We start from the raw sequence: 57,671 nt of genomic DNA, 5'->3' as shown, positions 1-57,671 counted from the left end.
TGACTGGGCAGGTATGATTTTTGCAGAAGACTTGAACCTTAAAGGACTAGCACGAGGCTTTTTAGGTAAGCACTGTTTAGATGCTGGATGGGGTCAATTCTTCCAAATACTAGAGCAGTGTTGTCACAAGCGCGGTGTATTCTTCCTCAAAGTTGATAGCAAAAAGACAAGCCAGATTTGTCCCAACTGTCTGATCGAGACGGGCAAAAAAGACTTGTCTGAACGTATTCACTCATGCGAACATTGCGGCTACACGACCAATAGAGACGTAGCAGCCGCTCAAGTAGTTCTCAATAGAGGGCTTGCAGCCGTGGGGCACACGGTCAAGATGCTTTCTGAGGGTAAAGCGGTTGCGCTCCCCGCGATGAAAGAATCCCTGTCCTTTTAGGGCAGGGAGTGTCAAATTATCCGGTTCTATATCGCAATTATGCCGCATAAATGTATCAGTCATGACGACCAGCTAGAGATGCAACAACCGCAATCAGTTCTGCCGGCTCGATTGGCTTAGCAACGTGCGTTTGATAGCCACACCGCAAAGCACGAATTCGATCCTCAAAACGAGCAAAGGCGGTGACTGCTGCAGCCGGAATATTTCCTCCCATATCCGATGGAAGCCCTCGTAGTGTGCGGATGAAATCATACCCGTCTTTTCCGGGCATACCAATGTCACTGACTACTACATTAGGTTTGTAGCTTTGTACAAGCTCAAGGGCTTCCTCGGCAGATGAAGCGGTCAGGACGTTCGCTCCGCAGTCTTCAAGGACTCTCTTTAGCAACTCTTGAGCATCGACTTCATCATCGACTACAAGAACCTTCGTAGAATTAAGGTTCTTTTGGATACATTGGTTTGTTGTCAGCCTGTGATCATCAAAACTTTGTTCAACTGCTTGCTCATCACTATCGCTTTCTTTTAAAGCAAGCGGAAGCATCACCGTAAACGTGGCTCCTTGTCCCTCTCCAGCGCTTGTTGCTTGTACGCTTCCTCCATGAAGCTCAACGAGTTGCTTGACAATTGAAAGCCCTAACCCTAAACCGCCAAACTTTCGTGTTGTAGAAGAATCTGCTTGCCGAAAACGGTCGAAAACGTATGGCAAAAACTCAGACTTTATGCCCTGACCCGTATCACTTACTGTTAACTCAACATATGAGTTCACCTTCTCGAGCGACACGCGCACTCTTCCACCCTGAGGGGTGAATTTGATGGCATTAGAGAGGAGGTTCCACACGATTTGTTGGAGTCTCCCCGGGTCACCGATTATAGAAGCAGGAAGGACATCAAAAACTGTTTGAAGTCGTATGTCCTTCGCTTGCACAGTGGGAAGGAGAGATTCGATCGCCGCTTCAATCACTGAGCGAAGATTGACATTCTTAACATTAAGTTGAATCTTCCCCGAAATGATTCGGCTCATGTCGAGAAGGTCTTCGATAATCTGTGCTTGCGCTCGAGAGTTTCTCTCAATAGTATCAAGCCCCTTTTTCAATTCCGCAGGACCAATTGTTTTCTTACGCAAAAGCTGAGACCAACCAAGGATTGCGTTCAGTGGTGTCCTCAACTCGTGGGAAACGGTTGCCAAGAATTCATCCTTGAGACGCCCAATTCGCTCTGCTTCTGCACGAGCTGCTCGCTCGCTTTCCAAAAGCGCCTCGCGTCGCTCCTCCAATTCCTTGCGCTCGGTGATATTGCGGAAATTCACCGAAAGCCCGTCAGCAGAGGGGTAAGCATGCACTTCCTGCCATTGATTGGAGAAAGGAGACATGACCTCAAAGTGTACCGCTACCTGATCGCGTACGGCTAGATAATACTGCTCTTCAAACAGCGTGCCAACTACCATAGGGAATACTTCCCACACGACTTTTCCAACCAACTCTTCGCGTGTTTTGCCGAGGTACTCCTCACATCGCCGATTCACATACGTAAATCGCCACTCTCGGTCAAGACCATAAAAAGCGTCGGTGACTCGTTCAAGAATAGCTGCCCGTTCCTGAGCCGCTTCAATCTCCATGCGGGAGCGAGCGGCTTCTTGCCGCAGTCGAGATGTTTCCAATGTTGCTTTAACACGAGCTAAAAGCTCTCGAGCGCTAAACGGCTTCACCAGATAGTCATCCGCTCCTGTCTCAAGTCCTTCGACACGCGATTCTTCACCCGCGCGAGCCGAAACAAGCACGACTGGAACAGAACGTGTACGCTCGTCAGCGCGAAGCTGGGCAACAAGACCGAACCCATCGAGCTTGGGCATCATCACATCGCTCAGCACCAAATCTGGCACCTCGAGGTGTGCTGCTGCTAGGGCTGCTTCGCCGTCTGCCACAGCAACAACTTCATATTCTGTACTCAGAAGCTTTCGCACATATTCACGCATATCTGCGTTGTCGTCTGCCAGAAGTACCCGAGGTCGCGATCCCTGCATTTCATGGAGTTCCGATAGTTCCACGTTGTCCATATCATCAGGTAACCACCGCAGCGCTTCTTCAACAAATGCGTCGGCTCGAATGCTTGTAGGGGTCAGTGTGCTTCCACTTGCTATTCGGTCAGAGGGGAGGTGCTGCTTGCCTCGCTTGATTGAGATAGTAAAAGTACTTCCTTGACCATAAACGCTTTGTAAACGCAAACTACCACCATGGAGTTTGGCGAGTTCTTGCACAAGCGCAAGACCAATCCCAGTGCCTTCATGCGTTCGACCTTGCGTTCCTTCTATGCGATGGAACCGCTTAAACACGTTGCTCAGTTCAGACTCAGGAATACCGGTGCCTGTGTCTTCGACTTGAAGCTCGATGTTCTCCCCAACCACACGTTGGCGAACCGCAATGTAACCTTGTTGCGTGAATTTGAAAGCGTTTGAAAGTAGGTTAAGGACAATTTTTTCCCACATGTCCTGGTCTACATAAACTGGCTCGTTCAAAGGCGGACAATCTACCAGCAATTGTAACCCTGCCTTCTCGATCGCTGACCGAAAGACACTTGCAAGATCTGTCGTGAGCGCCGCCAGATCCGTAGGCTCGTAGAGAGCTTGCATTCGACCAGCTTCGATACGCGAGAAGTCAAGAAGCGTATTGACAAGTTTCAGTAGTCTGAGACTATTGCGGTGAGCAACGGCAATGCGCTCTCGCTGAGGTGATGGTAATTGCGGGTCGTAAAGCGCGTCTTCCAAGGGACCCAGCATCAAGGTGAGCGGAGTGCGGAACTCGTGACTGACGTTGGAGAAGAAGACGGTTTTTGCCCGGTCAATTTCGGCAAGCATTTCAGCCCGCCGCCGTTCTTCCTCGTACGCCTGTGCATTACGCACAGCAATCGATACTTGAGCCGCAAGCAGTTCGTAGAAAGATCTGTAACCTTCGTCGATCGCTCGGTTAGGACTGATTCCAGCAACCAGAACGCCAAGGGTCGCTGTCTGACTTGATGAAGCGATCGGCATCACAAGAGCAGCACGGGTTGCCTCGTTCCAAGGACCGCCTGGTAGTGAAGTATACTGCTCTATGCCGTCAACAAGGACAGTTTCACCTGTCGCTGCTTGTGCCAGCGACCATACATCTGTTCCTGGTGCTGTAATATCGAAAGAAACTGGGCTAAGTATTTCTCCCTCTGGGATCTGTACACAAGAGCGGAGTGTGAGAGTTTTTCCATCTGGCTCACGCAGGTAAATCAGCGCAAACGGCACATCGAGTGGGTGTTCTGCGATCGCTCCTGCTACGTCCTGGCACGTCATCTCGACACTCCGCGTCTCGCCTGCTTTCGAGGCAAGATCCCGAAGCAGTCGTAACCGCCGTTCGCCCAGTACCTGCTGCGTCACTTCACTGCAAACGCCAAACATACCCACAATTTGCCCTGAATCATCCTCAGCAGGGGCGTGAGAGAGACTAAAGTAGGACTCCTCACGGTATCCTGCTCGTTCCAAGACAAGCATCTGTGCTTCAACCCAGTTCGCTTCGCCGGTTGTCATGACCTCGTCTATCATCGGACCAAGCGTATCCCACGCTTCGGCAAGCGTAATTCTAATATCGGTACCGAGAGCAGCAGGATGCTTGTCACCGATCAGCTTAGAATAAGCGTCGTTGTAGAACTGAATAAAATTGGGACCCCAGATCAGGATCATCGGGTACCGTGACGCAAGCAGGGTTTTGACGTTACTTTTCAGGCTTTGCGACCACTCCTCCACAGAACCAACTCTTGTACTTGCCCAGTCGAAAGCACGCATACGTGCCCTCATCTCACCTGGTCCAGGAAAAGGGTTTGATTGATGCTCGTCCTTCATAAGTGCCCTTTCTCCTTCAGATCATTCTTGAGCATTTCGCTTATAGAAGTTCGGCACCGTACCCGCTGATCGAGTAGCCGCAGCCATTCGCGGACGACTTCGCTTGTCAACTTGTACTTGCCTAACCGTACGAGTGAGGCGATAAATTTCTTGAGTTCACGCGTCACCGATACATTGAGTGTAGTGCGTTGGCAAGTCACGTTGCGTTGTTGACCTTAGTATGGCGTATGGCAAAAATAGCCAATAATTTGCAATTACTATTATGGCATGAAAATTTTCTATCATCTAAGCACATTAGAAGCGGTGGAGAATGCGTATTTGCAGCGAATGACGCTACACAGCTTTCCCCTTTGATAAAAGCTTATAAAAACTATTGTCGGCTTTGACCAAATGTTACCTGCTGCTTACTCCTCTCTCAACGTATCCGTTGAGACTTTTCCTTAGGCTACGGTTGAGGACAGAAACTGCTCCTACAGCTCCTAAAAGCAGTAGACTTATTGTTGAACTTGTTTCAGGAATAGCTTGCGCCCTAACCCCATCAATAAGTAGCCCTGAAATAACTGTTCGTTCACCGACATCCACAACCCCAATACCTAAAGTGTATTCTCCATCAGTGGGTAAGGTGTAGGAAAAAGTTTTCAATCCCGTTTCTTCAAAAAAGCTGGTATTGGAACCGCTAGCTAAAAATGGTGTGGTGGTATCAGCTAATCTGAAGAATAAGTTTTGAGAGTTATTACTTAGGGTTGCAAAAGCAAAATCATTAAAATTTGGGTTGGCATTATTGCCTACCGACTCATTTGTGAGGAAGTTCCAAGAAAATGATAGAGTTTGTCCTGCATTTGCTGTGAAGGTTTGCTTGATAGCAGAACCCTCTATTGCTTCTGCTAGAAAATCATCTCCCAAGAATTGCGATACACCCAAAAATCCTTCTAAGGAATTTTCAGTAATGCCAGTGATGTAAGTGGCAGGTGCTGCATTTCCTCCTCTAATTTCTTTGCCATTTCCGTCAACGCCAACAACTTCGTTGAAAGCAGTTGATACAAAAGCTTGAAAGTTTCCTTCTACTGTTGGACTGCCAAAAGCTGACGTTTCGACTCTTGATTCACCTAATATTTGCCAGTTCTCTAACCCATTTTCAAACCCACCATTGATAATTGCAGCTTCAGCGGTAGTAGGTAAGGTAAAACTTACCAACATAGTAACAGCAGTCGAAAAAACTCTCTTCATCGGTAACTCCTTAGTTTTTACTTTAAATTTTTAATGCTGCTGTTTCCAAGAGTATTTATAGCGAAATTTTGTAAAAAATCTCCTTTTCCTTTCTATATATCTTAAGTTGAATAACACAGAGGTTAACAACGTATTAATAAGATTTTAAGGAATAGATAAGAAACAGTAAAACTTAGTAATTAGGACTTTTGAAGTAGTTTATAAATATATCTATTGGATGATGTGTAAGAAAAAGCTATACCGACATATTGAGAAATCAAATTGATATTTTTTAGTACAAAAAGGTGATAAACTATCCTTGACTCGACTAATGAATAGTTGTTTACTAATGCAAATTAATCTGTGAATATTATTTAATGAATTAGCTAATAAGAATCGAAAGATTGCCATGTTTGCTGCTATCCATCTTGAGGAGATGAATAGCAAAAAGGGTTTTTAGTGTCATAGTTCTAGTTATTTGTATTAAGAGGAAATTCAATGTCCAAATTTACACGTAGGCAGCTACTAGCTTTCTTTGGAGCGAGTGCTGGTGCAACGGTGCTAGCTCCTGCTTTCGGGGAAAAGCTTTTTGGGGGCAATAGGGCGATCGCTGCTGATCCGGTTACACCGCTGAAATTTACCCCAGTGCGTTTGCCGCATCCTTTACCAATTTACACGCAGCAAAAAAGCTACTTACCAACAGCAACTGAGCAGGGAAGCATCTTAGAACCTTCTGCTAATGCAAGCTTAAGTAGCTATAACGTGCTTGATGACGTTGTGGTACCACCAGAATATGAACGGTATGTGATTGTACGTTGGGGCGATCGCGTCTTCCCTAACCAAGAAGATTACTTTGGCTACAACAGCGACTACACCAGCTTTATTCCCATCGATGGTAGAAGCCCGAATGACGGCTACCTCTGGAACAATCACGAATACATTTCCTACCCATTTTCTACGACTGTACCTGGTTTCACAACTGATAGTGGTCTAGGAGGATTCCCCACATCCTACCCCCTAGTTATTGGACGAAATTTACCAGAAGACAGAACGAGTATCGAACTCTTGGGTGAATTTATGTACAACATAGGCGGTTCTGTGGTGAGGATTGCCCGCCCAGACCGCAGTGGACGCTTTGCTGTTGTTCGTGACCCCAAGAACCGACGCATCCACGGGCTTTCCGGTTTAGCAATCAACAGCCAACGCACTGATAAATACAAAGATGTCACCTCTTGGGGTTCCAGAAGCTACCAAAAAGGAGACGAAAATTATCTCATTGGCACTGGACCAGCTGCGAGCCAAGTCTTCAATCTCAGTTCTGACGGACTGGGTAACAAAATCATCGGCACTGGATTCAACTGTTCTGGCGGCACAACTCCTTGGGGAACCATCTTGTCTGCTGAGGAGAACTTCCAAGCAAGTACAAGCTCTTTCGTTGGAGTTCAAGAAAATGTAAACCCCAATGGTACCCAGACAAGCTATATCGAAGGCACCACAGGAGCTGCGTTTGGCTTGGTTGGTGAAAAATACGGCTATATGGTGGAACTTGACCCAGCTGATCCTTCTTTCCGCCCTCGCAAACACACTGCTTTGGGTCGCTACCGCCACGAAAATATCGCTGTGCGTGCGGAATCTGGAAGACCATTAGTGGGCTATTTGGGTGATGACCGACGTGGAGGTCATACTTGGAAGTTTGTTAGCTCTGGTACAGTGACTTCTCCCACTGATAAAAACAACAGCCGTTTATTTGAAGACGGCACTTTGTATGTCGCTCGTTACAATGCTGACGGTACGGGTGAGTGGATTCCTCTAAACTTAAATACCCCCACCAATCCGATTCCACCATCAACTCTTGCCTCTGTGGAAGTTGCCGCATTGGGTAGGGCTTCTAATGGTGGTAATACCCGTCTACCAAGACGCAGAGGTATTTTAGGACAAACTTCAGAAGGCGGGTCAATCACTGTCACAATCACGCAGGTGACTAATTCAACAACTGGGGCTGTGACTTCTTACGGTGAGGCTGAAGCTTTGCCTGCTTACCAAGGTAAGAAGCTATCAGATTTCTACACTAGTCAGGGTGCAGTGCTGGTTGATGCTTTTTTAGCTGCCAATCTAGCTGGAGCAACACCGACTGCTCGTCCCGAAGATATTGAAATCAACCCCAGAAATCCCAGAGAAGTCTTTATCGCCTATACAGACGGTGCGGCATCAGGAGATGGATATCCCGATTCTCGAATCTTTGTTGTTTCCAAGTACAGTTCTGCTGTCAACGCTGCACAACCTTCAGGCGAACTTTTTAAGATTATCGAAGATAGCCAAGATAGCACAGGGACAACCTTCCGTTGGGAGCGATTTGCTAAAGGTGGAGAAGCCGGGGCAGAACCTGGAAATGGCTTTGCTAACGTAGATAACTTAGCATTTGATAGCCAGGGTAACATTTGGGGCGTTACTGATATGTCCACTGAAGCTCACAATGGTTTCACCACAGGTGCTAACCCAGAACCATTACGGATAGACCATAGGGTTGTGGGTGCTAACTCGCCCAGCCAAGATGATTCTAATTTCAATGTTGCGACTTCTAGCCTGATTGGAGTTTTTGGCAATAACTGGCTGTTCTTCATTCCTACTAGTGGTCTTGATGCTGGGGAAGTAGTACCCTTTGCTTATGGACCACCGCGTTGCGAGTTAACCGGACCTACTTTCGTTGGGGATACGCTGATTATTTCTGTACAGCACCCTGGTGAAGAGGTTCCATTCACCCCTCAGCAAACCCTGAGCCGAGAGATTGAAATATTGAACTTGGATGGCACTTTGTTTACTCAACAACGCAGTCTACCGCGTGGCAGTAACTGGCCCAGTAATATTGAGGGTAATTCTGAGGGACCACCACGTTCAGCAGTGATTGGGATTCGACGCAAAGAGTCTAGTGGTCGGTTTGTCTGATAATACAGCGCTTTTCATTTAGATAAACTACAAACCACATGGTAGGGGTACAGAGCAATGCTTTGTGCCCCTACACTGCATTGTGTTCTACTTATTAAGTAGTGAACACATAGCGTGTATACTAGCTCTTAAGTAGCTGCGTATTTTAGTACTCGTTTCCATTTCCAACACCATGCAGTCTCTACCAATATTTCTTTACCATTGGTGAATTTGATAAATTCTTTTTGAGTAGAAGGGCAGAATTGCCAGGCTTGTGGTTGCCCTAGGCATACATCAGAGAAGTTCTTTTTCTTCCTCTGTTGAAGATTATTTCCTGTAACATTTCGTAATTACTCCTTTCTTAACTGTCTTAACTGTCTTAACTGTCCCAAGCAATTATTTTCTAATTTTCTTAACTGTCTTAACTGTCTTAACTGTCTCAAGCAATTATTTCCCAATTTTCTTAACTGTCTTATCTGTCCTTGATTTTTCTCCTTAATACGGGTAAATATAGGTATAAGACAGTTGAGTTTGTTGGAGTTGGAAACTAGCGATTGAGGGAGTATTACCATCTGGAGTATTATCACTACGAATTTTGGCAATTATCACTAAAAGTGTTCAATTTAGTTTATTCAATTGCATATTTAGTAATAAAATTACTGAATATTCCTTTAAATAGAGATTGAAGCTGGAATTCAGGTAAATCTACAGTAACAATTAATTATAATTTTAGAAAATACCGACTATGAACTGGTGGAACCCAATAAGCCAACGTTCTATTTCCTACAATTTTTTTACGAAAATCTCTAATCGTGCTGAGGTCGTAATGATTGGTGGTTGGTGTGCTGTACTACTGCAACTATATCATCCTTTGATTGCAGCAGGAATAAGGGATCACAGCCAATTTCAATCTGAGCCATTCAAGCGTGTTTTTCGCACGATGCTATTTCTAGAAATCATCCTTAATGGTTCAAGTCAAGAGAAAGATGAGATAATATCCTGGCTAAAACGAATTCATATCCCAGTAAAAGGCACTTTACAGACTGAAGGAAGCGTAGCAAATCTATCACCGGAAATACCGTATGGTTTTACGGAAGAGTTACAAATTTGGGTCTTAGCAACATTGGTTTTTGCCTTCTTACAATTCCATGAAGTCTTGGGTACAAAATTAAACAAAGATGAAAAGGACTTAATTTGCAACGAGTTTATGATGATTGCTCATCGACTGGGAGTACCACGAGAGCGGTTACCACAAACCTATGCAGAGTATGAGCAATACTTCATTCAAACTATCAACGAACTGAAAGTGTCACCCACCACTATGGCACAGGTGGCTCAGGTATTAGCACTTCCAGGCATGGGGAGCAATAAAGTGTTTCGGTTGATAGTTAATGGAGCTGCATTACTAGGATTTTCATTGCTCCCAGAGCAAATACGTAAGAACTTGAAAATTCAATTCTCTGTTTCACAAAGGCTATTGCAAGTTGTATTTTCCCTTCTCATTCGAGTTTTTTATCGACTGTTCCCAGCAATTACAATTCACCGATTTCTATTATGGCTATGCCAAATTGATCCTTCACTAAATCCATTGCTTAAAGGAACACTAAACCAAATCCAGCAGAAAAATTTGTCATCACAGCAGTCTTTGACATGGTTTAGCGGCAGAAACCAACAACCGCAAATAGTACATCCTGCTAGTCTTGAAAAAGGTATAAAAATTTATGTCAAAGAACGAATCGAAATTGTTTGGCTGACAGCTTTTCAGCCTCTTCAAAAGTGGATTGATGAACGGCGTTGCAAATATTTACGCTACTGGTTGGCAAAACAAGCTGATAATTCTCGACCACAGCACCTGGGGATTATTATGGATGGGAACCGCCGCTTTGCCAAACAGCAGCAATTAGTTTCTTGGCGTGGTCATTACTTTGGTGCAAACAAACTACGTGATGTAGTCATATGGGCATTTACATCTGATGTAAAAGTATTGACTGTCTGGGCATTTTCTAAAGAGAACTTCCGTCGTCAAGATGAGGAGATCAATAACTTATTTCACTTAATGGAACAAGAGTTTCGCGCCCTGAAGTATAGCGCACTTGTGCATACTTGGCGCATAAGAGTACGTGTAATTGGGGAACGAGATTATTTGCCAATATCTCTACAAGAAGTTATTGATAACATCGAGAAAGAAACCGCGCAATATAACCAGTTCTTTTTACAGGTGGCAATGCCTTACGGAGGACGAGCCGAAATTGTATCGGCAGTGCGTACATACTTAAGTAGCATACCCGTTGATGAACTACCTACCCAGATTGCGTCTTTGCAGGAGGAAGCCATATCTCGTCATACTTATTTCGCACAGTTGGGTTTACCACCAATAGATTACATTCTACGTACAAGCAATGAATGGCGAACTAGCGGTTTTATGCTCTGGGATAGTGGATACAGCGAATTGTTTTTTTGTGAAGAACTTTGGCCGGACTTTTCGGAAGTCGCTTTTTTAAAATCACTACAGTCTTTTTACTTACGCCAGAGGCGGTTTGGTGCTTGAATATACTAGATACGATAACCCTAAACATCTTGCCAAGCATGAAAAGAATCTATCACGTAAACAACAAAAGCTAGCACGTAAACAAAAAGGGAGTAATTCAAGATACAAATATAGAAAACTAGTTGCCAAAGTGTACGAACGAATTAGCAACTCGCGGCAAGATTTTCTACACAAACTTAGTTACAAGTTAGTCAGCGATAGCCAAGCTGTTATAGTAGAAAATCTTCATCTTCTAGGCATGGTGAGCGCTTCGCGCACGCTACGCGAACGTAATCACAATCTGGCAAAAGCAATATCTGATTGTGGATGGGGAACATTCACTAACTTTTTAGCCTATAAGCTAGAACGCAAAGGTGCAAAGTTGGTTGAGATTGATAGATGGTTCCCTAGTTCCAAGCTCTGTTCTAATTGTTTCTATCAGATGGGTGAGATGCCGCTACAGGTGAGGGATTGGACTTGTCCTCATTGCCGTACTCATCATGATCGTGATGGCAATGCAGCCATCAATATTAGAACAGAAGGAATCAGATGGCTATTGGGGGAAGGTTCAGCCGTCTGGAGCTGTAGGAGGGGAGATAAGACCAAAGATGGGGCGAAAGTCTCATTTGCGGCACTCGCCTATGAGTACAGAAGCCCACGCTGTAACCGATAGGGTCAGCGTTGGGTAGTTCACCGAATTTCCACAAGCGTTCAATCAAGTTTAAGTTAGGAGAATAAGCAGTCAGATAAAGCAGTTCGATGTTCAACGATTGAGCCAACTCCATCACCACCGCACACTTCTGATACCGAGCATTATCCAACACCAGGGTAATTGGCATACTCAACCCTAAAGCAGCCAGCTCCCAACAGTAGTTCGCAAACACTTTGAGCATTGATGTAGGTTTCATTCGTGACCATAATTAACTCATGCGTTACGGCATTGAGGGCACCCAGGACATTGAAGCGTTGCCGTCCTGAACCAGATTTGATGAACAATCGCTCAAAGCACCACAAAAACCCAAGGTATGCACCCAAGACAAAGTGAGCCGCATCGACAAAGAACAGGGAGGGTTACAGACTAAAAATTAGATTATCCCGGATATAAAACTTGAATCTATCCCACTAATAATATTCTCTGAATCCAGAGATGAACGGTAGCAAGCTCAATGAATGCATCAAAATATACTTTAAAAGCTATCAAAACCGCCTCATCTCAGCAAGATGCTGGCACTCGCGATCGCTTTTCCCAAGGTAAACCTTTGTGGGCTAGAGCATTAGCCCAGTCTAGCCTAGAATTTGGCCCAACACCTCTGCGTATCATTTCTGGCAAAGTCCCGATGGGACTACGAGGAACATTCTATCAAAATGGTGCTGGTCTATTAGAACGGGGTGGTCAACGCTTAAATCATTGGTTTGATGGAGATGGTGGAATTTTAGCGGTTCACTTCACTGATCAAGGAGCAATCGGTCTATATCGTTACGTCAAAACTTCAGCTTTTGAAGCCGAACAAAGGGCTGGCAAGTTTCTTTACCCTGGATTTGGACAAAAGGCGCTGTTAGGTGGGGGAATACTAAGAAAAAATCCAGCCAATACAGCAGTTTTAGCCTTTCAAAATAAGTTACTAGCCCTGTGGGAAATAGGAAGCCCTTACGTGTTAGATCCCGAGACCCTGGAAACTTTAGGGGTTGAGCAGTTCAATAGTTTAACAAAAACAAAGCCATTTTCCCTTGCTTCTTGGCTGAGTTTAAATTTTCAGCCATTCTCTGCCCATCCTAAACAAGATCCAACAACTGGTCAAATCTATAACTTTGGCGTTAGCTATGGTGTTGTGCCCAAAATTAATCTTTATAAGATGAGTTCCAATGGGCACATTCGACGCCAAGCGAAAATTCCTTTGGGGCGATTCTCTATGCTCCATGACTTTTGCTTAGCCGGAAACTATCTAATCTTTTTCGTCCCCCCAATCGAGATTGATATATCAAGAGTGCTGCTAGGGCTAAAAAGTCCTAATGACTCAATCGAGTGGCACCCACACTTGGGTACTGACATTATCATTGTAGATTGTGAAACATTACAAGAAGTTGGTCGTTATCAAACTGAAGCTTGGTATCAATTGCATATCATTAATGGCTATGTAGACAAGGACGGATCGGCAGTCATCGACTTTGTACGCTATCCAGATTTGCAGCCGAATCAGCTGTTCGCACAAGCAATAACAGGTTGTCTTGATACGTCCCTGAATGGCAAGCCTTGGAGGCTACGGCTCAACCCCAAAAATGGCCAAGTGAGTGAGAATATTCAACTGCTGGATCTTGTTTGTGAATTTCCCAAAGTGTCTCCCTTTGAACTAGGCTCCACAACCCGACGAATGTATTTAAATGCCTGCGTTCCTGATAAAGCTAAAATTGGAAACGATATTTTTAACACTATTGTCTGCCTGAATGCAGATACTGGAAAAATCACCTTGGCTCAACCTGGTTCTGGCTGTTATCCAACCGAGCCGATTTATGTACCAGATAGATTTACTGACAATGAAGGCTGGATTCTCAGCGTTGTCTTTGATGGGAATCAAGACAAAAGTACAGTGCACATTTATGATGCTAAACAATTAGAACAAGAGCCAGTGTGCGTACTTGAACTTCCGCATATTGTGCCTTTTGGATTTCATGGGACTTGGCGAACCATCAGTTAAGCGACACCAAATCACAAGCTAATAAAAAAAGCTTGAGATTTAGTAAACAATCATCTTTTTATGAAATTTAATCAGACATTCTGATATGAATATGCAATCTGTAGAAAATGCCTATGAGTGCTGTCGTCAAGTCACAGCGAAACACGCAAAGACTTTTTACTTGGGCACTCTGTTGATGCCACCAGCTAAACGTCGAGCCATTTGGGCTATTTATGCTTGGTGTCGCCGCACTGATGACCTAGTGGATCAGTATCAGGCGAAGCCAACGACTCTAAGTACTTTAGCTGCTTGGGAAGAGGATTTAGAAGCCATTTTTGCAGGTAAACCGAAGGATGAACCAGATTTAGCTTTGGCAGACACTTTGGCACACTTTCCATTAGACATTCAACCGTTTCGAGATATGATTGCAGGGCAGCGAATGGACTTAGAACGCTGCCGCTACGAAAAATTTACCGACTTGCATTTATACTGTTACCGAGTCGCCGGTACAGTTGGGCTGATGTCCATGGCTGTCATGGGGGTGGAAAAAACCGGGGCAGATGTATCCCGAGAAGCAATTGCTTTGGGGATTGCTAATCAATTGACTAATATTCTGCGAGATGTGGGCGAAGATGCTGGCCGTGGTCGGATTTATATTCCCCTTCAAGAGTTAGCCCAGTTTAGTTATACTGAAGCTGATCTGTTGCAGGGAGTCATCGACGAACGGTGGCGGCAATTGATGCAATGGCAAATTCACAGAGCCAAACATTTCTATACCCTAGCTGAACAGGGAATTCCTACCTTGAGTCGGGATGCTCGATTGCCAGTTTTTGCCAGCCTAATGTTATACCGAAGGATATTGGATGTGATTGAGAGCAACGGCTATGATGTTTTCAACCGCAGGGCTTATGTTCCTATGCCCCGGAAGTTGTTGACTTTGCCAATAGCTTGGTGGAAAGTTTTAACAATACAAAAAAGTTCCAACAATTCACAAAGCGTTTTGACAACCAAATCTTGAGTATTTACTAGGTAGCTAATTCCTAGTCAAAAGCCTTCAATTTTAGACAAAGCTAGACACGTTTATCCTCATTTTCTGCAATTAATTGGTTCACATAAGGCTCCCGTATGAAAGTTTAGTCAGAAGCTGTCATCAATTGCCTCCTAGTGTCCAAGCGCTGCTAGGAAACTGGGAAATAATACGAAATTCGATATAGCAAAGTTGAAGCAATGACATCTTGTCGTTTGAACACTGAATTAGGAGATATTTGTTTATGCCTAGATGGACTGCACAGGAAAAAGAAGCGTATAGAACTGAAATATTTCAACGCCTTAACACAATCATGCCCTTGGTAATGTCGCAGTACAGTTCAATTGATTGGGCAGAGGAACTCAAAGGCTACCGTACTGACCACGAATATTACCCTGACTACATCCATGCGCCCATTCATGGGGTTACTGACGCGTACACGAACCCCCAGAACTGTCTTGGCTGGGATTGTGGTATAGATGTAATTTTGCAAAAGAGCCACAATGTTAGTTGCCAACAAATGCGTGAGCGTATGGCTGAACTGATTCCGCTTGATGCTCAAATTAATACTGTACTAGAGCTAGGTGCAGGCACGGCATCAGGAGCGCTAGCTCTGGCACGACGGTTCCCACAGGCGACTTTTAGTATTACTGATATTTCGCCTTATATGCTAGTCATTAGTAAGTATAAGTTTAGCAAAGCTGGGCTTGTCAACCGGGCAAAATTTGAGCAGGTTGACGCTACTGACACTGGCTATCCTGACAACTCTTTTGATCTGGTGACTGCATCACTGTTGTTCCACGAGATGCCGAAAGAGTGGACGCTGAAAACTCTCCAGGAGATGTATCGGATTACCAAGCCTGGTGGTTGGGTTTTATACACAGATACATATCGCGGTGAATATGCTTTGAATGTTTCTTTCCCAGAACCCTGGTTAAGTGACTTTGTCCAATTCAATTTTGAGTATGAGTTTGCTAAAGCAGGCTTTACAGAAATAGATTACATTCGCCACTCAGTTGGGTTATGGTACATCGTAGGTCGTAAGGGTCTTGATGGAATGCCACTAAGTTAAGGCTAAGAAGGTCTTTATAAAAGAAATTTTAAGTAGGGTGGGTGACACCGCTCCAGTAATTTAACGTCAAATCATAGTAATAATGGCGTCACCCACCAATCATCTGTGAGACTATGCTGCAAGGAAATATCGATAATATGAGTTCGTCAACGAGATTAACTAACGAGCAATTGCAGACAGAGGAAGGAATATTCCAATGGACAAAGCAGTGGTATCCTGTAGCTGCGGTAGAATATCTTGATCCTAAACGACCCCACGCCATGCAATTGCTGGGCAAGGATATTGTTTTGTGGCGTGATGGCTGTGGTAAATGGCGTTGCTTTGAAGACTTTTGTCCCCATCGACTAGTCCCGCTTTCTGAAGGTCGAGTTGAATCAGATGGTACACTTTTATGTGCCTACCATGCTTGGCGCTTTGATGCTCAAGGAAACTGTGTTAGTATGCCGCAGTCTAAAGATGAAGAGACTGCGGCTAAGCACTGTGAGAGCCAGAAATCCTGTGCAGTTGTGTATCCTACCCAAGAACGCCAAGGGCTATTATGGGTATGGGCTTCCTCAGGTGAGCAAGCCAAGGTAGAAAGCCAATTGGTGACACCATGCATCGTTCCAGAACTAGAAGATCACTCAGGTAGAGTCGTGAAGTCGTTTTGGAATTTCCGCGATTTGCCCTATGGATGGGAGTACTTTATGGAAAATGTTTCAGATCCTGCCCATGTACCTGTTTCCCATCACGGTATTACAGGCGATCGCTACAAAGATGCCAAGTACTACGACATGATTCCCGTGCGACAGATATCTACCCAAGAAGGGTTCGCCTTTGAAATTCAACCTACACAAGGCAACATAGTAGAGGCAATTCATGACTTTCAACCGCCCTGTTACATGAAAATTGCCTCCACCTCTAAAGATGGTACGCAGTTAATTCTGGCTTTGTATGCTACTCCAACTCGTCCTGGCTGGTGTCGTCATATTGGTTGCCAAGTGTTCGTCAAAAATCAAGAAGGGAAGATGCCCCAAGGTTTCTCCTTCTTTGGGCTACCACTGCCAACTTGGTTAGGTCATGTGTTAGCATCCCTATTCCTACACCAGGATATGGTATTTCTGCATTACCAAGAAAAAATTATTGCCCACAGGAGAAAGGGTAAATGGTTGGATGCTGTATTTACACCAAATCCTCAAGACAAGATGGTAATCACATTTCGTCAGTGGCTAGAGAAGCGCGCTGGCGGTGGTATCCCTTGGGTAGAAGCATATAGTCATGATGTACCTTCAGCAGAAAAAGACAAACAGAAACTCTTTGATGTCTGGACAACTCATACTCAGCACTGTACAGTTTGCCAAAATGCCTTAAAAAACATCAATCGCCTCACTGTGTTGGCTTACGTAGCTGCTGCTGTCTGCTTGTTTGTGGCAGTTATTTTGGATGCCAGAACAGTAGCGGTGCAACTTGCTTCAGGTACATCTATATTCACAGTTCCTCCAACAGGATTTTGGTTAACGCTTGCGGGTGGCATCCTGTTTGCAGTGCTAGGATACCAGCTAAAAAAGTTCAGTCGGCTATTCTATATCTATGAGTTTGAACACGCTCGTAATGAGTAATCGATAAAACGGATTAATCTGTAGCAAGTTGGAGCAATCTGGCTTGCTGATTACACCAGACTCAGCCTAGAACTGTTTATTCTAGGTCGTCCGCTTAAGGGTTATGACTTAATAGAGTTCGCTAGCTCTAAGCGTCGAGGTAGGAACATGGTCGCTTTATCCGATGCAACACCGCGCCTTATCAACAAGCCCTTAAGCATTGTCAAAGCAAACCATACCCCGCTCCGGGAGAGTTAATCAAATGATTACCAACTCAGTATTTGTTATTGACAAAAACGGAATACCGTTAAAACCAACTACGCCGGCACGGGCAAGGTTTCTTCAATCAAAAGAAAAAGCGAAAAAGTTTCGTCTCTATCCTTTCGTAATAATGTTAGATAAGGATGTTGACCATGAAGTAGAAAAATATTTAGAACTACGCATTGATCCAGGTAGCAAAGTTACTGGCTTTTCCTTAGTCGTTAAAGAAACTAACGAAGTTATTTGGGGAATGGAGCTAGAACATCGAGGTGAAGCTATTAAGCAAGATTTGATTAGTCGTGCTGGTTATCGTCGAGGTAGAAGATCGCGAAATTTGCGCTATCGCATGTGTCGATTCAATAGGAAAAAGCCAGCTATGTGGTTAGCACCTAGCTTGCGCCACAGATTGTTAACTGTTGAAACTTGGGTGAAACGACTCATAAAGTATGCGCCTATTGCATCAATTGCTATCGAAGAAGTTAAATTTGATATGCAAAAGATGGAATCACCAGACATTGAAGGTATTCAGTACCAGCAAGGTACTCTGGCAGGTTATACCATACGAGAAGCGTTGTTAGAAAAGTGGGGTAGACAGTGCGCTTACTGCACAGCTAAAGATGTTCCGCTACAAATTGAACATATTCACCCAAAATCTAAAGGAGGATCTGACCGCTTTGCAAATCTCACCTTAGCGTGTGAAAAGTGTAACAAGAAAAAAAGTAATAAATCTGTTGAAGAATTTCTGAAATGTAAGCCGGAAGTGTTGAAAAAGGTTAAAGCAACTCAGAAGAAATCTCTGAGTGATGCGGCGGCTGTTAATTCAACAAGAAAAGCTATTGTTCACATGGCACAGCAGTTTGATTTACCTGTTATTAGCTGTGACGCAGCCTCAACTAAAATGGTGCGAGTAGTAAATAATTTACCCAAGGAACATTGGATTGATGCTGCGTGTGTTAACGCTATCAGTTCAGTAAATCTTAGAGTTTGTCAACCATTGCGAGTAGTGGCTAAAGGTCACGGTTCTAGACAATCAAGACGTGTTAATGCCAGCGGCTTTCCTGTTATTACCAGTATCAAGAAAGACCTTGCTACAGGTAAGAAAATTGTCAAGACCATTGAAGCAAAGAAAGAATACACCCACACAACCGCAGGTGATTTTGTTTGGATCAAGCTAGAAAAAGACCGCAAGCACGTTAAGAAAGGGCGTTACAAGGCTAGAGTCAAAACCCCTACACAGCAAGGTGTAGAAATTGTTATTGATGGTCACCGCATTACGGTTAATCAAAAACACGTCACGTTCATTCATCGCAACGATGGTTATAGTTACGGTTTTGCGGCGATAAATACCGAATTACTCCAATAAAACGTTTTCTAATGATGAGACTAACGCTGTGTATCTGTCGCATTCTTTTTTCAAATTGATATAAGCTCCCATTTCTGCAAGTACCTGCGGGTAATGTCTGCCATTGAGGAGACATACCCAGCCAGAAACTTGCTTATTTTTTTAGCTTGCCATAATGTTCCCAGCTTTACATTTTTGGAACAAAACGCAAAGCAAAAATAAAACTGTAACGAAATTTACAAAATTCCTATCTTTTTTTAGAAAAAAGGCTACGCTAGGCATACACATCTAGTTCGCGAAGATACCGCGAATAGAAAAACTCTATACTTTCATAGTCTCTGCGGCGAGACCGCAAAGAGGAGAAAATCTTATGCTTTCATCGTCTGTTCGATCGCTGGAGGCTCCAACTCCTGCGCATATTTGCCCATATGACCAAGCCTGTAGTTACCTAGAACAAGCGGCAAAAGAATTGAACCTAGACCAAGGTCTTTTGGAGGTTCTCAGCCACCCGCGCAAGGTGGTCACGGTTTCCATCCCTGTAAAGCGGGATGACGGAGAAGTGCAGGTTCTGGCTGGACATCGGGTACAGCACTGCGATATTTTAGGTCCCTACAAAGGTGGTATTCGATACCACCCGGCGGTGACATTGCGCGAAGTCTCAGCCCTAGCAATGCTGATGACCTGGAAATGTGCGCTCTTGGGTATTCCCTACGGAGGTGCTAAGGGAGGTATTGCTTTAGACCCGAGACGCTACAGCGTTGGTGAACTAGAACGCATCACCCGTCGTTACACCAGTGAGTTGATTAAAGATATCGGTCCTTCGATAGATATTCCAGCACCAGATATGGGGACTTCTGCCCGTGAGATGGCTTGGATGATGGACACCTACTCTGTGAATGTCGGTCATGCTGTGCCTGGGGTTGTAACTGGTAAGCCGATTTCTATAGGTGGTTCGCGAGGACGAGAAATGGCAACCGGACGCGGTGCAATGTTGATTGTCCGCGAGGCGCTGGCAGACAAAGGTCAGTCACTGGTGGGAACGAGAGTAGCCATCCAAGGTTTCGGGAATGTCGGAAGTGCAGCGGCTTTGTTGCTACACCAAGCAGGAGCGAAAGTGATAGCTGTCTCTACTGGTTCTGGAGGAGTTTTTTGTGAAGATGGTCTAGATATCCTAGCTTTGAAAGCTTATGCTGCCGAAAACCGCAAGAGTGTTGTTGGTTTCCCGCAAGCAACACCAATTAGCAACGCAGACTTACTGACTTTGCCCTGCGATGTCTTGATTCCGGCAGCTTTGGAGAACCAGATCACTGAAGACAATGCGAATCAAGTCCAAGCAAAAATTATAGCAGAGGCGGCTAATGGTCCAGTTACTCTGTTGGCAAACCAAGCACTAGAGGCAAGGGGTATAACGGTTTTACCAGACATCTTGGCAAATGCTGGTGGTGTCGTTGTGAGTTATTTGGAGTGGGTGCAGGGTATTTCCTACATATTTTGGGATGAGGAGCGCGTTAATAAGGAGTTGGAATACTTAATGGTGCAGGCATATCGGCAAGTTATCCAGCAATCTCAGATACGGCAAATTCCTCTGAGGTTAGCAGCTTACACCCTGGGTGTCGGTCGTGTTGCTCAAGCACTGAGCGATCGCGGTCTTTATCCTTAATATTTTAGTTAGAACCGCAGATGCACGCAGATGATTTATCTGTGTGCATCTGTGTTTATATCAAGTTCGGATAATTAGTTATGATTCCCACGTTAACTGCACCCCACCCCTTTATCCCCTCCCCGCAAGCGGGGAGGGGACGTGAAGCGCAGCTTTACCGGGGTGGGGTTCTTAGGGGAATGATAAGTATTTAACCGGACATGATATTATTTGTCACTGCGTTGAAATGTCAATCAAAACTGATGTCAATATTTGTCTAGGTTTTAAATAGCAGATTGGTGCTGATTCTTTCCAATGATAAAACAGAAGAAACAATCAGGCACTGTGTATCTATGACAACAAACCTTAAACAACAAGCGCTATTACTTCTACGTCAGGCGCTGGATAACCCAACAGCTGATTTTCGCGTTGGACAATGGGAAGCAATTGAAGAGATAATCGAGAGGCGATCGCGTTTACTTGTCGTCCAACGCACTGGTTGGGGCAAAAGTCTAGTTTATTTTTTAGCAACGCGCTTGTTACGAGACGAAGGTGCTGGTTGTACTCTTTTGATTTCACCATTACTTGCTCTGATGCGAAACCAAATTGCAGCGGCACAACGAATTGGTGTACAAGCCGCTACAATTAACTCAAGCAATACAAATGAGTGGGAACTTGTACAAACCCAATTGCTAACAGGAAAAGTAGACATCCTGCTCATTTCTTCAGAAAGATTGGCTAACGACGAATTTCAGAGAAAGATTCTTTTACCGATATCTCAAAGAATAGGTTTGTTTGTTGTTGATGAAGCTCACTGTATATCCGACTGGGGACATGATTTTCGCCCTGATTATCGGCGGATTGTGAGAATTTTACAAGCATTGCCTCAAAACATCCCAGCCCTTGCCACAACCGCTACAGCGAATAATCGAGTGGTTGAAGATATTATGACTCAGTTGGGAGAAACATTGCGTGTGTCAAGAGGTGCTTTAACCAGAAAAAGTTTGCATTTGCAAAATATTTCTATACCGAGTCCAGCAGCAAGAATGGCATGGTTAGCAGAACATCTTCCTAATTTACCAGGAAGTGGTATTATTTACGCATTAACTGTTAGAAATGCTGACCGAGTTGCTGAGTGGTTAACAAGTCAAGGTGTTAATGCTAAAGCTTACCATAGTGAGTTAGACAGTGATGCTCGTGAGGCATTAGAAGACCAACTTCTCAAAAACCAAATCAAAGCATTAGTGGCAACGACAGCTTTAGGAATGGGTTTTGATAAACCAGATTTAGGATTTGTTATTCATTATCAACGCCCTGGTTCTGTTGTACACTATTATCAACAAGTAGGACGAGCAGGTAGAGCCGTAGACCAAGCATACGGGATTCTTCTAAGCGGTGATGAGGACGATGAAATTACCAACTACTTTATCAGGACTGCTTTCCCACCACAAATCCATACACAGCAGCTTTTAAATGTTCTTAATCAAGCAGAAGATGGTCTTTGTGTCCCACAATTGGAACAAAAACTTAATCTTTCTAAAGGGCAAATTGATAAAGTATTGAAACTGTTGTCGTTGGAATCTCCTGCTCCAGTCATTAAGCAAGATTCAAAATGGTATGCTACAGCAGCGAATTATCAACCCGACACAGAAAAGATTGAAAAAATCATACAAATCCGGCGTCAAGAACAAGCTAGAATGTTGGAATATATGCATAGCCAACAATGCTTGATGTCTTTTTTGGCAGCAGAGTTAGATGATCCAAATCCCAATGCTTGTGGCAAATGCGCCGTGTGTTTAGGCAAACCTTTATTACCTGAAACCTGCTCAATACAGCTTGTCAATCAAGCAATTCAGTATTTACGTCGTAGTGATCAAATCATTGAACCACGCAAAAGATGGGCTGCACAAGCGTTGCCAAATTATGGCTTTTCTGGCAACATTCAAAATAATTTAAAAGCAGAGGAGGGAAGAGCATTATCTCTATGGGGTGATGCAGGTTGGGGAGAATTAGTCAAACAGGGAAAATATCAAGATAATCATTTTGATGATGCACTTGTGCAGGGGACTTTTGAAATGATTCAACGTTGGCAACCGCAGCCCTTTCCCTCGTGGGTAACTTGTGTCCCCTCATTGAATCGTCCAGAACTTGTGCCGAATTTTGCTCAACGGCTAGCTGATAAATTAGGCATACCCTTTATGCCAATTGTGCGAAAAATTCGCGCTACTGAGTTACAAAAAAATATGAGCAACAGTTACCAACAAGCTAATAATTTGGATAGTGCCTTTGCGGTTGATTCTTGGAAAGGAATGAACGGTTCTGTTTTCTTAGTTGATGATATCGTTGATTCTCGTTGGACTTTGACTGTAGTTGCGGCACTTTTGCGTCGTGCTGGTTGTGGATTAATTTTCCCTGTGGCATTAGCACTTAATACATTCAGTCAAGGTGATTAGAAAATCATGTTAAATCATGTGCTACCGCCAGATACTCAAGCAATTTTGCTGTTGTGTGCCAGCTTTGGACAAAATCGTCAACTTGAACCTCAACCCCTAACCCTGAGTGAGTATAATTTTTTAGCTGAGTGGTTGCGGGAAAATCAGATGCGCCCAGCAGATTTACTTGAGACTACAGCAAAGCAACAGTTACAAAAAATAACTGATAGTAAAGTGAACCCCAACAGGTTGGTAGCTTTACTAGAACGGGGTGCAATGCTGAGTTTAGCAGTTGAGAAGTGGACAAATCAGGGACTGTGGGTGTTGGGACGAAGTGACACGAACTATCCCAAGCGCCTCAAGCAAAGACTGAGACATTTAGCACCAGCAATTCTCTACGGAGTTGGCAATATCGAACTGATTTCTACAGGAGGATTAGCAATTGTTGGTTCTCGAGATGTCGATGAAGAGGGGCTTGCCTACACTCAAAGAGTGGCGCAAACCTGTGCAGCACAAGAAATACAGGTGGTATCTGGTGGTGCGCGGGGAGTTGATCAAGCAGCAATGCTGGGGGTGTTGGATGCTGGGGGAACAGCTGTTGGTGTGCTGGCGGATAGTTTGAGTAAGGCGGCGGTTAACAGTAAGTATCGTCCCAACATCAGAGAGGGTAAACTTCTGTTGGTTTCGAGTTACGATCCTGATGCAGGTTTCAATACTGGCAATGCAATGGGGCGAAACAAATATATCTATGCTTTTGCTGATTATGCCCTTGTCGTCAGTTCGTCGGTGGGTAAAGGTGGTACTTGGGCGGGTGCTGCGGAAGTTCTCCAAAGGTTTAAGGATATCCCGGTTTTTGTAAGGATGCATCCAAATGTATTGGAAGGTAATCAACAACTATACAACATGGGAGCAAAATCTTTTCCAGTTGAACCTTGGAGTGATTCGTTGAGAAAACTTTTGGCAACAGCTGCATCTTGTGTTGAATCGGTACAGACTGCTGAAATCAAAACGACATCTCAAGAAACTGCAGAGACTCTCACGCATGAACCTTCACAAAGTGAAATCGTAAATTCTCACCCACAAGAAGTTTTATATAATCCTAAAGACATCTATGAAGCTGTTTTACCTTTCATTCTCAATCATTTACAACAGCCAATAGATGCAAAATCTCTTGCCGAATCTTTGAATGTCAGACAATCACAGTTGGAGGATTGGTTAAACAGGGCTGTTGTAGAGGGTAAGGTAAGAAAAACTAACAAGCCAGTTGCTTATGTCGTCAATAATTCAGCCACTCAACTTTCTTTTTTATAAGAACAGCTTGTGATATTGGGAAACGCAATGTTTTTTTCTTACAGCACTTTTCAAGTAAATAAACCACGCTTTAGGGGCACGGCAATGCCGTGCCCCTACGAAAATCTGTGGTTCAATTAACTGAAAATAGCTGTAAGATCAGGAAAAGTCAAAAGTTAAAAGAATTTTTAACTTTTGACTTTCTCTGTGTCCTCTCTCAGTCTTCAAGGCAATTTGTTTACTTAACTTTTTCTTTTGAAAGAGTCAAGCCATTCTTGGACTTGGGTTCTGGCGATATCGCGAGTGCCTAAACCAAAGGACAAGGCAATAGCAACTGCGATCGCCCCGACTAAAAGTCCAAAAGCTAAATTCACAATATCACTGGCAACACCAATTTGTTGCAGTGCCATTGCAGACACAAGCGCAATGATCGCAATCCGGGCTATCTGTCCTAAAATCCGTGCTTGGCGATCGCCTGAACTGGTAATGATGTTAAAGGCAAGATTTGCTAGATACAAACCTATAGCAAAGACTATCAATCCCGACAAAATCCGCCCCAACACTACCACAATGCCACCTACCAGTGCTGTCAGCGCCGGAATATTCAGAATATTCACCGCCGCCAAAGTTGCAAACAGCATAATGCCGACTAAGACAATAATGCCGACAATTTCGGATGGGGTGCGGGTTGTGAGTGAAGGTGCTGTTGATTCTTGTGGAATGACAACTCTTCTAGTAGGTGTTCGCAAACCCAGAGCAGAGAAAATATTGTTAAAGCCTATACTTGTGAGGATATTGGTCACCAGTTCCGCTAGAAATCGCCCAACGAAATAGGCAATAATCAAAATAGCGATCGCTGTAAAGATACCTGGTACTGCATTAAGTATTTGTTGCAGCATCGCGATCGCTGGTAGAGAAATTGCGTCAATTTGCAGCTGATTAAGTGCCGCAATTGCCACAGGAATCAAAATCAAGACATAGACAATTGTGCCAATAATCGTTGATAGGGATTGTGTTCCTGATGTTCCACTTAGTCCAACTTGCCTTCCCAAATTGTCGATTCCTGTTGTCGCCAACAAGTTCGTGACAATCCGACGCACCACGTTAGCTATAAACCAGCCAACTACAGCAATTAATGCCGCACCCAAGATATTGGGCAGAATTGAGATAATCTGTGTGACAAGAGTTTGTACTGGTAGTAATGCCTGGTTTAACCCTAGGCTATCAAGCAACGGAATGAGAAAGACTAAAAAGATAAACCAATACAGAGCATTGCCGATAGTCTCACTTACAGACAACTGATTGAGACTAGGAGTATCGTCTTGTGGTGTATTTAATCGTTCATCTATGCGCAACGCCCGCAGTCCGCGTACTGTTATCAGCCTGACCAAGGTAGCTACTAACCAGGCGATTCCTAGGATAACCACTGCACCCACAAATCTGGGTAAGAAGTCACCAATCTGATTGAGAAAACTGTTAAGCGGCTGAGAAGCTACCCTAAGTTGTAGCGTATCTAAAACGGCAACTATTGTTAAAAGCAGGATGGCCCAAAAGACTAAGGTGGAGATAATTTTCTCCACTTGCGGAACCTGCGTACCACCCGTTATCCCTGAAGCAATGCGGTTGTCTATATTGGTGCGATTGAGGAGGGAGCGCGTGACAGCAGCTGCAACAGCAGCAATCACCCAGCCAATTAATAAAATGAGCGCTGCTCCTAGCAAACGGGGCAGAAACTGAACCACCTGTTGCAGAGTTCCTTGCAGGTAATTGACCGTATCGGGTTGTTCCGATGGCAAGGTTGGTGATTGTGCCAAAAATTGCTGCACCCTCACTGACAAACCAACCTCCATCACCTCGGATATTCCTTGCCAAGTTGTGTTCATGGTTGTTCAGAATAAAAGTTGAGTGTTATCGCAGAAAACACCTTAGATGCTTCTGATGTGGATTACCCTGATAATCCTACATTCCGGTAAGTTTATCAGTATTTTGTCTATAAATTTACCAGTAAATTTATCAAACAAAGATGATATCTAGAGTTTTTTTTATTTTTTTTGTTGTTATTTCTTATGTCGTTTTATAAACAAGAAACTTTAGAATCATAGATAATTCATTATAAAAATTTCAATCCTTAGGTTATTTATCGTATTGTTGAAATCTGCTATATTAAACTCATTTTGCGTTACTCTAGGTGCAGCCATAGCAAGAAAGATGCGCAATGTCTCAAGTTTTTGAACAATCGATTCAAATTAATGCTACAGCCACAGTAGTGGAGCGCTGCATTACCGAACAAGCTCTCATGCATCGCTGGCTGAATCCTGTCTTACGTTGCGAGCCTATAGGTACGTGGAGTACCGATATCGGTAGTAAAAGTCGGTTCGTGATTCAAATACCAGTGATCAAACCTACATTAGATAGCACAGTTGTGAAAAGACAACCGGGTTTAGTTGTGTGGGAGTTTCAGGGTTTTTTTAAAGGGCGCGACACTTGGGAATGTCAACCGATAGACAAAGGAACGCGCCTTGTTAACCGCTTTGAATTCGAGATTCCCAACCCTTTAGTGAGTTGGGGTTTCCAAACGTTTGCCCAAAATTGGACAAAAGAAGATATGCAAGCTCAACTGCAACGCCTTAAGCGTGTTGCAGAGCAAGTACAGCAATTTGGATAGTCGTTATTTACAGCTATTTTCAGGTAAATAGACCACATTTGCCGTAGGGGCACAGCATTGCTGTGCCCTTACAGTGTGGTTCAAATACGTGAAAACTGCTGTAACAACAAAGAACCAGTAATCTACGTCAGAACTCAGAACTCTACCCCCCTATACCCCTACACCCCTACACCCATTCCTGGTGCGGGCTTGTCACCAATCAGAGCTTAAGTGCATTCTGAGTTCTGAGTTCTGGATTCTGTATTCTTCTTCAACTTATCCTCCCCCAAGAGAGTCAGTATCTGCCGAATTGCAGCAGCATCTTCAGCATGGGGAGCTTTTGCCAGATAAGCTTCCAAGTCGTTAGCAGCTTGATCAGATAGACCAAGTTCATAGCACAAAAGACCGCGATCGCGCAATTCTAGTGACGCGCCAGGAAACAGCAGTAAAATCCGTTCAACGGCTGCTAAAGCTTTTTCCAACTCCTGTTGATTCAAGTAAATATATTTCAGATTCGCCAACATCCGTGCCAAAATTTGCCTCTTACTCACTGTTGCTAAAAATTCCGGTTGTAGCTGCACGGGTTGTTGATAAAATTGAGTCAGACGTTCTTGGCAATCTTGGGGAAACATGATCTCGCCGCCATTGAACGTATCAATGAAAATTTCTGTATCCGCAATGTCAGGACGAATTAGAAAATGTCCTGGCATTCCTACCCCTACCATAGGAAAGTCTATTCTTCGGGCAAGCTCCAAGTAAACCAATGCCAAGGTTATAGGAATTCCCAAGCGCCGTTCAATGACATCATTTAAGTAGCTGTTACGCGGATCATAGTAATCTTCCACATTGCCAGCATATCCCAAGTCATCATAGAGATACTGATTGATACTTTGAATAACTCGCAGGGGATACCTCTGGGATGGCAAGCGTTCTTGTAGCTCCAAAGCCATTGTATCAAAGGCATTGAGGTATTCTTCTGGATCGATGTTAGGGTATTCTTCTTGTGCAATATATAAAGCTGCCTTTGCTAAGTCAATACGCTCATCAGGCTGCTGGATTTCTTGGTCAAAATATTGCCGCGCTGACGAGAAGTTCATAAGCAGATGTTGTTGAACACAGGTTTAAGAAAAAGATTGGAGCGGATTATATGCTTTTTTCTACTTCTATCTTAAACTTGGTACTGCAATTCAAAAAATGAAAATTCAACATTCAACTGACGGTTCAGCTAAAATATGGCATCCAAAACAGCTAGGACAGTTTCCAGCAGTAGGTTTTATCTCTGTTTCTCATAATTCCTATACAAATTAAAAGTTTGGCATCTTCTACAAAATCTGCTGAAATGCCCTTGAAAAATTATGAAGAAATTGCTACATCTTGCGAGATGACGTTAAGATACACAGTTTATACCTAAGTCTTTGTAGCGTGTGTTAGCGGGAGAGTACGGCACCATACCAAGATATTGGTGCGCGATTCCTACGGCATAACACAACCGCAATAAGCGCGAGAACTCAACACCGGCGGTTTGTGTTGTTCGCCTAGCGCCTGAGGAGGAGACTCTGTTCGCATCCATTGCATGGCGGAGCACCATAGCCATAGTTCGGTAGGGAGGAAGGAACATCCACACCCGGACACTTGTACACTAGGAAGAGCTATAATAGCTGCCTTCAAAGCATTCGTACCGCAGTAGAATTTCGCGCGAGTTCGTTGGTTAAATACGCAGCCTCGACGTATTTGCCGCGAACATCGCCAAGTCTGGTTACGTTTGGGCTTAGAAATTTACAAAGTCCCATTAAGAAGTTGATCGCGGACATTTGTAAGCATCAACACTTTGTAAGCAAGTGTATAGTTTATCTGCACTACTTTGAACCCACACCTTTTCACTACATATTTACCACTACCCAATTATCCTTAACTATGAATGAAAGAAACACCTTCTTTCCCCACTCCCTGTGTTTCTTCACAGAGCAATAGAAAATCAGACACCGCCTGACGGAACTCATGTTCAAGAACATCGAGAAATGAACCCTTTGATGTTTCTGTAAGCCACGGCTCGAGTACAGTAGAACGGAATACGGTGATAGAAGAGCCTGTTGCTCCAGACACTCCTAGTAGACGCTGCTTATAGTGTTCGATGAAAGCTTCTCCGTAATGAGCCGCGTCAAATTTAGTGGTACTGACGATGAGCTTATAACCGTAAATATCCTCACCTGGGTCAATGCTAAGTTTGTCATAGATAGCCCGATTGAGGCGATTTGCCAGATTTAAATCTGTGTTGAGCGAGCCATCTGGATGTTTGAAATTAAACGCGTAGGTGATGATATTTTGATCTGGACCGATTTCTGAAAGCAGATGTAGGGCTTCTTTGTCCCCCAACAGTTCATCATTACTTGCCTTATCGATTCTGTCCCGAATGAATTGAATTTGTTGCTCTACATCAGAACCGGAAATTTCTGCGGGAAGTCGAGGAACGGGAACAATTGTGAAACGGTCTTCCGGACTCGCCATACACAACAGTCGCGCATAAAGTTTCTTACAATTAAACAAAGCTTTGCCAATGATTCTGCCGTATCCACTCTTTGTGGGGCGAATAACCTTGTGGCTGAGATATACCGAAGCCGCTGCAGCTCCAGGCTTTGACCCCTCTAAGCCATAGATGCCAACCGTGGGTTCTGCTTCGCCGTGGTACATATAGGAGCAGCGAATGTCACCAAATCCCGCATTGCGGAATTGCGGTAGCACAACGCTCCGGCTGGGTATGGAATGTAGCCTGATTTATGAGGGTCTACCGTTATCGAATCAGCATTGCCCAGAACTTGGAACTGCTGAGTGACATACGAACTTAATCCAATCTCAGTAATCAGTTCTTCTTTTGTCTTAATCAGTTGTGGTGTGTTCGTCTCATCTTCGCGAAGAAGGGTGGCGAAATAACCGCCCCAAGCCGCATCAGCATGAACGGTAAATTCTAGTCCTTGGGAGCGCAACTCTTCTCGCAGCTCAAGAATATTCTTCAGGGGGTCAGTTGCACTTTCTTCGGTGCTTCCCATGACAGAAACCACTGTATAAACAGGTCTGCGTTCAGCTAGGCAATCTTGAAGAATCTTTTTGACTTCAGTGAAACTCATCCTGGCATCTTCATCCACAGGAACGTCAATCAGGTTTGACGCTCCAATTCCCAGCAATGCCGCTGTCTTTGGAAATGAGTAGTGTTTCGTTGCTGGTACCAGGAACACAGGTGCAGACTTGATGTCGCTGAGGAAGCGGCGTGAAAAATCCGCCATTCCAAGGTTTTGCAGTGAATATTTAAACAGAACATCTGTTAGGGTTTCACCAGAAATCTGATACTCCCGATACAGACGAGTTGGCAATGCCAAGATATCATCGCCTTTGAGGTTAAGCACTGACCAAGTGTCTAGTTCAATCAGAGGTTTTGACCCGCCAGTGGGTAGAGAAATATTGATATCTTTTGCAGCTTTTAATGACGGTTCATTTTGCAAAGCTGCTTGCAAGGCAAGGGGATAAAATTTCAAGTTTCTTGCTGCCCAAATTGCCTCAATGTTGGCAACAGTTCCACCACAAGTGATGTGTCCCCAAGGACGAATCGTCCCTTTTTTGATTTCTCCTTCATCTGGTAGCGTGTATCCCAGCATTCGGCAAAGGTCCTCTCCTACCAAGATTTCCAAAAGCGTTGTTGTCGTTGACGCTTCAAAAGTCACATTGTTGGGGTTGTACAGCATAGCTGCAAAGTAGCCCAGAAGAGAGGGCATAGTCGTATCCCAAAGCATATGCCCTTGGTAACGCATACTGAACAATGGTGTAGACTTCTTGAGAAATGCTAGCAGTGCACGGTAACTCTCCTTTAGAGTATCAATTGTTTCTAAATAATCCGATTGTCGCTTAATTTGTTCGGTAACATTAATTGGATCGCCAGGATGAAAGTTTCGACGCCAAAATGCGTGGTCACGAATAGCTTCTACAATTAAACTCTCAAACTCATCAGCATTTTCTGCTTTGCTTCCTAAAAACCATGCTTCAAATGATTGAGTTCCCAAACCTTCAAGGTTAGGTACTTCTCCAAATTCAAAGAACCTGTTAATTCCATTATTCTTTTTGCTTAAACCATTATTTTGAGAGTTTGGGTTGCTCATGCTCAGAAAAAATTACTCCTGAATTAATGTCTGCGTTCAGCGTAGAAAAAGTAATTAGGGGGTTGCTTAATATTCTTTTGGTGAGAGAACTCCATCTGCTTTAGTGCAACATAAAACAGATTTCATGTAAATGTTACTATCTTCGTTTGTAGGAATCTGATTAAAACCAAAAAACCAATTAAGTATGCACGATGAACCAGAGGGGTGCGGCGGCTGAAGTTAACACCCGCAAGCTGGAAAGATTGTATTTATCTACTATTGGCTGCTTTGCCAGTGCCAGCAAAATTGGCGGAACCACGTGGATACGGGTGATTTTGTGCTTTTCAATCAAGACTAACTCTACTGCTCGTTGCAATACAAATTCTGTCAACGGCTGGTCAGAAATAGGAGTGTTAGGATATGGACTGCCAAAGATCATAGAATTTCTTTTTTGAGCAAATATTAGAATTTAGTTTGCTTGTTGTTATGGTTGTCATTCTTTAACCTCTCTAAATTACTTGGGAAGCATAACACCACGCTCCCTCGTTTTTAATCTCTCCCATTTTTAATAAGAATGCAAGGACAGTTAAGACAGTTAAGACAGTTAAGATAATTAATAAGCAATATATATATATTAATCATGTCTGTATAAAATATACATATTTTTTTTCCTAGTCTTAAGTTGCTATAGAGTGTCAGTAAAAACAATCGTTCACAAAATTAAACTTCTTACACTAGTTAATTTGATGAAAATGAAACCACAGATGCACAACGGACACTTGCACGTCAGTCGCCTAGGTTGGGCTAACCCTCCCGCATAGCGCTGGCGCGACAACGGGGGAACCGCCGCAAAGCAGTGTCCTCCAGATAGACACAGATAAATAACTAGTTTGCATCTGTGGTTCCTAGAGACCCTATAGCCTTCTTGAAAGAGCGAGAACATGGAGAACACAAACACTGCAACTTCAGAACGCGTCTCGATACTCGACCAAATACCAGTATTAGATTCGCAACAGACCGCTTCTGCACCTTCTAACACTATCCCGGTGACGTTATATATTAATGGTGCAGAACACACTTTGCAGATTGATCCACGCGTCACACTACTTGATGTCCTGCGGGAATACATTGGACTAAGCGGTACGAAAAAGGGCTGTGATCATGGGCAGTGCGGTGCGTGTACTGTACTTGTTGAAGGACACCGTATCAACTCGTGCTTGGCGCTGGCTGTTTCATACGATCGCGAACAAATCACAACAATTGAGGGTTTAGCCGAGGGTGAAGATTTGCACCCAGTCCAAGAGGCATTTCTCCACCACGATGCTTTTCAGTGCGGTTACTGCACACCAGGGCAGATTATGTCTGCTGTGGGACTGCTTTTAGAAGGAAACGCGAAAACTGATGCTGAGATCAAAGAACAAATGAGCGGCAATATTTGCCGATGTGGTGCTTACGCAAATATCCTTGCGGCAGTTCGTGAATGCAATAACAATCAGAACTCGAACGCTTCAGCACCTCAAGCAAAATAACGGAGGCAAAACGGATGAACCCATTTACTTATGTACGCGCCGCTAACTCAGACGAGGCGATCGCAACGCTGAAGCGCGAGCCACAGGCAATGTTGATTGCAGGTGGCACCAATATGCTTGATTTAATGAAAGAAGGTGTGCATACACCAACTCAACTCGTAGATATTCGCAAACTGCCGTCTACGGAAATTGTGACCAAGGACGGTGGTATTCGTATGGGTGCGGCAGCACGTAACAGCGATGTTGCTTACAATTCCTTAGTTCAGGAACGTTATCCTGTGCTGTCAAAAGCCATTCTTGCGGGAGCCAGCGCTCAACTGCGGAATATGGCAACAGTTGGCGGAAACCTCAATTGTATAGAGCAGCCCAACAGGCAATTTCAACCGAAAACGGACGAGTTTTCCTCAAAAACGAGCCATCCCGAGGAGAAACTTACGCAGAGATTCTACAGCGAAATAATTTGCCAGTAGTTGAAGTTGAAGCGATCGCAAACACCGCTGCCTCAGAGTCACAACAAAGCTCAGACAACAAAGTCGTAAGAATCTGCGTTGGTAAAAACGAAAACTCTGACTGGCAGCAGTATGCGTTTCAATCTTTTGGCGCACAGTTTGCTGAGGTGCGTATCCACCCACGTTTAGGTCAAGTCCGTGTCACGCGCTTCGTCAGCGCCATTGATGTTGGACGTATCCTTAACCACAAGACCGCACGTAGTCAAATCCTCGGCGGTATCACCTTTGGGTTAGGCATGGCATTAATGGAAGAGACAGTACTCGACCAGAACAGCGGTCGCTTGGTAGTGCGTAACTTAGCTGATTACCACGTTCCTGTTCACGCAGATATCGGAGACATTGACGTGATATTTATCGATAAACCCGACCCGCACATCAGTAAAATGGGCGTACGCGGTGTTGGCGAAATCGGGATTACTGGCGTTGCTGCAGCAGTTGCCAATGCCATCTATCATGCAACAGGAAAGCGCATCCGCGACCTGCCAATTACTCCTGACAAGCTGCTGTAAGGGGACTAGTAGTCTTTCATAGTTCGTAGTAAGCGCTTTAGCGCTAAAGCGCCTACTACAAACCCCAATTCCTAGTCAATCTCCTAAAAACATGAAAGAATTACAAGATATCGTTACCGACTTCCTTACAATCAAAAGCTGTGGTCAAATTGCAGCTCTTGCCACAGTTGTCAAGGTCAAAGGTTCTACTTACCGACGACCTGGTGCTAGAATGCTCATGTCCCAAGATGGTTGCATGACAGGCTCTATTAGTGGCGGTTGTCTGGAAAGTGACGTTTTTGAACACGCCAAACAAGTCATGGCTTCAGGTGAACCAACCTTAGTGAAATATGATCCAGAAGTTGCAGAGGAAATTATCTGGGCGCTTGGGCTAGGTTGCAATGGCGCAGTTCATGTTCTCATTGAGCCTTTGGATAAACAATTAACATTTATCACCGAGTGTCTTAATAACAGACATTCAGGAGTTTTGGCAACAGTTTTCTGTGTAGAAGGTCAACTTCAGGCAAAGGTGGGAAATCACTTGATGCTTTACCCAGATAAAAATATTACTAATGAAATTGCAGACTCTATTTTGACTCAAGCTGTGATTTCGGATGCTCAACTCGTCTTGCAACACCAAAAGTCTAAAGTTAAGATTTACAATCTACCAGCAGGTCGTGCAGAAGTTTTGATTGAATTCATCCAACCGCCAACACCACTGCTCATTTTTGGGGCAGGTCAAGACGCTATGCCTGTTGTACACTTTGCTAAAGAGCTAGGTTGGCACGTTACTGTCGTAGACCATCGACCTACCTATCTCACCCCAGAAAAATTTCCTTATGCTGATAACTTGATTCTCACGAGTGCAGAAGCTGCTTATAAACGTGTGTTGTTAGAAGATAGCACAGTAGCTATTGTGATGACACACAACTACTTCCATGATCGCGAACTCCTCAAAATGTTGCTGCCATCTGCGGTACGCTACATTGGTGTTCTCGGTCCAAAACGCAGAACCGCAGAATTACTTGAAGATTTGCAGGCGGAGGGAATTGTCTACACTCAAGAACAACTGAGCCGATTATACGCTCCTGTTGGTATTGATATGGGTGCTGATACACCAGTGGAAATTGCGCTTTCCATTGTTGCTGAGATTCAAGCTGTCCTTACCAAACGCGCTGGTGGGTTGTTGAGAGACAGAAAAGCACCGATTCATCATCCTATTGATGAACCAGATGTTCAAGCAATCCAGCCGAGTCAGCAACACATTAGTATATGATAAACCCGCTTCAGGTAGAGAAAACTACCTCACCTATTGCGGCGATCGTTCTGGCAGCTGGCGCATCAACTCGCATGGGTCAGCCTAAACAACTACTACAATTTGAAGGGCATACCTTTCTGCGTCACACTCTAGAGGTTGTCGTCGCCTCAGTTTGTCAGCCAATTGTCGTTGTGCTAGGGGCATATGCGGAAAAAATGCGCCAAGAGGTTAATCAGCTTCCGGTTATGGTGGTAGAAAATCCACAGTGGCACGAGGGGATGGGCGCTTCAATTCAAGTTGGTATGACAGCACTAAACCCTGCTAGTGAAGAAATTGAGGGAGTCGTGCTGACACTTTGCGACCAGCCATTCGTTTCATCTAATGTTATCAATCAACTTGTCGCTGCTTACCATTCTACAGGTCAGGGGATTATTGCTTCTGAATATGCCGGAACATTGGGTGTACCCGCTCTTTTTAGCCGCAAGTTTTTTTCAGACCTGATGAATTTACAACCTACATCAGGAGCAAAACAAGTCATCAAGAAATACTCTCATGAGGTCTTTCCTGTCCCCTTTGCGGCAGGTGCCATTGATATCGATACACCACAGGACTATCAAAACATAGTGGAAGGATGAGAACCCCTGAAGATGTAGTTTGACGCACGGAGGAAAACTACATCTGTGCTTTAAGCCAGGGGATGAAATCCGACCCATAGGGCTTTAGCCCTATGTTTCTTTTTCGACGTACATTCTAATGGCTTCTCGAATCAAGTCGTTAATAGATCTTTCTGTTTGTGTTGATATTTTCTTTAATTGTTCATACTCTTTGTCGGATAGTCTTAGATTGTAACGTTGCATAACCCCATTGACGTGTTAATATGGGATTAGTTTAACACTACAGGATGAAAGACTCCAATAACAAACGTAGGGTTAAGCGCTATGAACCATGACAATTGAAGATATGAGGTTGTGTTGAAAAGTCTTTCAAGAGCCATCAACACGTAAAATCTTCATGGTTGGAAGATCTAAAGTAGCCGCACAGCCTGAAAGGGTCGAGGCGGGTAGGACTGCTTGAACCAGTCAACGTGTTTTATAAAAACATGAGACAATGTTGCGCAGTGAGGCTTTTAGCCCACGTAGCAACAACAGTCTAGAATCCACGTTTTTCAAAGCGTGGAGAGTTCAAGAGAGATTACAAACTCCCAAGGATTGACCTCCCACCGTTGATTATCAGTACAGCAGTTTTCAATTGGTTATGCCAAGTTGCGTTCATATTGATATCGGCAACACACCTGATCCTCAGTAAGCAATACGAGACGCTACGTATTTCCCATAAATCCACGTCGTCAAGAATGCAATAAAATCTCCTAAAAACCGAGCAGTTTTCTGTATTTTTTCTGAGAAAGTAGTTTATACTTGTTAACAGACTACACAAAACTAGGTAAAACACATGGCTGACATTGTTGATACTGCCGTTAATGCTGGTTCTTTCAGTACCCTAGTTGCTGCGGTCAAAGCTGCTGGTCTGGTAGATACTCTTAAAGGCGCTGGTCCATTCACCGTATTTGCACCTACTGATGAAGCTTTTGCTAAGCTCCCAGCAGGTACAGTAGACGCGTTGCTTAAGGACATTCCAAAGCTGAAGAAAATCCTGACGTATCATGTTGTTTCAGGCAAAGTCCTGGCTGCTGACGTGGTTAAGCTGAAGTCAGCTAAAACAGTTGAAGGAACGGAAGTCAAAATTGACGCTTCCAATGGCGTTAAGATCAATGATGCGAAAGTTGCAACACCAGATGTTGCTGCTGATAATGGTGTAATCCACATTATTGATACAGTGTTGATTCCTGCGTAAATAAACAAAGGACAATAGCGAATAGTATTTTTGGGGCAGCAACTACCTATAGTTGCTGCCCCAGATATGTATCTATTTTAGAAAGCACTTTTTATATCATGTCCGGTTGATTAGCTTGCCAAATTAACCAAAGCGTCCCCCGGAACCGGACTACGCGTGAGACTGATTTGCGATAATGCTCAGCAGTAAATACTGATAGTGTGATATTTATCTGACCAGGGTCTATGATCTCTTTCACAGTGCAGATCTGCATTCTGTTGTTGCAATACGCAACGATGCGATCGCCAATCTGGATATCCAACGCTTTAATTTTCAAGGACTACTTTACCTCATTAAGGAATCGGCGAAGCTTGCGCTGCATTCAGCACACTTGCTTATCTACATAAGTCACTAAATAGCTGTTTTTCCTTACTATTATCAGCAGGTTATCCCGCTTTGAATTGCCCTCTACACAACCCAAGGAAAAATATATTGCTAAATTTCACTTACGCAACAATTGCTATCCCTATTTATCATAACATATAAATTAGGCTTGTGATGATATCAAATTTCAAATTCTATTGTCAAGGTATTTTCTACCTAAAATACAGCAATTAGCAACAAGTGTAAGCCTCAAAGCTAGATATAGAGACTGTTTTACTCCTGTAAGCGCAAAGCGCCTCCGCTAGGCGTACAAAGCAGCGGGCAAGAAAGACCATATTCTAACTTCTGACGCCAATATTGCTGCTATATATAGGTGTATCCGGATGAAGTACAGGTTATCTGCGTGCAATGGTTTGTCCATCTGCCGTTCCTTAATTCTTTGATGTATTGCACCCAATTGAAAACCGCTATATAATATTATAATTTCTATTTCGCTAACTACCCTCAAAAAGCAACGAAAAGCCCCCGAATCAGGTCGGGGGCAAAGTCTATAAAAGAGTATTTTGCTCTTTTAGCTTTTGCCTGTCGCATTTCAAAGCTAAAAGAGTTCTATTTATGAAGCTTAGTAGCGGTTACGTCCGCCGCTGTAATTGCCTCGGTTCCCGCCATTAAAGGAACCTTTGTCTTCCCTGGGTCTTGCCTTATTTACTTTCAGGTCACGACCCATCCACTCTGCCCCATCAAGAGCTTCAATGGCTGCTGATTCTTCAGCATCTGTACCCATTTCCACAAAACCAAAGCCGCGTATCCGACCTGTTTCCCGGTCAGTAGGAAGCTGAACTCGCTTTACAGAACCATATTCTGCAAAAATAGCATTCAGATCGTCTTGTGTAACTTCGTAAGAGAGGTTACCTACATAAAGTGACATAAATTGTCTCCAAAATCATAAATGTGTAGAGATTTACGTTTCGGAGACAAGCCTGTCAAGACTAAAAGGAAAAAGCCTGTCAACACTATCACCGAATTCATTCTCATTTGCGATGATAACATACTACCTTGCCAAGACGGCGAGCTTGAAAAACTGTGATAAAAAGTCATATTTGGTAGCTAAGTACAGCATTTCATTAATTCGTAACGTTTTTAAACGCAGAGGGGCGCTCTCGGTAAACGCAAAGGTACACAGAGTCTTCGTTCAAGTTTTCGCTATGAACTTATGAAATCATGTACTAAGTGTTGTAATGCCAAATTTTTTTGGCTGATGCCCAACAGAAATATTTTTCATTGGTCGCACTTTTCTTATAGCTGTCCGTGCAGGAGTTGTGAGATTCTCGAATCGCTCCTGAGCCTTAGACGCAACGGTGAGGTAGCGTTATGCAGTCCTTGTTTCCCGACTCAGGCGATTAAGAATGATTTAGGACTGCTATGGCAATCCTATTATTAAGAGAAAGCTCAGTTTAAACCTTAGCTTTATTCCTCAAGTAGAGGCTACATCTCATTAAAAATGCATATACTGCAATTACCAAGCAATAATGCATTGATAAGCCCCTAGTATGAGATTTAACTAGGAGCTTTTTCTTAAGTTTTTCTTTATCTTAATTAAGGCATATGCCCTAAGTTCAGTAGCTATTCCAGTATTCCTCTAGGTCATTCATAAATAGTTCGGTTGGCAGATTGGATACCAAGAGTTGAATTGTTAACCTGTAAGTATCAAAGAAAAAGATTCATTCAATTTAACAACAATGAACATTCTTGCTTGGGTTGTATTAGGTCTTTTGGCTGGTGCTATTGCTAAAGCTATCTACCCCGGTCATCAAGGCGGTGGAATTTTAGGAACAATCTTGTTAGGAATTATTGGGGCTTTTGTTGGCGGTACTTTGGGCGTCTTCTTTACGACAGGTACCTTGAGCTTGGCGGCTCCTACTCTTAGCATACCCGGTATTGCTGTAGCCGTTATTGGTGCAATTGTTGCTGTTTTCTTGTGGAACCTCTTTACCCGTAGGGGTGCTGTCTGAGAAATGAAATCATAATCAATTTATAATAAGCCTCAGGGAGCTATTTAGTTATTATTTATCCCTGAATTTAACGATAAATATAGCGCTTCCCTGTAGTTAGGGAGGCGCTATTATTTTTGATCATTTTACACAAACTGATTTAGGATTGGTATAGCGGATCTCATATGGTGTTTGTTGAAGATATCGACTTGCAAATCACGCGTAAAGGAATGTTGGATAAACACGCTTGATTATGCTGGGTGGGGTCGCTTCATCAACATTATGATACGCGTATGTTGGAAACGCCAAGTTTACTTCGCCAAAGTTGACCACAAAGGAACAAGCCAAACTTGCCCCAACTGTGGAGCATATACTGAGAAAAAAAATTTGTTGCTATCTTGAAAAGAGCGGCTGAAATGACGCAAACACCTTGATAGTTCTTGTCATCCGGTATTTTCATGACTTTAGTTGTCAGCGATCGCACGAAGTGCCCGCATTCGGGCGATCGCCTCCTCCAGGTACGCTTTGCGCAATCGCCCAAAGAGCAGTCTGTTTGGGTATTGGCATATGCCCAAAGGCGAGCATCTACGCGTGAGAATCGGGACTGGGGAGTGAGGTAAATTGACAGAGTCGCCGAGTTGTTTGATAGAGGCGTACAGACGAGCGAAAATAGAGTATAACCTGCTTACCAATCGATAGCCTCAATCTTAAGGAGAAATTTAAGCGTAATAGAGGGGATCGTTCAGTGCTACTCTTGAAGATGACATGGCGTTCATCTTTATGTCTCTCTTGACCTTATTTGAAATATAGCTTCAATCATTAAGGCTCAGCATGGTCACCACTGCAGAAAAAACAAACGTTGGTTACATTACCCAAGTTATTGGTCCGGTTGTAGATGTGAAATTCCCCAACGGGAAAATGCCGCAAATCTACAACGCTTTGACCATCACAGGCACTAACGAAGCCGGACAACACATCTCAGTTACTACCGAAGTACAGCAGCTGCTAGGTGACAACCAAGTACGAACTGTTGCCATGAGTTCCACTGATGGCTTAGTGCGTGGTCTGGAAGTCGTTGATACTGGCGCTGCCATCAGTGTGCCTGTTGGTAAAGCCACGCTGGGTCGGATTTTCAACGTCCTCGGCGAACCGGTAGACAATAGAGGACCTGTCAATTCAGAAGAAAGATTGCCGATCCACCGCGATCCTCCCAAATTCACAGAGTTGGAAACCAAACCCTCTGTGTTTGAAACCGGGATTAAAGTTGTTGACCTGCTAACTCCCTATCGGCGCGGTGGTAAGATCGGTCTATTTGGCGGTGCTGGCGTAGGCAAAACCGTCATTATGATGGAGTTGATTAACAACATCGCCACACAACATGGTGGAGTGTCAGTGTTCGCTGGAGTGGGTGAACGCACCCGTGAAGGCAATGACCTCTACAACGAAATGATTGAATCTGGGGTGATCAATAAAGACAACCTCAACGAGTCGAAGATTGCCCTAGTCTACGGTCAAATGAACGAACCACCCGGAGCAAGAATGCGGGTTGGTTTGTCGGGATTGACAATAGCAGAGTACTTCCGCGATGTGAACAAGCAGGACGTGCTCCTGTTTGTTGACAACATCTTCCGGTTTGTGCAAGCAGGTTCAGAAGTGTCAGCTCTGTTGGGACGGATGCCTTCTGCGGTAGGATATCAGCCTACATTGGGAACCGACGTAGGTGCATTGCAAGAGCGCATCACCTCCACCAACGAAGGGTCAATTACCTCGATTCAAGCGGTGTACGTACCAGCAGATGACTTGACCGACCCCGCACCCGCTACCACCTTCGCTCACTTGGATGGAACAACGGTGCTGTCTCGCGGTTTGGCAGCTAAGGGAATTTATCCGGCTGTGGATCCCCTCGGTTCGACTTCTACCATGTTGCAACCCAACATTGTTGGCAACGAACACTACAATACTGCTCGTGCTGTACAATCCACTCTCCAGCGGTACAAGGAACTTCAGGACATCATCGCCATTCTCGGTTTGGATGAACTGTCTGAAGAAGACCGTCTGATTGTGGCGCGTGCGCGGAAAGTTGAGCGTTTCCTGTCTCAGCCGTTCTTTGTGGCAGAAGTATTTACTGGTTCTCCTGGTAAGTATGTGAAGCTGGAAGATACTATCAAAGGCTTCCAGAAGATTTTAGCTGGTGAGTTGGATGACCTGCCAGAGCAGGCTTTCTACTTGGTTGGCGATATTAACGAAGCGATCGCCAAAGCCGAAAAACTCAAAGGTTAATCATTAGTCCGAGCGTCCTTAGTCCTTGGTTCTTATGCAAAGGACTAAGGATAGATGACAAATGAGAATTGACAAAGGACAAGTGACAAAGGACAAATGACATTAACTGTTCGTGTAATTTCCCCAGATAAAACAGTGTGGGATGCTGCGGCTGAAGAAGTCGTTTTGCCCAGTACGACTGGTCAGCTTGGTATTCTCAGCGGACACGCGCCACTATTAACTGCGCTAGATACGGGTGTGATGCGAGTCCGTTCTAGTAAAAATCAGGATTGGGTGGCGATCGCTTTGTCAGGTGGCTTCGCTGAAGTCGAACAAGATGAAGTCACAATTCTGGTAAACGGTGCTGAGCGTGGTGACAAAATTAACCTAGAGGAAGCCCGTGCTGCTTATAACGAAGCAGAAACCCGTTTCAATCAGGTAAAACCAGACGACAGACAAGCACAAATTCAAGCAACTCAGGCTTACAAACGCGCTCGCGCCCGTTTTCAAGCTGCTGGCGGTTTGGTCTAAGTTTCAAAGCAAAGACGAGGCAGCTTAAGAGTAGGGTGGGCAATGCTCACCCTATTAATTTAATATAATTAAAAAAAGTATTAAGTTTTATAAACTATTAGGGTAAGTTTAGGAAATGAATCAGAGCCACAAGGAAGTCTTACCTTAGATCATTAGTTGCCCAGAGGGGCACAAAAAATGAAAGGCTTTCAATACTTCCTTGGTGCGCGTAAACATAATAAGATATTTCGTTTGGCAGCATCTGCTGTAGCAACCTTGGCGCTGGCTGGTAGCATTCATTCTGCCAGTGCGACTCCCATAAAAACAACTACTGCACAAGAAATCACCTCCGCATCAACTCAGTTAGCTCAGACAAAACCAACAGTTGCCCAAATCCCAACTAGCACTACTAACAGTCAACTCATACCAATGTCACCCTGGGGAATCATCCCCATTGTTGTTGTCGGCGGTTTAGTGATATTTGTCCCCCTGTTCTTTGGGGGACTCGTGGTGATTGGCGAACGTGAAGTTGGTATTGTCGTCAAAAAATTTGCTATTTCCGGACGCGGACTGCCAGCCGGACGACTGATTGCTCTCAACGGTGAAGCAGGCTTGCAAGCGGATACTCTTGCTCCTGGCTGGCACTGGGGTTATTTGCCTTGGCAGTACTCGGTTCGCAAAGAGCCGGTAGTCGTTGTCCCTCAAGGTGAAATCGCCCTGCTTGTGGCGGCAGATGGCGCATCCAATCCTCCAGAGCGTATTTTAGGTAAAATCGTAGATTGCGACAATTTCCAAGATGCCCGCAAATTCCTTACCCAAGGTGGGGAAAAAGGTCGTCAGATGGGCTTTTTTAACAGCAGGTACGTACCGCATCAACACTGCCCTATTTAAGATCATCATGGCGGGAAATGCTAGCCAGCATGGCATGAATCCCGAATATTTGCGGGTGTACAGCGTTTCTTCTGATAAAGTTGGTATCGTCACGACCCTCGACGGTATGCCAATTCCCGCAGGTGAAATAGCAGGTCCAATAATTAGCGGACACGACAACTTCCAGAATGGGCAGAAATTCATTGATGGGGGTGGGCGACGAGGTTTGCAAGAGCAAATACTGCTTTCTGGTTCTTGGAACCTGAACCCTTGGTTCGTCCACGTTGAACAAGTGCCAATGACGGAAATTCCCATTGGCTATGTGGGTGTGGTGATTTCTTTTGTAGGCAAGGCACACGAAGATGTTAGCGGTGCAGCCTTCACCCACGGTAATTTGGTGAATACTGGACACAAAGGCGTGTGGGTGGAACCACTGTATCCAGGTAAGCACCCGCTCAACACCCGCGTCATGAAGATTGAACTGGTACCGACGACCAACATCGTATTAAACTGGTCAGGTCGCACCGAACGCCACAGTTATGATGTTAAACTAGCTTCCCTAACAGTACGTTCTAGAGACGGGTTTGCCTTTGATTTAGAAGTGGCGCAAATTATTCATGTGGGCGCTTTGGATGCTCCCAAGGTGATTTCGCGTGTGGGTTCGATGCAGAATTTAGTTGATCATGTGTTAGAACCGACCATTGGCAACTATTTCCGCAACTCGGCTCAAGATTATACAGTACTAGACTTCCTCAGCGCCCGAAGCGAGCGGCAAGCTGAGGCTGCTGAGTTTATTAAAACGGCGATACGAGCTTATGACGTGCAAGCGATTGACACCCTCATTGGTGATATTTTGCCGCCTGCGATACTAATGCAGACGCAGACAGACCGGAAAATTGCAGAAGAGCAACGCAAAACGTTTGAAGTTCAACAACTGGCGCAAACGCAACGCCAACAACTTGTTCGGGAGACGGCTTTGGCTGAGATCCAGCAAGAAATGGTGCAGTCAGAGCAAGGTGTGAAAATTGCTGAACTTAAAGCAAAGGCTGACATCCAGCAAGAAACGGTGAAGTCAGAGCAAGGTGTGAAAATTGCCGAACTTAAGGCGAATGCCAAAATTAAAGAAATGACGGGTGAGGCTGAGGCGATCCGCTTAAGAGCGACAGCAGAATCTGAGTCTGTGCGGTTAAGAGCCGGTGGTGAAGCTGAGTCTGTGCGTCTGAAAGGGCTTGCAGAAGCAGAAGCCATCCGCGCCACAGGTAACGCAAAAGCCGAAGCATACGGCGCTGGTGTGGAAGCTTTGGGAGAACATGGTTATACGGCAATGCAGCTGATGCAGATTATTGGCGATCGCCATGTCCGTCTGATTCCAGATGTCTTGGTTGGCGGTAATAATAATGGCAGCACCAACGGCTTGGTAGATGGGCTACTGTCAATGATTTTATGGAATCAAACTGCCAAGCCTGGTGAAACAACAATACCTTTGCAACCAAAACTACAATCACCAATCCCACCATCAAACGGTCATCAGCCTGTAGTTGTTGAATTTCCCTTGGATGGAAACGCCGGTTAGTCGGACTAGTTTCACGCAAAGACGCCCACAGGGCGTCTTTGCTTACGTTCTCACAACTTTATCATCCTGGCTGCGACTATAAATTGACCGCAGTAAGACCTAACCTATAGCGCTTTACAGTATTAATGAATGGTGGTAGCTTCTAGACACTTGGGGGAGATTAATTCAGATACACTGCTCAAGAAAAGAGACTCAACATGGGACCTTTAGATTTTGTGAAGCTACTAGAGAATTCCATCAACGAACCGGGCTTAGGATGGACTCTCTGCTTCATAGGAGAAGATCAATCGAACAAACTTGCAGAACTCACGCAAGAATTAAGAGGAGAATTTTCCACGACAGGCGATGGAAAAGAGATTTTATCTGGTTTTTCCTATTGGGGCATAGGTCCAACGATCGCTTGGGATCATGCTTGTAATGATAGATTCTATCTCGTGATGAAAGAGAGTATAGAGTCCTTTAGATCTCGATGGTATCAAATTCATTCCAATAGTATAAAAGGTCAGGAATATCATTACGTTAGTTTAGGTGTAGGCACAGGGGAAAAAGACCAATTCATTTTGAGTTTCTTGCTCAACGGCAATCCCAACCTACTCTATTTTCCAGTAGATATGAGTTCGGAGATGTTAAGGCTAGGCGTTCAACAGGCAACTCAAGGAGCACAATTAAAGGGTAGTCATGTGCTACCAATTCAAATCGACTTTTCAATAGAGAGAAATGTTAGTGAGTTACGGAAACTGCTTGACCGAGTTCTCAATGATAGTCCTGTTCTATTTTCTTTGCTTGGAAACACATTAGCTAATTTTCAACAAGACACAGAGTTGCTGCAAACTCTTTCTAAACTCATGCGACGTGAGGATAAGCTTCTTATAGAAGTCGCGACTACTGAAGACTTAAACGAAGAAGCAGCGCAAAAGGCGGCGCAAGAGTACGCGAAGACCAAGTCGTTTAGAGAGTTTGTCACAAGTGCGTTGCTTCAAAATACTGATTTACATATCGACTTGAATAGCGTATTTTTTGAAGGTTCTATAGAAACAGATAAAGCAATTCTAATCAAAATACTATATCGCAACTTAACTGGAAACAAAATTCAAGTGGTATTACCTGACCGATCAGTTATGAATTTTGAAGACCAAGATACGATTCGTTTATATCTAACTCGGAAGTATACTTCTGCTGGTATTGAGAAAATCATTTCAGACAGCAACTTGGCGCTTGTTGATAGCCTACATATAAGCTTGGAACCACGTAATAGGAATAGATTTGGTATGAATTTGATCCTGCTTGCCCCTCACTCTTCAGGAATTAACAATAAATCTCCAGTGGCACGTGATATATGGTCTAAACGATAAAAGCTAGCAAAGTATCAGACTGCACAAACAACACACGGTGTAAGTATGAAAAGCCTAGTGACCTTGATCACGTTTTTCCCTCTACTTCTTGGATTTATTTTAGCCACTGTTTGGTGGACTAGAGAACCAAATGATTTTGAACCACTACTGACAGCTCTTGGATTATTGGCAACAATTACAGGAATTTTTGGCGAACGATTAGCATCAGCGATCGAAAAGAGGAGAGAATTGCTGCGTGCCTTACTAAATGAATGCATATCAAATGTAACAATTTTATCTGATGGACGATTCAACCCAAAGTTACATAAACAGGGGCGACCGATAGTCTTTCCGCGATTAATGATGTCAGTTACTGAAACAGCGATCGTATCTGGTGTCTTTGCAGAGCGTAAAGATAGAGAGTTGTTTTCGCTTTTACATCAGTGGCGGCATACTGTCAACGAGTTCAACCATAGATTAGATATTACCGAGTTGCGTACATTTACAAACCTGTCACCACAAGAGATTCACTCACTATATGAAGCACTACAAGAATCAAAAGAGTTTAATGATGCACTGACTTTGACCAAACATCTGGCAACCGTTTTGAAGTCAAAATATCCGAAAGGCATTGCTGGTAGTGAAGGTCTATCTAAAATTGTGTTATAAACTTTGCTTATAAAAAAACGTTATCGTTTACTTAAACAAATTGGTCAAGGGGGATTTGGCAAAACCTTCCTCGCTGTGGATGAGGGACAATCGCCTGCAATTCCTTGTGTCGTTCAACAATTTGGGCTGCAAAACCAAACGTTTAAAACTTTTGAGCAAAAAGCACAGCGCCTAGAGGAATTAGGCAAGCATCCACAAATTCCTGTACTGGCACATTTTGAAGAAAACCACCACTTATATTTAGTGCAGGAGTTTATTGAAGGCACGAATTTAGCTAACTTGGTGGAGAAGGAGGGAGCCTTCTGTGAAACTCAAATATGGCAACTTTTAGAGAATTTGGGGCAAGTTCTCAAATATATTCATAATCACAACCTTATCCACTGCAATATAAAACCGGAAAATATTATTCTTAAATCCCCTTCTAATTTCATAGGGGGGAAGGATCTGGTTTTGGTTGATTTTGCCGCTGCTAGAACTGTGACGTCAATTGACCTAACAAGTGAAAGTTGTATTGGTAGCGCAGAATATGCTGCTCCAGAGCAAATTCAGGGGAAACCTATAGTTGCTAGTGACCTTTACAGCCTAGGTGTAACTTGTATTTACTTACTTACCCAAATTCCTCCTTTTGATTTATTTGATGTTGTTGATGATTGTTGGGTTTGGCGACAGTATCTAACTACAAAGGTCAGTGAACACTTGGGTAAAATTCTTGACAAGCTTGTGCAAAAAGACTTTACCCAACGCTTTCAATCTGCTGATGAAGTCATGCAAGCGATGGGTATTCACTGCCCATCAGTTAATCACTCTATTAATCACTCTATCACTCCACCTCCGCGCATCTTGTGGCAATGCTCACATACCCTGACTGGCCATCCCGGTATGTTAAGTGCTGTAAATTCAATTGCTATAAGCCCTGACGGCAATATTTTAGCTAGTGGTCATGACAACAAAACTATCAAATTATGGGATTTAAATAGCAAAAAACAAGCATATACCTTCGGCGGACATTGCCAAGCTGTGAAATCTGTAGCCTTTAGTCCGGATGGAAAAATTCTGGCAACGGCTAGCGATGATAAAACTATTAAATTGTGGAATGTCAACACACTTGAGGAAATTTGCACTCTCTTTGCACACACTCATGCAGTAAAATCAGTTGCTTTCAGCCCAGATGGTGAACTACTAGCTAGTGGTAGCTGGGATAAAACTGTCAAACTTTGGGATGTCAAGACTGGAGAAGAAATTTGTACTGTCAGTGGACACCAATTACAGGTGAGTGCAGTGGCGTTTAGTCCTGAGGGTCAGCTTCTGGCTAGTGCTAGTTTTGACAGAACTATTCGCTTGTGGTCAAAGGGAGAATTGAAAAACCGCCCACACTACACCTTCTTAGGTACCCTTTCCGGTCATGCATGGGCGGTTTTGACAGTCGCCTTCAGTCCCAATGGTAAGGTTGTAGTGACTGGCAGCGATGATAACACTATTAAATTGTGGGAAGTAAACACTGGTCAGGTCATTGGCACTCTTTCAGCCCATTCCTGGTCGGTGGTCACATTGGCTTTCAGTGGCGATGGAGAAACACTGATTAGTGGAAGTAAAGACAAGATAGTCAAACTTTGGAACGTCAGCACAAAACAGGAAGTTGCAACTCTCTCTGGTCATGTAGACTCAGTGTCTACCGTTGCTATTAGCCCTGATGCACAACTGATTGCTAGTGGCAGCAGGGATAAAACCATCAAACTCTGGGAGCTTGTTCAACAGTAGAGGAGTTCATTATCCAGCTTTAGGCGCTACCTGTAAAGCCAACTTCCGGAAATCTTAACTGAGCTTCAGCCATCGGGCGGTTTCTGCCTTCTTCTTGCCAGTAGTTAATCACTTCTGTGGCTTTATTCAGCAATTCCACGCGATCGAGTTCAGTAATCCAGTGTTTTGACTCTAGCTCCTTTTTTAACTCTTCCCAAGCATCATTCCTTGGCCAGAAAAAGTACTTAGTCAAAGGACTTGTGCCTTTGCCTACGACTTGATCGACTGCCAAAGCGACGTTTTCGTCTAACCACAGTATCTTCAAAATAAACTTGGACAATCACACCTCCCCTGGAGTATCCAGGCAACACTCATTAACGTATGCGACGCCCTTTGGGCGCGAGAAAAGCACCATCGCTCGTATACGCCCAAAGGGTAACTTTCGCGAAACCCTCTCCCTAAAGCTTCGCTTCGGGGCAACCAGGCGAAACCTGGTTTAGGCGTAGGGCGCGCTCCGCGATCGCTTATTCTAACGCAATATCTACCAGCTTTCCAAATTAGGAAAATGACTATTGACTAATGAAGATGTACAGACGCTTTCATGAGAGCGCGTCTCTACAATAACTAATGACTAATGACTCATAACTCATAACTATGACCGAAAAACCCTCAACAAAAGCAATAGTCGTTTTTGATATTGACGGCGTTGTGCGCGATGTCGGTGGTTCTTATCGACGAGCGATCGCAGATACTGTAGAGCATTTTACACAGGGGGCGTATCGCCCAACATCACTCGATATAGATCGGCTCAAGTCTGAAGGCACTTGGAATAATGATTGGGAAGCATCCCAAGAATTGATTTACCGCTATTTTGAAACTCAATCCTACTCCCGCGAGCAATTGCAACTCGACTACAACGCCATTGTTGCCTTTTTTCAATCGCGTTATCGAGGATCAGACCCCCAAAATTGGACGGGATATATCTGCAATGAACCCTTATTGCTACATTCTAGCTACTTAGAGGAACTGACAAAAGCTGAGATTCCTTGGGGATTTTTTAGCGGTGCGACTCGCGCTTCTGCTACCTATATTTTGGAAACACGTCTCGGTTTAAAGTCTCCAGTATTAATCGCAATGGAAGATGCACCAGGTAAACCAGATCCCACTGGACTTTTTGCTACCGTTCGCTTGTTGGACTCCTACGAGCAAGAAAAAAGTAAAAATTTTGACAAATTAACGCCAGTAGTGTATGTGGGGGATACGGTAGCTGATATGTACACGGTGGAAAACGCACGTTTGAGGGAACCTTCGCGAACTTGGATTGGTGTTGGTGTTTTACCCCCTCACGTACAGCAAATAGTAGCACGTCGTGATGCGTATGCTGAAAAATTGCTAGATGCAGGAGCATCTATGGTTTTCACCAACGTACAACATCTGAGTCCGCTTAGAATTGAGGAACTACTGAACGAAACAGGTTTTAGACACGTGTAGGTGGTATTTTGTGAGGTTAGGGGTGCAGTGCCTAGCGCCTCTATCCCCTAACCTCAACAGATCAGCTGTAAGTCTTATGAAAATTTGGCAAGCCGATTTTTATCGTCGTCCGCAGACAGAAGCATCTGAACAAGCTATGTGGGAGTTGTTGATTTGTGACGCAACTCGTAGCTTTCAGTATCAGGCAACTTGTCCGCAGTCGCAAGCAAGTTCAAGTTGGGTTGCTTCTCAACTTCAGCAAGCAGCTGGAGAACAACTGCCAAATGTGATTCAGGTATTTCGTCCTCAGTCTTTAAGTTTAATACAACAAGCTGGACGCAGTTTAGGCATTTCTGTGGAACCAACTCGCCGCACTTTGGCATTAAAACAGTGGTTGCAAGAAAAGCAATATCCTATATCTTTGGATAAACCACCCCCAATGCCATTAGCAGAAAATCTTTGGGGAGAAGAATGGCGTTTTGCTTCACTGACTGCTGGTGATGTGGTAGAGGTATTTGGCGATCGCCCTATCCCAATTCTCGAAATGCCAGAATACCTCCTATTGATCAATCTTGGTTTAGCATCAACGCTACCCGTTCCCGGTGTCATCATTTATGGTGGAAGGCTATCAATGCGTTTAGCACGGTGGTTGCAACAAGCCCATCCCGTCGCACTTAATTACATTGCGGGTGCGCCTGATGGGTTAGTTTTAGAAGCTGGTTTGGTTGACAGATGGATTGTTGCCACGTTTGAAGATAAACAAGTGGGAGTTGCTGCTAAAACCTATGAACAGCGCAAGCAGCAAAGCCGAGGATTACATTTTTTGTTAGTGCAACCCGATGATTCTGGGATGACTTACACCGGCTTTTGGTTGTTACGTGAGGAGATATACTGACAAAAGATTGAGCAGCAGCAAAGATTGGCTTTACCAGAAAGTCTCACTTTGTCTTAGCCCGCACGTGCTTCACCATTGCAATCAAGGTTTGATGGGCATCTTCCGCATCTGCTAAAACATGGTCAAACTGTATGCGTACTGGTACAACTTCCCCGTTCATCTGTGCGTCTAAATTCATACCTTGAGCATCAATAGACACCATTTCTGCTGCTGTTGCGTTAGCTAAACTGCCAAAAGCTTGAGCGTAAAGAAGCACCGCGTCTGCATGATCCTCGTTCATATGATTGCAAATGCGCGAACTGACTTCAGGTGGAAACTGGAAAGACACGGCAAACTCCAACTTGCTAATAAAGTATCTGCGTGTATTGTAGGTCAGTCTGCTGAAAACTTTATACGGTACTTTGCTCTTTTATATATAAAAATGTTTTGTTGAGTCTTAATTTCCTTTGGTTACTTTTTAACAGTTACCAGTTATCAAGTACCCGCAGTACCAGTTATCAGTTTTATCGTTGGGGAAAACACCACACCAAGAGTACCCCCAGAGCGTTGGTGGCGGGTTTAAATCCCCCACCAAAGCGAGCCGTCACTGCGTAGGTAGCTGTTCACTGATTTAATTTTTAAATTCTTACAATCAAGCAACATCTCCAGTGAAAATACTGATGTCAAAGTTTGAGGACAAACTACAGTTTAAAAATTTATTTTCTCTATCAAAAAATTAAATGAAATCTTATTGCTTTACATAGTGCAACCAGAGGAGGATTGTTGTTTACACTTATTTAAATTAGCCTTAATTATATGGAATTTATACTTTTGAGCTTTATTTTACCGACATTTACGAAATTAGTTGATTCCATACTGTAGCACAAGTATTAGGGAAAGTTATTGAACCACACAGCTGATGAGCGCAACTAGCTACCGCCGAATTATAATTGGGGACGTACATGGTCACTATGAAGGTTTAATGACATTGTTGGAGGCAATAGCCCCCACATCAGACGATCAAGTCTATTTTCTTGGAGACTTAATTGATCGCGGACCCCAAAGTGCATATGTAGTCAATTTTGTCAAGAAAAGTTGCTATCACTGTCTGCTGGGGAATCATGAGCAGATGTTATTAAACATTTTTACCAACGGACAAGTTCCCACCTCAATGGTACAAGCATGGTTGTATAGTGGAGGGCAAGCAACGGTAGCCAGTTACCAACAAGCCACAATACCTCATGACCATGTGGAATGGTTTAAAGGTTTGCCCACATATCTTGACTTGGGAGATATTTTGTTGGCTCATGCTGGTGTTGATCCCTCAATTCCGATGAGAGAACAAACTGCTGAACAGCTTTGCTGGGTGCGCGACAAATTTCACAGCATGGAAAAACCCTATCTGCCTAATAAGCTGATTATCGTCGGTCACACGATTACCTTTACCCTCCCTGGTGTAAATCCTGGTAAACTGGCACAAGGACAAGGATGGCTCGACATCGATACTGGGGCTTATCATCCCCGAAGTGGCTGGTTGACTGGGCTTGATGTTACAAATCAACTGGTTTATCAAGTCAATGTCCATAATAAAAGTCTGCGCACCTTAGCTTTAGAAGAAGCGGTGACAATTGTCGATCCAGCCAGAGTTGAGGCTGAACGCTGCAACAGACGACGTGGATAAGTGGTTACTGCTATTGACTACCTGAGCAATGCTTTGATCTTTGCTTGATAACTAGCATTATCCAAACCAGTACTTCCACTACTAGGTTGGGCGTTGATAGCACTTTGCAAAGCTTTAATGCGATCGCCTGTTGCAGGGTGGGTACTTAAAAATGAGGGAGTACCAGAGCTCTTTTTCAGGAGTTTTTGCATGAAAGAAACCATCCCCGATTGAGCATAACCAGTGCGTGTAAGAGTTGTTAATCCTCTTTTATCAGCATCAAATTCATCTTCACGACTGCGAGGACGGTTAAGGGCTAAGTCTACACCAATCCCCACAGCTTGATTGCGGTCTAACCCAGCCGCTGATGCCAAACCACTTGCAAGTGCTTTTTGCCGCATCTGTCTTACTAAGTGCTTCCCGCCAATGTGACCAATTTCATGACCGATAACACTCGCTAATTCCGCTTCATTTTCTGCGGTTTTCAGCAAGCCTGTGTTGACATACACAAAGCCCCCTAAAGTGGCAAAAGCGTTGATACTGTCATCATCAACGACTTGGAAGGTATACGGGAGATCCGGGCGATCGCTATTGGCTGCCAGACGCCGACCAAGTTGTGTTACATAATCATTAACTGCGGAATTGCGGTAAAGTCGAACTTGACTGCTCACCAACTGCTGATTAATCTGCTTGCCAAGATCAACCTCTTGCCGAAGTGAGATATTAGACAACTGAATGACTTGGACTCCTTGTAAAATGAGAGGCAATAACCGTTCAGCATCAATAGCCCTAGCGGTGATTGGTGTAAATAAGCATAACGATAAGGCAACGACGATGGAAATTAACGGATAAAACCAACGACGTCGAAAAAAACGGGGATTTATAGAAAAACGTTTCGTATTGATCATAAATCCGGTTTGAAAAGAGTTTTGGGGGAATCTAAAACTATAGGACGGATTCATAGCCCTATAAGTTGCATTCTAAAGTTGTTGCCAAGATAAAGCATATTTTCAAGGGCGACAGCAACTTAAAATAGCAAAAAGTCCGTCCGAAATTAGGAAGTTGTGATACACTGTCGCATAACCTCAACGCCTAGCTGGTTATATTGCCTATACTGCTACAATCAGTAACTTTACTCTTATCTGGAAAAACTTTTTATGGCTATTTTAGATTCCAAAGGTCGTTTATTCGGTAAAATTAACATCCTCGATTTAGGTGCTGCACTGGTCATTGTGCTGGTAATCTTAGGCATCTTTATCTTCCCTGGCGGTTCCGGCTCCGTTGCCCAAGTCGGTAGTAAAATAGTGCCTATCGAAGTAGACTTAATAGTTCGCGGATTAAACATCCTCGACACTCAACAGTTATATACACAAGGGTTTACAAAAGGTGGGAAAACTAACGTTATTATCCGTAATCAACCCCACGGTCAGATTGACATTAAGTCTGTGGAAGAGCTACCCAGAAACGTATTAGTTCCTCAACCTGATGGTTCTATTAAAGAATTGCCAGAGCCAAACAGAGCAAATAACTTTAGCAAAGATTTACGTTTAACTTTAGCAGGCAAAGCAAAAATTACTGACCAAGGACCAGTTCTAGGTAACAGTAAAGTAAAAATTGGAATGCCAATTGAGTTAGACGGCTTTAACTACAACTTTAACGCCACAGTCATTGATTTGAGATTACTAGAAAAGTAGCTTTTCATTTGTGTAGAGAAAAGCTGAAAAAATAGCGTCCTTACAGACGCTATTTTTTCAGTATAATTGTTAATCATGAATCATTTCGCCCTCAAAGCCTTTACCTTGTGGTTAATGTGTCTTGTTCTTGCCTGCACCCATGCGAAGGCAGAGAATCAGTGGACACCGCAAATGGAAGCAGAATTTCAACAGCGGTCAAAGTACGTAACTAAAAAACTGTCAGGAAGCAATTACGGAAATACTGCTTTTGAGGGCGAAAAAAAATCCTACCCCAAGGCAATGATTGATTTTCTTGCAGCAAATCAACAAAAATCAATCTCTTTCCTACAATCTGAAGACGCTGACGCGAAAAGTCACGCTCACACCTTGGGAATTGACTTGTACTCTGGCTTTACCCTCAAAAGTCAAGTGCGCAAATACTTTTATTTTGGCAAATATCTTGACCCAGCATATCGTCAGCGGATGAAACAAGCAATGCAAATTTGGACAGAGGTTGATCCGCTGACGCGCCGCTTTCCTAACCGTCAACAGTTCTGGGCAAACTCAACAGATAACTGCGATAGTTGGGTAGACTGTCGTAACACTGATAACCTAAAAGCCATGCGCGAAGTGGCTGTCTATTTATTTGCTGAAGAAACAGGAAACGAAGCAACACGCAAACTTTACAAAGAACGCATCACCAGAAATGTCAGCACTCTCTACAACATTGGACAAGGTGAATGGGATTCAGAAAACTACCTAGGACACGCCCTCACAACCTACGTCAATCTTTATGATTTCGCTAAAGATCCAGAAGTGAAATCATATGCTAAATCTGCACTAGATTGGTTCTTGACTTCCGGAGCGCTAAAATATTGGCGGGGAGGATTTGGTGGTCCTTCCAAACGCGATTACAGTGAGGGGAACTGTGTTTGGTGTTCCCTCGCTACCCATGAATTAGGATTGTACTTTGGTGATTCACCCCAAAAAGACCCCAAACCTTCCCCCGACTCGGTACACCTAATAACGAGCAGCTATCGTCCACCATCAGCAGTAGTCGCCTTAGCACGCAAGGAATTCCAAAAGCCAGCAGAACTCCTCAATTCCAAACCAACATATGAAAACTGGAAACCTGGAAGCGACGCTGCACCAGAGTTTTACGAAACTCTCTATTTTGGTAACACCTTCCAACTCGGTACATTAGCTCAAGGTTCCGGTGGAGACTGGAACGGCTTCAAAATGATGGCATACAATTCTCAACGCGGCGTCGATTATTTTATAGCTGCAACTGGAACAGACCCTACTAAAATTTCATCATCGTCTGTAGGTGGAGATAACATCGCTCAGTACCGCAATTTGGTTATTTGGCTGAACAACCAACCTAGAGTACCATTCCAATTTTTTTTGCCCAAGTCTGCCAAGCTAGAAACAAAGCAAGGCGTGACTTTCATCCGTTACGAAAAGACATGGTTAGCACTAACGCCAATCAACTTGAAAATTGAGGGAATGAACCCCGCAGCCACTGAGAAAATCCGCGATAAATATCCCGATGACCAAATTCTAACTGCTGTAGGCAACGGTGACACCGAAAGCGGATTTGCTTTAGAAATAAGCGAGAACAAAACTCACGCCGATTGGAATCGATTTCAGCAGTCTGTGCTGGAAAAGTCCCGTCTCAACCTGAATCAGATCAAAGATGGCGTCGTTGAGTATCAAGGTGTTTCGGGAAAAGTGAAGCTTCAATATCAAAAAGGATTACCGAAAGTTTGGCGGAACGGAAGTTTTCACGACTGGCGACAACACTACGGCGTCTATCAAAATGCTCAAGGTAGTAAAACGCCAATCTATCAAGGATGGAAACAAGGTGAGCTTGAAGTTACTGCGGGTGGCTATAAGTTTACAGGGGGTAGGCGGTAGGTAGCGTATGGGAGGTTTGTCTTATTCCCGTGCCCAACCGCTACAGCCTAACTAAGAATTCCCAGATTGAAATCAAGCTATAAGCAAACATTTCAACAGGAATCAGTTCTGCGAGTAACCAGCACTGTTAGATTATCTTTCTGAACTTTACAAGAACTCGCTTTTAGGCAAAGTTTAAGAATTGTTGTACAAAAGAATCAGGGTTGGGTTTACTAGGGAAAAATGCGGTAACCTAGCCTTCGGTAATGCGTTTGCCGAACGGAAAACCTCCCGCCCGCTTTTTAGGGTAGTATATGGAAAAATTCCATCTAATTTGTACTAGCCGGAACCCAGTATGCATGGATTACACATAAATCGGCTAATTGAGAGTGTCCACCAAGAGCTACTCCCCGGGTTCCGAATTGAGAGCGTCGATCCGCACGACCCGGTCGAAGTCCGCCATGTCCCCAAACCTTGGCAGCTTCTTGGCAGGGGGAACTACGCTGCGGTGCTCTATCACCCTGACTACCCAGACCTGGTGGTAAAGATTTACGCGCCTGGACGCCCTGGCTTTTTTGAAGAGGTGGAAGTCTATCGCCGCCTGGGTTCCCACCCTGCCTTCTCTGAATGTCTCTATGCTCGAGATGGCTTCTTAATCCTAAAGCGGCTGCATGGAGTGACCCTCTACGACTGTATGCACCGTGGTCTGCGGATACCAAAGCAGGTTATACGGGATATAGACTCTGCTCTAGAGTATGCCCGTAAGCGGGGTCTTCACCCCCATGACGTCCACGGTCGCAATGTGATGATGTACAAAGGCAGGGGACTCGTCGTAGACGTCTCGGACTTCCTCGATGAGGAGACTTGCTCAAAGTGGAATGACCTGAAGAGAGCCTATTACTGGCTGTACCGACCCCTCCTCTCCCCGCTTCGGTTACGGGTACCTTACTTTGTCCTGGATGTTGTCAGAAGGAGCTATCGCTTCTTGCGCCGCTTAGTTTCACGCTATTTGCACCCAAGGAAAAACTGAACAAAACACGCAAAGACATTGGCTTGATACCTGTTTTGTACTGCAAGGGAAAATCATTAGTGAAAGTGTAGGTTCTAAACCTACCAAGTCACGAACTAAAGCATTGGCAAAAATCTTCTGATTAAACCAATAGTCACAGCAGGGAGTTCCAATTGCGGTGTCAATCCCACATCATCTAACAACTGAAAAATACGGATGGCTTGCGGATTCAATTGCGCAAGACGACGACCAATTTCTGCAGGTGTAAGTTGGGACTTTTGACCCCAGATAATTGCAGTAGGAGTTGTCAGTTGTTGAATATATAGCGACAAATCAAAGGATAAGTCGCCACGTACAAAAGATAGCGCGGCGTATTCTGCATTGGGCTGCTGTGCTGACTCTAGGTAAGCATTGACAATTTCCTCATACACTCGAGGAGGTTGGGCAAATTGCCTTTGCTCTAAAAAGCTCCGAATACCTTCTTTTGTAGCGATTCCGGTGCTGTACAGCAATCTGTCAAGAACGGGAATGCTGATAATCTGGGCAAAAAAGTTTTTGGAGTCATCCTCACCAAAATCGGAGAGTCCAGCAGGTGCGCTGAGAATCAGGGATTTAAATAATTCGGGATGGGCGATCGCCACTCTGATGATCAATGCTGCTGTCAGGGAAGAAGCAATGACTGTGACTGGCTGATTGCAAGTTTGTTGCAAAAACTCGCGAATATTCGTCAAATAATCTTCAATCCTGTAATTTCGTGCAGGATGCTCGGATCTACCCCAACCTATCAAGTCCGGTGCGATGATCCGATACTCGGTGGCGAATCCTGGATAAACTTTTGACCACTCATATGCGGAAGATCCACCACCAAAGCCGTGCAGAAATACCAATGTTTCCTTATCTGTACTTCCAGTATTCTGCTCTTGCCAGGGTGATGCCTCATTAGTATAATACGTTACTTTACCTAAAGAGGTAATGAGCGAGCGTTGCTCAAATCCTAGTGGCTGAAACATAGATATTAATCACGAGTTATGAGTCGTTAATTTTTTTGCCCTACACCCGCCTCTGTTTCATCTTCCTCCCCATCTTCTTTGTTGTCCACTTTCCTTTACAAGCCCACCTACCCATACAAATACATCATATCGAAAGGCTGCTTATCTCTGCTTTTA

48 protein-coding genes and 3 pseudogenes (1 of these 51 running past the window's edge) are annotated in these 57,671 nt (G+C 44.0%); 35 read left to right on the top strand and 16 right to left on the bottom strand.

Annotated features, from left to right (window positions below; translation table 11 throughout):
* On the top strand, positions 1–388 hold the end of the coding sequence (locus V5G28_RS31745) for an RNA-guided endonuclease InsQ/TnpB family protein (RefSeq protein ID WP_332989985.1). The gene continues 827 nt to the left of window position 1, outside the view; the window shows 388 of its 1,215 coding nt (coding positions 828–1,215); the start codon falls outside the window, past its left edge; it ends in the stop codon at positions 386–388.
* A gap of 55 nt (positions 389–443) precedes the next feature.
* On the opposite strand, the gene V5G28_RS31740 is transcribed toward V5G28_RS31745, so the two are convergent.
* The 3 genes from V5G28_RS31740 to V5G28_RS31730 all read right to left on the bottom strand — a co-directional run bounded on the left by V5G28_RS31740 (position 444) and on the right by V5G28_RS31730 (position 5,477).
* On the bottom strand, positions 444–4,250 hold the full coding sequence (locus V5G28_RS31740) for an ATP-binding protein (RefSeq protein ID WP_332989981.1): 3,807 nt from the start codon (positions 4,248–4,250) through the stop codon (positions 444–446).
* Positions 4,247–4,450 (bottom strand): ribbon-helix-helix domain-containing protein, encoded by a 204-nt coding sequence (locus tag V5G28_RS31735; protein WP_332989978.1) that lies wholly within the window; start codon positions 4,448–4,450, stop codon positions 4,247–4,249. The genes V5G28_RS31740 and V5G28_RS31735 overlap by 4 nt, the downstream gene beginning before the upstream one ends.
* Before the next feature lie 193 nt (positions 4,451–4,643).
* Entirely contained in the window at positions 4,644–5,477 is an 834-nt protein-coding gene (locus V5G28_RS31730; RefSeq protein WP_332989976.1) for a hypothetical protein, read from the bottom strand.
* 477 nt (positions 5,478–5,954) lie between these two features.
* On the opposite strand from V5G28_RS31730, the gene V5G28_RS31725 reads away from it, so the two are divergent.
* From V5G28_RS31725 to V5G28_RS31715, 3 genes and pseudogenes are all read left to right on the top strand, one after another.
* Positions 5,955–8,399, top strand: coding sequence for a PhoX family protein (locus tag V5G28_RS31725; protein WP_332989974.1), 2,445 nt, complete (start codon positions 5,955–5,957; stop codon positions 8,397–8,399).
* A gap of 724 nt (positions 8,400–9,123) precedes the next feature.
* The gene (gene uppS / locus V5G28_RS31720; protein ID WP_332989972.1) at positions 9,124–10,926 is read left to right on the top strand and encodes a polyprenyl diphosphate synthase; all 1,803 of its coding nucleotides are present in this window, start codon (positions 9,124–9,126) and stop codon (positions 10,924–10,926) included.
* A 4-nt stretch (positions 10,927–10,930) separates the two neighbouring features.
* Positions 10,931–11,594 (top strand): annotated as a pseudogene (locus V5G28_RS31715) (RNA-guided endonuclease TnpB family protein); the annotation flags it as partial.
* Positions 11,595–11,600: 6 nt separating this feature from the next.
* Here V5G28_RS31715 and V5G28_RS31710 read toward each other — a convergent pair.
* A pseudogene (locus V5G28_RS31710) lies at positions 11,601–11,973 on the bottom strand (transposase); the annotation flags it as partial.
* A gap of 98 nt (positions 11,974–12,071) precedes the next feature.
* Between V5G28_RS31710 and V5G28_RS31705 the strand changes: the two are divergent.
* From V5G28_RS31705 to V5G28_RS31670, 8 genes are all read left to right on the top strand, one after another.
* Positions 12,072–13,598 (top strand): carotenoid oxygenase family protein, encoded by a 1,527-nt coding sequence (locus V5G28_RS31705; protein WP_332989971.1) that lies wholly within the window; start codon positions 12,072–12,074, stop codon positions 13,596–13,598.
* A gap of 85 nt (positions 13,599–13,683) precedes the next feature.
* Entirely contained in the window at positions 13,684–14,595 is a 912-nt protein-coding gene (locus tag V5G28_RS31700) for a phytoene synthase (RefSeq protein ID WP_332989969.1), read from the top strand.
* Positions 14,596–14,848: 253 nt separating this feature from the next.
* A complete protein-coding gene (locus V5G28_RS31695) occupies positions 14,849–15,676 on the top strand; it encodes a class I SAM-dependent methyltransferase (RefSeq protein WP_332989967.1) in 828 nt (275 codons plus the stop codon).
* Between the two features lie 113 nt (positions 15,677–15,789).
* Positions 15,790–17,274 carry an aromatic ring-hydroxylating dioxygenase subunit alpha gene (locus V5G28_RS31690; RefSeq protein ID WP_442994310.1) on the top strand — a complete coding sequence of 495 codons (1,485 nt, stop codon included), beginning with the start codon at positions 15,790–15,792 and terminating at the stop codon, positions 17,272–17,274.
* A gap of 241 nt (positions 17,275–17,515) precedes the next feature.
* Positions 17,516–18,877, top strand: a complete 1,362-nt coding sequence (gene iscB, locus V5G28_RS31685; protein ID WP_332989964.1) for an RNA-guided endonuclease IscB — start codon at positions 17,516–17,518, stop codon at positions 18,875–18,877.
* A 349-nt stretch (positions 18,878–19,226) separates the two neighbouring features.
* Positions 19,227–20,516, top strand: coding sequence for a Glu/Leu/Phe/Val family dehydrogenase (locus V5G28_RS31680; RefSeq protein WP_073626523.1), 1,290 nt, complete (start codon positions 19,227–19,229; stop codon positions 20,514–20,516).
* Positions 20,517–20,848: 332 nt separating this feature from the next.
* Positions 20,849–22,948 (top strand): RecQ family ATP-dependent DNA helicase, encoded by a 2,100-nt coding sequence (locus tag V5G28_RS31675; protein WP_332989960.1) that lies wholly within the window; start codon positions 20,849–20,851, stop codon positions 22,946–22,948.
* Positions 22,949–22,954: 6 nt separating this feature from the next.
* Entirely contained in the window at positions 22,955–24,238 is a 1,284-nt protein-coding gene (locus V5G28_RS31670; RefSeq protein ID WP_332989958.1) for a DNA-processing protein DprA, read from the top strand.
* 221 nt (positions 24,239–24,459) lie between these two features.
* Here V5G28_RS31670 and V5G28_RS31665 read toward each other — a convergent pair whose 3' ends face one another.
* Complete coding sequence (locus V5G28_RS31665) at positions 24,460–26,100, bottom strand: mechanosensitive ion channel (protein ID WP_332989957.1); 1,641 nt, start codon at positions 26,098–26,100, stop codon at positions 24,460–24,462.
* Positions 26,101–26,432: 332 nt separating this feature from the next.
* On the opposite strand from V5G28_RS31665, the gene V5G28_RS31660 reads away from it, so the two are divergent.
* Entirely contained in the window at positions 26,433–26,882 is a 450-nt protein-coding gene (locus tag V5G28_RS31660; protein WP_332989955.1) for an SRPBCC family protein, read from the top strand.
* Between the two features lie 206 nt (positions 26,883–27,088).
* Here V5G28_RS31660 and V5G28_RS31655 read toward each other — a convergent pair whose 3' ends face one another.
* The 4 genes from V5G28_RS31655 to V5G28_RS31640 all read right to left on the bottom strand — a co-directional run bounded on the left by V5G28_RS31655 (position 27,089) and on the right by V5G28_RS31640 (position 31,424).
* A complete protein-coding gene (locus V5G28_RS31655) occupies positions 27,089–27,958 on the bottom strand; it encodes a SirB1 family protein (protein ID WP_336231494.1) in 870 nt (289 codons plus the stop codon).
* Positions 27,959–28,769: 811 nt separating this feature from the next.
* A complete protein-coding gene (locus V5G28_RS31650; RefSeq protein ID WP_336231493.1) occupies positions 28,770–29,549 on the bottom strand; it encodes a hypothetical protein in 780 nt (259 codons plus the stop codon).
* Positions 29,504–31,006: a pyridoxal-dependent decarboxylase gene (locus V5G28_RS31645; RefSeq protein WP_336231492.1), complete on the bottom strand. Its 1,503-nt coding sequence runs from the start codon at positions 31,004–31,006 to the stop codon at positions 29,504–29,506. Before V5G28_RS31645 ends, V5G28_RS31650 begins: the two co-directional genes overlap by 46 nt.
* Before the next feature lie 178 nt (positions 31,007–31,184).
* The gene (locus V5G28_RS31640) at positions 31,185–31,424 is read right to left on the bottom strand and encodes a hypothetical protein (protein WP_332989945.1); all 240 of its coding nucleotides are present in this window, start codon (positions 31,422–31,424) and stop codon (positions 31,185–31,187) included.
* Positions 31,425–31,926: 502 nt separating this feature from the next.
* Between V5G28_RS31640 and V5G28_RS31635 the strand changes: the two genes are divergently transcribed.
* The 5 genes from V5G28_RS31635 to V5G28_RS31615 all read left to right on the top strand — a co-directional run bounded on the left by V5G28_RS31635 (position 31,927) and on the right by V5G28_RS31615 (position 35,404).
* A complete protein-coding gene (locus V5G28_RS31635) occupies positions 31,927–32,514 on the top strand; it encodes a (2Fe-2S)-binding protein (RefSeq protein ID WP_332989943.1) in 588 nt (195 codons plus the stop codon).
* A gap of 14 nt (positions 32,515–32,528) precedes the next feature.
* The gene (locus V5G28_RS31630) at positions 32,529–32,984 is read left to right on the top strand and encodes an FAD binding domain-containing protein (RefSeq protein ID WP_332989941.1); all 456 of its coding nucleotides are present in this window, start codon (positions 32,529–32,531) and stop codon (positions 32,982–32,984) included.
* Positions 32,867–33,532: a xanthine dehydrogenase family protein molybdopterin-binding subunit gene (locus V5G28_RS31625; RefSeq protein WP_332989939.1), complete on the top strand. Its 666-nt coding sequence runs from the start codon at positions 32,867–32,869 to the stop codon at positions 33,530–33,532. The genes V5G28_RS31630 and V5G28_RS31625 overlap by 118 nt, the downstream gene beginning before the upstream one ends.
* Before the next feature lie 91 nt (positions 33,533–33,623).
* Entirely contained in the window at positions 33,624–34,787 is a 1,164-nt protein-coding gene (locus tag V5G28_RS31620) for an XdhC/CoxI family protein (RefSeq protein ID WP_332989937.1), read from the top strand.
* A complete protein-coding gene (locus tag V5G28_RS31615; protein ID WP_332989935.1) occupies positions 34,784–35,404 on the top strand; it encodes a nucleotidyltransferase family protein in 621 nt (206 codons plus the stop codon). Before V5G28_RS31620 ends, V5G28_RS31615 begins: the two co-directional genes overlap by 4 nt.
* Before the next feature lie 90 nt (positions 35,405–35,494).
* Here the strand turns inward: V5G28_RS31615 and V5G28_RS36950 are convergent, their stop codons facing one another.
* Complete coding sequence (locus tag V5G28_RS36950; RefSeq protein WP_096562215.1) at positions 35,495–35,626, bottom strand: ribbon-helix-helix domain-containing protein; 132 nt, start codon at positions 35,624–35,626, stop codon at positions 35,495–35,497.
* A 592-nt stretch (positions 35,627–36,218) separates the two neighbouring features.
* On the opposite strand from V5G28_RS36950, the gene V5G28_RS31610 reads away from it, so the two are divergent.
* Entirely contained in the window at positions 36,219–36,620 is a 402-nt protein-coding gene (locus V5G28_RS31610) for a fasciclin domain-containing protein (RefSeq protein ID WP_332989933.1), read from the top strand.
* A gap of 91 nt (positions 36,621–36,711) precedes the next feature.
* On the opposite strand, the gene V5G28_RS31605 is transcribed toward V5G28_RS31610, so the two are convergent.
* Positions 36,712–36,936, bottom strand: a complete 225-nt coding sequence (locus V5G28_RS31605; RefSeq protein ID WP_332989931.1) for a hypothetical protein — start codon at positions 36,934–36,936, stop codon at positions 36,712–36,714.
* A 669-nt stretch (positions 36,937–37,605) separates the two neighbouring features.
* Complete coding sequence (locus V5G28_RS31600) at positions 37,606–37,911, bottom strand: RNA recognition motif domain-containing protein (RefSeq protein WP_332989929.1); 306 nt, start codon at positions 37,909–37,911, stop codon at positions 37,606–37,608.
* Between the two features lie 811 nt (positions 37,912–38,722).
* On the opposite strand from V5G28_RS31600, the gene V5G28_RS31595 reads away from it, so the two are divergent.
* The 9 genes and pseudogenes from V5G28_RS31595 (at position 38,723) to V5G28_RS31555 (ending at position 47,944) form a co-directional block, all read left to right on the top strand.
* Positions 38,723–38,995, top strand: a complete 273-nt coding sequence (locus V5G28_RS31595; RefSeq protein WP_096566737.1) for a GlsB/YeaQ/YmgE family stress response membrane protein — start codon at positions 38,723–38,725, stop codon at positions 38,993–38,995.
* Between the two features lie 261 nt (positions 38,996–39,256).
* Positions 39,257–39,376: a zinc ribbon domain-containing protein gene (locus tag V5G28_RS31590; RefSeq protein WP_332989925.1), complete on the top strand. Its 120-nt coding sequence runs from the start codon at positions 39,257–39,259 to the stop codon at positions 39,374–39,376.
* Between the two features lie 56 nt (positions 39,377–39,432).
* Positions 39,433–39,594, top strand: a complete 162-nt coding sequence (locus V5G28_RS31585) for a hypothetical protein (RefSeq protein ID WP_332989922.1) — start codon at positions 39,433–39,435, stop codon at positions 39,592–39,594.
* Between the two features lie 211 nt (positions 39,595–39,805).
* On the top strand, positions 39,806–41,254 hold the full coding sequence (gene atpD, locus V5G28_RS31580) for a F0F1 ATP synthase subunit beta (protein ID WP_332989921.1): 1,449 nt from the start codon (positions 39,806–39,808) through the stop codon (positions 41,252–41,254).
* Between the two features lie 96 nt (positions 41,255–41,350).
* Positions 41,351–41,764, top strand: coding sequence for an ATP synthase F1 subunit epsilon (gene atpC, locus V5G28_RS31575; RefSeq protein ID WP_332989919.1), 414 nt, complete (start codon positions 41,351–41,353; stop codon positions 41,762–41,764).
* 177 nt (positions 41,765–41,941) lie between these two features.
* A pseudogene (locus V5G28_RS31570) lies at positions 41,942–44,186 on the top strand (SPFH domain-containing protein).
* Between the two features lie 197 nt (positions 44,187–44,383).
* Positions 44,384–45,538 (top strand): L-histidine N(alpha)-methyltransferase, encoded by a 1,155-nt coding sequence (locus V5G28_RS31565; protein WP_332989917.1) that lies wholly within the window; start codon positions 44,384–44,386, stop codon positions 45,536–45,538.
* Positions 45,539–45,583: 45 nt separating this feature from the next.
* Positions 45,584–46,186, top strand: a complete 603-nt coding sequence (locus V5G28_RS31560; protein WP_332989915.1) for a hypothetical protein — start codon at positions 45,584–45,586, stop codon at positions 46,184–46,186.
* Between the two features lie 3 nt (positions 46,187–46,189).
* Positions 46,190–47,944, top strand: a complete 1,755-nt coding sequence (locus V5G28_RS31555; protein ID WP_332989913.1) for a serine/threonine-protein kinase — start codon at positions 46,190–46,192, stop codon at positions 47,942–47,944.
* 19 nt (positions 47,945–47,963) lie between these two features.
* On the opposite strand, the gene V5G28_RS31550 is transcribed toward V5G28_RS31555, so the two are convergent.
* Positions 47,964–48,263 carry a 30S ribosomal protein PSRP-3 gene (locus V5G28_RS31550; RefSeq protein ID WP_041040380.1) on the bottom strand — a complete coding sequence of 100 codons (300 nt, stop codon included), beginning with the start codon at positions 48,261–48,263 and terminating at the stop codon, positions 47,964–47,966.
* A 314-nt stretch (positions 48,264–48,577) separates the two neighbouring features.
* On the opposite strand from V5G28_RS31550, the gene V5G28_RS31545 reads away from it, so the two are divergent.
* On the top strand, positions 48,578–49,414 hold the full coding sequence (locus V5G28_RS31545) for a TIGR01548 family HAD-type hydrolase (RefSeq protein ID WP_332989910.1): 837 nt from the start codon (positions 48,578–48,580) through the stop codon (positions 49,412–49,414).
* A gap of 76 nt (positions 49,415–49,490) precedes the next feature.
* A complete protein-coding gene (locus V5G28_RS31540; RefSeq protein WP_332989908.1) occupies positions 49,491–50,288 on the top strand; it encodes a Tab2/Atab2 family RNA-binding protein in 798 nt (265 codons plus the stop codon).
* Positions 50,289–50,331: 43 nt separating this feature from the next.
* On the opposite strand, the gene V5G28_RS31535 is transcribed toward V5G28_RS31540, so the two are convergent.
* Positions 50,332–50,616, bottom strand: a complete 285-nt coding sequence (locus V5G28_RS31535) for a DUF2470 domain-containing protein (protein WP_332989906.1) — start codon at positions 50,614–50,616, stop codon at positions 50,332–50,334.
* A 570-nt stretch (positions 50,617–51,186) separates the two neighbouring features.
* Here V5G28_RS31535 and V5G28_RS31530 point away from each other — a divergent pair.
* On the top strand, positions 51,187–51,948 hold the full coding sequence (locus V5G28_RS31530; RefSeq protein WP_096566724.1) for a metallophosphoesterase family protein: 762 nt from the start codon (positions 51,187–51,189) through the stop codon (positions 51,946–51,948).
* A gap of 17 nt (positions 51,949–51,965) precedes the next feature.
* Here V5G28_RS31530 and V5G28_RS31525 read toward each other — a convergent pair whose 3' ends face one another.
* Positions 51,966–52,835, bottom strand: coding sequence for a M48 family metallopeptidase (locus V5G28_RS31525; RefSeq protein ID WP_332989903.1), 870 nt, complete (start codon positions 52,833–52,835; stop codon positions 51,966–51,968).
* A gap of 249 nt (positions 52,836–53,084) precedes the next feature.
* Between V5G28_RS31525 and V5G28_RS31520 the strand changes: the two genes are divergently transcribed.
* From V5G28_RS31520 to V5G28_RS31505, 4 genes are all read left to right on the top strand, one after another.
* Positions 53,085–53,621 carry a DUF4330 domain-containing protein gene (locus V5G28_RS31520; RefSeq protein WP_096566720.1) on the top strand — a complete coding sequence of 179 codons (537 nt, stop codon included), beginning with the start codon at positions 53,085–53,087 and terminating at the stop codon, positions 53,619–53,621.
* Positions 53,622–53,792: 171 nt separating this feature from the next.
* Positions 53,793–55,517 carry a hypothetical protein gene (locus tag V5G28_RS31515; protein ID WP_332989991.1) on the top strand — a complete coding sequence of 575 codons (1,725 nt, stop codon included), beginning with the start codon at positions 53,793–53,795 and terminating at the stop codon, positions 55,515–55,517.
* A gap of 66 nt (positions 55,518–55,583) precedes the next feature.
* Positions 55,584–55,661, top strand: coding sequence for a hypothetical protein (locus V5G28_RS31510; protein ID WP_332989989.1), 78 nt, complete (start codon positions 55,584–55,586; stop codon positions 55,659–55,661).
* Positions 55,662–55,851: 190 nt separating this feature from the next.
* Entirely contained in the window at positions 55,852–56,526 is a 675-nt protein-coding gene (locus tag V5G28_RS31505) for a serine/threonine protein kinase (protein WP_332989900.1), read from the top strand.
* A gap of 95 nt (positions 56,527–56,621) precedes the next feature.
* Here V5G28_RS31505 and V5G28_RS31500 read toward each other — a convergent pair whose 3' ends face one another.
* Positions 56,622–57,515, bottom strand: coding sequence for an alpha/beta fold hydrolase (locus V5G28_RS31500; protein ID WP_332989897.1), 894 nt, complete (start codon positions 57,513–57,515; stop codon positions 56,622–56,624).
* Positions 57,516–57,671 lie beyond the last annotated feature (156 nt).

The organism is Scytonema sp. PRP1 (genome assembly GCF_036697665.2).
Lineage (GTDB): Bacteria > Cyanobacteriota > Cyanobacteriia > Cyanobacteriales > Nostocaceae > Kalymmatonema > Kalymmatonema gypsitolerans.
The sequence above is the reverse complement of the archived record's forward strand: the minus strand, read 5'-3'. Positions and strand labels throughout refer to the sequence as shown.

What these genes read in the sequence shown, in the direction of transcription:
- V5G28_RS31740 (WP_332989981.1), bottom strand. Translation starts at nt 4,250, where the DNA reads ATGAAGGACGAGCATCAATCAAACCCTTTTCCTGGACCAGGTGAGATG.
- V5G28_RS31730 (WP_332989976.1), bottom strand. Translation starts at nt 5,477, where the DNA reads ATGAAGAGAGTTTTTTCGACTGCTGTTACTATGTTGGTAAGTTTTACC.
- V5G28_RS31725 (WP_332989974.1), top strand. Translation starts at nt 5,955, where the DNA reads ATGTCCAAATTTACACGTAGGCAGCTACTAGCTTTCTTTGGAGCGAGT.
- uppS (WP_332989972.1), top strand. Translation starts at nt 9,124, where the DNA reads ATGAACTGGTGGAACCCAATAAGCCAACGTTCTATTTCCTACAATTTT.
- V5G28_RS31705 (WP_332989971.1), top strand. Translation starts at nt 12,072, where the DNA reads ATGAATGCATCAAAATATACTTTAAAAGCTATCAAAACCGCCTCATCT.
- V5G28_RS31700 (WP_332989969.1), top strand. Translation starts at nt 13,684, where the DNA reads ATGAATATGCAATCTGTAGAAAATGCCTATGAGTGCTGTCGTCAAGTC.
- V5G28_RS31695 (WP_332989967.1), top strand. Translation starts at nt 14,849, where the DNA reads ATGCCTAGATGGACTGCACAGGAAAAAGAAGCGTATAGAACTGAAATA.
- V5G28_RS31690 (WP_442994310.1), top strand. Translation starts at nt 15,790, where the DNA reads ATGCTGCAAGGAAATATCGATAATATGAGTTCGTCAACGAGATTAACT.
- iscB (WP_332989964.1), top strand. Translation starts at nt 17,516, where the DNA reads ATGATTACCAACTCAGTATTTGTTATTGACAAAAACGGAATACCGTTA.
- V5G28_RS31680 (WP_073626523.1), top strand. Translation starts at nt 19,227, where the DNA reads ATGCTTTCATCGTCTGTTCGATCGCTGGAGGCTCCAACTCCTGCGCAT.
- V5G28_RS31675 (WP_332989960.1), top strand. Translation starts at nt 20,849, where the DNA reads ATGACAACAAACCTTAAACAACAAGCGCTATTACTTCTACGTCAGGCG.
- V5G28_RS31670 (WP_332989958.1), top strand. Translation starts at nt 22,955, where the DNA reads ATGTTAAATCATGTGCTACCGCCAGATACTCAAGCAATTTTGCTGTTG.
- V5G28_RS31665 (WP_332989957.1), bottom strand. Translation starts at nt 26,100, where the DNA reads ATGAACACAACTTGGCAAGGAATATCCGAGGTGATGGAGGTTGGTTTG.
- V5G28_RS31660 (WP_332989955.1), top strand. Translation starts at nt 26,433, where the DNA reads ATGTCTCAAGTTTTTGAACAATCGATTCAAATTAATGCTACAGCCACA.
- V5G28_RS31655 (WP_336231494.1), bottom strand. Translation starts at nt 27,958, where the DNA reads ATGAACTTCTCGTCAGCGCGGCAATATTTTGACCAAGAAATCCAGCAG.
- V5G28_RS31650 (WP_336231493.1), bottom strand. Translation starts at nt 29,549, where the DNA reads ATGTACCACGGCGAAGCAGAACCCACGGTTGGCATCTATGGCTTAGAG.
- V5G28_RS31645 (WP_336231492.1), bottom strand. Translation starts at nt 31,006, where the DNA reads ATGAGCAACCCAAACTCTCAAAATAATGGTTTAAGCAAAAAGAATAAT.
- V5G28_RS31640 (WP_332989945.1), bottom strand. Translation starts at nt 31,424, where the DNA reads ATGATCTTTGGCAGTCCATATCCTAACACTCCTATTTCTGACCAGCCG.
- V5G28_RS31635 (WP_332989943.1), top strand. Translation starts at nt 31,927, where the DNA reads ATGGAGAACACAAACACTGCAACTTCAGAACGCGTCTCGATACTCGAC.
- V5G28_RS31630 (WP_332989941.1), top strand. Translation starts at nt 32,529, where the DNA reads ATGAACCCATTTACTTATGTACGCGCCGCTAACTCAGACGAGGCGATC.
- V5G28_RS31620 (WP_332989937.1), top strand. Translation starts at nt 33,624, where the DNA reads ATGAAAGAATTACAAGATATCGTTACCGACTTCCTTACAATCAAAAGC.
- V5G28_RS31615 (WP_332989935.1), top strand. Translation starts at nt 34,784, where the DNA reads ATGATAAACCCGCTTCAGGTAGAGAAAACTACCTCACCTATTGCGGCG.
- V5G28_RS36950 (WP_096562215.1), bottom strand. Translation starts at nt 35,626, where the DNA reads ATGCAACGTTACAATCTAAGACTATCCGACAAAGAGTATGAACAATTA.
- V5G28_RS31610 (WP_332989933.1), top strand. Translation starts at nt 36,219, where the DNA reads ATGGCTGACATTGTTGATACTGCCGTTAATGCTGGTTCTTTCAGTACC.
- V5G28_RS31600 (WP_332989929.1), bottom strand. Translation starts at nt 37,911, where the DNA reads ATGTCACTTTATGTAGGTAACCTCTCTTACGAAGTTACACAAGACGAT.
- V5G28_RS31595 (WP_096566737.1), top strand. Translation starts at nt 38,723, where the DNA reads ATGAACATTCTTGCTTGGGTTGTATTAGGTCTTTTGGCTGGTGCTATT.
- V5G28_RS31590 (WP_332989925.1), top strand. Translation starts at nt 39,257, where the DNA reads ATGATACGCGTATGTTGGAAACGCCAAGTTTACTTCGCCAAAGTTGAC.
- V5G28_RS31585 (WP_332989922.1), top strand. Translation starts at nt 39,433, where the DNA reads ATGACTTTAGTTGTCAGCGATCGCACGAAGTGCCCGCATTCGGGCGAT.
- atpD (WP_332989921.1), top strand. Translation starts at nt 39,806, where the DNA reads ATGGTCACCACTGCAGAAAAAACAAACGTTGGTTACATTACCCAAGTT.
- atpC (WP_332989919.1), top strand. Translation starts at nt 41,351, where the DNA reads ATGACATTAACTGTTCGTGTAATTTCCCCAGATAAAACAGTGTGGGAT.
- V5G28_RS31565 (WP_332989917.1), top strand. Translation starts at nt 44,384, where the DNA reads ATGGGACCTTTAGATTTTGTGAAGCTACTAGAGAATTCCATCAACGAA.
- V5G28_RS31560 (WP_332989915.1), top strand. Translation starts at nt 45,584, where the DNA reads ATGAAAAGCCTAGTGACCTTGATCACGTTTTTCCCTCTACTTCTTGGA.
- V5G28_RS31545 (WP_332989910.1), top strand. Translation starts at nt 48,578, where the DNA reads ATGACCGAAAAACCCTCAACAAAAGCAATAGTCGTTTTTGATATTGAC.
- V5G28_RS31540 (WP_332989908.1), top strand. Translation starts at nt 49,491, where the DNA reads ATGAAAATTTGGCAAGCCGATTTTTATCGTCGTCCGCAGACAGAAGCA.
- V5G28_RS31530 (WP_096566724.1), top strand. Translation starts at nt 51,187, where the DNA reads ATGAGCGCAACTAGCTACCGCCGAATTATAATTGGGGACGTACATGGT.
- V5G28_RS31525 (WP_332989903.1), bottom strand. Translation starts at nt 52,835, where the DNA reads ATGATCAATACGAAACGTTTTTCTATAAATCCCCGTTTTTTTCGACGT.
- V5G28_RS31520 (WP_096566720.1), top strand. Translation starts at nt 53,085, where the DNA reads ATGGCTATTTTAGATTCCAAAGGTCGTTTATTCGGTAAAATTAACATC.
- V5G28_RS31515 (WP_332989991.1), top strand. Translation starts at nt 53,793, where the DNA reads ATGGAAGCAGAATTTCAACAGCGGTCAAAGTACGTAACTAAAAAACTG.
- V5G28_RS31505 (WP_332989900.1), top strand. Translation starts at nt 55,852, where the DNA reads ATGCATGGATTACACATAAATCGGCTAATTGAGAGTGTCCACCAAGAG.
- V5G28_RS31500 (WP_332989897.1), bottom strand. Translation starts at nt 57,515, where the DNA reads ATGTTTCAGCCACTAGGATTTGAGCAACGCTCGCTCATTACCTCTTTA.